The organism is Telmatospirillum siberiense (genome assembly GCF_002845745.1).
In the GTDB taxonomy this organism is placed as follows: Bacteria; Pseudomonadota; Alphaproteobacteria; order Rhodospirillales; family Magnetospirillaceae; genus Telmatospirillum; species Telmatospirillum siberiense.
This window is the reverse complement of record NZ_PIUM01000003.1, coordinates 1-57,671: the sequence shown is the minus strand read 5'-3', so window position 1 is coordinate 57,671 and position 57,671 is coordinate 1. Positions and strand designations below refer to the sequence as shown.

53 protein-coding genes (1 of these 53 running past the window's edge) are annotated in these 57,671 nt (G+C 60.9%); 40 read left to right on the top strand and 13 right to left on the bottom strand.

What is annotated here, in order from left to right; translation table 11 throughout:
• The 5 genes in view from CWS72_RS03980 to mdcH are tightly spaced (each overlapping or abutting the next) and all read left to right on the top strand, a layout consistent with a single transcriptional unit that may run on beyond the window.
• Positions 1-73 carry the end of a malonate decarboxylase subunit delta gene (locus CWS72_RS03980; protein ID WP_101249278.1) on the top strand. Its footprint begins 221 nt before the window's first position, so 73 of the gene's 294 nt are visible here — the last part of the coding sequence; the start codon falls outside the window, past its left edge; it ends in the stop codon at positions 71-73.
• Entirely contained in the window at positions 70-936 is an 867-nt protein-coding gene (locus tag CWS72_RS03975; RefSeq protein WP_101249277.1) for a biotin-independent malonate decarboxylase subunit beta, read from the top strand. Before CWS72_RS03980 ends, CWS72_RS03975 begins: the two co-directional genes overlap by 4 nt.
• Positions 933-1,763: a biotin-independent malonate decarboxylase subunit gamma gene (mdcE, locus tag CWS72_RS03970; RefSeq protein ID WP_101249276.1), complete on the top strand. Its 831-nt coding sequence runs from the start codon at positions 933-935 to the stop codon at positions 1,761-1,763. Before CWS72_RS03975 ends, mdcE begins: the two co-directional genes overlap by 4 nt.
• Complete coding sequence (locus CWS72_RS03965; protein WP_101249275.1) at positions 1,748-2,389, top strand: malonate decarboxylase holo-ACP synthase; 642 nt, start codon at positions 1,748-1,750, stop codon at positions 2,387-2,389. The genes mdcE and CWS72_RS03965 overlap by 16 nt, the downstream gene beginning before the upstream one ends.
• Positions 2,386-3,327, top strand: coding sequence for a malonate decarboxylase subunit epsilon (gene mdcH / locus CWS72_RS03960; RefSeq protein WP_101249274.1), 942 nt, complete (start codon positions 2,386-2,388; stop codon positions 3,325-3,327). Before CWS72_RS03965 ends, mdcH begins: the two co-directional genes overlap by 4 nt.
• A 44-nt stretch (positions 3,328-3,371) precedes the next feature.
• On the opposite strand, the gene CWS72_RS03955 is transcribed toward mdcH, so the two are convergent.
• The gene (locus CWS72_RS03955) at positions 3,372-4,046 is read right to left on the bottom strand and encodes a GntR family transcriptional regulator (RefSeq protein ID WP_199175536.1); all 675 of its coding nucleotides are present in this window, start codon (positions 4,044-4,046) and stop codon (positions 3,372-3,374) included.
• Positions 4,047-4,100: 54 nt separating this feature from the next.
• Here CWS72_RS03955 and CWS72_RS27335 point away from each other — a divergent pair, with 54 nt between their 5' ends.
• From CWS72_RS27335 to CWS72_RS03945, 3 genes are all read left to right on the top strand, one after another.
• Positions 4,101-4,349, top strand: coding sequence for a hypothetical protein (locus CWS72_RS27335; RefSeq protein ID WP_199175535.1), 249 nt, complete (start codon positions 4,101-4,103; stop codon positions 4,347-4,349).
• A 303-nt stretch (positions 4,350-4,652) separates the two neighbouring features.
• A complete protein-coding gene (locus CWS72_RS03950; RefSeq protein WP_101249272.1) occupies positions 4,653-5,612 on the top strand; it encodes a DmsE family decaheme c-type cytochrome in 960 nt (319 codons plus the stop codon).
• A gap of 28 nt (positions 5,613-5,640) precedes the next feature.
• Complete coding sequence (locus CWS72_RS03945; protein ID WP_158240499.1) at positions 5,641-7,914, top strand: MtrB/PioB family outer membrane beta-barrel protein; 2,274 nt, start codon at positions 5,641-5,643, stop codon at positions 7,912-7,914.
• A 59-nt stretch (positions 7,915-7,973) separates the two neighbouring features.
• Here the strand turns inward: CWS72_RS03945 and CWS72_RS03940 are convergent, their stop codons facing one another.
• Positions 7,974-9,233: an MFS transporter gene (locus tag CWS72_RS03940; RefSeq protein WP_101249270.1), complete on the bottom strand. Its 1,260-nt coding sequence runs from the start codon at positions 9,231-9,233 to the stop codon at positions 7,974-7,976.
• Positions 9,234-9,248: 15 nt separating this feature from the next.
• On the bottom strand, positions 9,249-10,289 hold the full coding sequence (locus CWS72_RS03935) for a LacI family DNA-binding transcriptional regulator (RefSeq protein ID WP_101249474.1): 1,041 nt from the start codon (positions 10,287-10,289) through the stop codon (positions 9,249-9,251).
• A gap of 389 nt (positions 10,290-10,678) precedes the next feature.
• Here CWS72_RS03935 and CWS72_RS03930 point away from each other — a divergent pair, with 389 nt between their 5' ends.
• From CWS72_RS03930 to CWS72_RS03840, 19 genes are all read left to right on the top strand, one after another.
• On the top strand, positions 10,679-12,199 hold the full coding sequence (locus tag CWS72_RS03930; RefSeq protein ID WP_101249473.1) for a sugar ABC transporter ATP-binding protein: 1,521 nt from the start codon (positions 10,679-10,681) through the stop codon (positions 12,197-12,199).
• Between the two features lie 12 nt (positions 12,200-12,211).
• A complete protein-coding gene (locus CWS72_RS03925) occupies positions 12,212-13,231 on the top strand; it encodes an ABC transporter permease (RefSeq protein ID WP_241911567.1) in 1,020 nt (339 codons plus the stop codon).
• Positions 13,228-14,202, top strand: a complete 975-nt coding sequence (yjfF, locus tag CWS72_RS03920; protein ID WP_101249269.1) for a galactofuranose ABC transporter, permease protein YjfF — start codon at positions 13,228-13,230, stop codon at positions 14,200-14,202. The genes CWS72_RS03925 and yjfF overlap by 4 nt, the downstream gene beginning before the upstream one ends.
• A gap of 50 nt (positions 14,203-14,252) precedes the next feature.
• On the top strand, positions 14,253-15,308 hold the full coding sequence (locus CWS72_RS03915) for an aldose epimerase family protein (RefSeq protein ID WP_241911566.1): 1,056 nt from the start codon (positions 14,253-14,255) through the stop codon (positions 15,306-15,308).
• Between the two features lie 87 nt (positions 15,309-15,395).
• Positions 15,396-16,355: a galactofuranose ABC transporter, galactofuranose-binding protein YtfQ gene (ytfQ, locus tag CWS72_RS03910; RefSeq protein WP_101249268.1), complete on the top strand. Its 960-nt coding sequence runs from the start codon at positions 15,396-15,398 to the stop codon at positions 16,353-16,355.
• 252 nt (positions 16,356-16,607) lie between these two features.
• Positions 16,608-18,005, top strand: coding sequence for an L-fucose/L-arabinose isomerase family protein (locus CWS72_RS03905; RefSeq protein WP_101249470.1), 1,398 nt, complete (start codon positions 16,608-16,610; stop codon positions 18,003-18,005).
• 18 nt (positions 18,006-18,023) lie between these two features.
• Complete coding sequence (locus tag CWS72_RS03900) at positions 18,024-19,619, top strand: ribulokinase (RefSeq protein WP_101249267.1); 1,596 nt, start codon at positions 18,024-18,026, stop codon at positions 19,617-19,619.
• A 246-nt stretch (positions 19,620-19,865) separates the two neighbouring features.
• Complete coding sequence (locus tag CWS72_RS03895) at positions 19,866-20,861, top strand: arabinose ABC transporter substrate-binding protein (RefSeq protein WP_101249266.1); 996 nt, start codon at positions 19,866-19,868, stop codon at positions 20,859-20,861.
• An 88-nt stretch (positions 20,862-20,949) separates the two neighbouring features.
• The gene (araG, locus tag CWS72_RS03890) at positions 20,950-22,464 is read left to right on the top strand and encodes an L-arabinose ABC transporter ATP-binding protein AraG (protein WP_241911565.1); all 1,515 of its coding nucleotides are present in this window, start codon (positions 20,950-20,952) and stop codon (positions 22,462-22,464) included.
• A gap of 26 nt (positions 22,465-22,490) precedes the next feature.
• The gene (araH, locus tag CWS72_RS03885) at positions 22,491-23,480 is read left to right on the top strand and encodes an L-arabinose ABC transporter permease AraH (protein WP_338056145.1); all 990 of its coding nucleotides are present in this window, start codon (positions 22,491-22,493) and stop codon (positions 23,478-23,480) included.
• A gap of 300 nt (positions 23,481-23,780) precedes the next feature.
• Positions 23,781-25,034 (top strand): porin, encoded by a 1,254-nt coding sequence (locus CWS72_RS03880; RefSeq protein WP_158240498.1) that lies wholly within the window; start codon positions 23,781-23,783, stop codon positions 25,032-25,034.
• Between the two features lie 137 nt (positions 25,035-25,171).
• Positions 25,172-26,116 carry a hypothetical protein gene (locus CWS72_RS03875; RefSeq protein ID WP_146002611.1) on the top strand — a complete coding sequence of 315 codons (945 nt, stop codon included), beginning with the start codon at positions 25,172-25,174 and terminating at the stop codon, positions 26,114-26,116.
• Between the two features lie 129 nt (positions 26,117-26,245).
• Positions 26,246-27,373, top strand: a complete 1,128-nt coding sequence (locus CWS72_RS03870; protein WP_101249262.1) for a carbohydrate kinase family protein — start codon at positions 26,246-26,248, stop codon at positions 27,371-27,373.
• Positions 27,374-27,469: 96 nt separating this feature from the next.
• Complete coding sequence (gene araD / locus CWS72_RS03865; protein WP_274540579.1) at positions 27,470-28,171, top strand: L-ribulose-5-phosphate 4-epimerase; 702 nt, start codon at positions 27,470-27,472, stop codon at positions 28,169-28,171.
• 31 nt (positions 28,172-28,202) lie between these two features.
• Positions 28,203-29,198 (top strand): transaldolase, encoded by a 996-nt coding sequence (tal, locus tag CWS72_RS03860; protein WP_420824048.1) that lies wholly within the window; start codon positions 28,203-28,205, stop codon positions 29,196-29,198.
• A 59-nt stretch (positions 29,199-29,257) separates the two neighbouring features.
• Positions 29,258-31,252, top strand: a complete 1,995-nt coding sequence (gene tkt / locus CWS72_RS03855; RefSeq protein ID WP_101249260.1) for a transketolase — start codon at positions 29,258-29,260, stop codon at positions 31,250-31,252.
• An 18-nt stretch (positions 31,253-31,270) separates the two neighbouring features.
• Positions 31,271-32,431 carry a galactokinase gene (gene galK, locus CWS72_RS03850; RefSeq protein WP_101249259.1) on the top strand — a complete coding sequence of 387 codons (1,161 nt, stop codon included), beginning with the start codon at positions 31,271-31,273 and terminating at the stop codon, positions 32,429-32,431.
• Positions 32,432-32,440: 9 nt separating this feature from the next.
• The gene (locus CWS72_RS03845; protein ID WP_101249467.1) at positions 32,441-33,484 is read left to right on the top strand and encodes a UDP-glucose--hexose-1-phosphate uridylyltransferase; all 1,044 of its coding nucleotides are present in this window, start codon (positions 32,441-32,443) and stop codon (positions 33,482-33,484) included.
• 378 nt (positions 33,485-33,862) lie between these two features.
• The gene (locus CWS72_RS03840) at positions 33,863-34,189 is read left to right on the top strand and encodes an FtsB family cell division protein (RefSeq protein WP_241911564.1); all 327 of its coding nucleotides are present in this window, start codon (positions 33,863-33,865) and stop codon (positions 34,187-34,189) included.
• Here CWS72_RS03840 and CWS72_RS03835 read toward each other — a convergent pair.
• Positions 34,164-34,952: a helix-turn-helix transcriptional regulator gene (locus CWS72_RS03835; protein ID WP_241911563.1), complete on the bottom strand. Its 789-nt coding sequence runs from the start codon at positions 34,950-34,952 to the stop codon at positions 34,164-34,166. The genes CWS72_RS03840 and CWS72_RS03835 overlap by 26 nt on opposite strands.
• A gap of 93 nt (positions 34,953-35,045) precedes the next feature.
• Between CWS72_RS03835 and CWS72_RS03830 the strand changes: the two genes are divergently transcribed.
• Complete coding sequence (locus tag CWS72_RS03830) at positions 35,046-35,816, top strand: class I SAM-dependent methyltransferase (protein ID WP_101249257.1); 771 nt, start codon at positions 35,046-35,048, stop codon at positions 35,814-35,816.
• Between the two features lie 381 nt (positions 35,817-36,197).
• Here the strand turns inward: CWS72_RS03830 and CWS72_RS03825 are convergent, their stop codons facing one another.
• The 3 genes from CWS72_RS03825 to CWS72_RS27330 form a co-directional block, all read right to left on the bottom strand.
• Entirely contained in the window at positions 36,198-37,232 is a 1,035-nt protein-coding gene (locus CWS72_RS03825; protein ID WP_101249256.1) for a malate/lactate/ureidoglycolate dehydrogenase, read from the bottom strand.
• A gap of 156 nt (positions 37,233-37,388) precedes the next feature.
• Positions 37,389-38,417, bottom strand: coding sequence for a malate/lactate/ureidoglycolate dehydrogenase (locus CWS72_RS03820; protein WP_101249255.1), 1,029 nt, complete (start codon positions 38,415-38,417; stop codon positions 37,389-37,391).
• A 51-nt stretch (positions 38,418-38,468) separates the two neighbouring features.
• On the bottom strand, positions 38,469-38,693 hold the full coding sequence (locus CWS72_RS27330) for a hypothetical protein (protein ID WP_146002610.1): 225 nt from the start codon (positions 38,691-38,693) through the stop codon (positions 38,469-38,471).
• A gap of 137 nt (positions 38,694-38,830) precedes the next feature.
• Here CWS72_RS27330 and pdhA point away from each other — a divergent pair, with 137 nt between their 5' ends.
• The 7 genes from pdhA to CWS72_RS03785 all read left to right on the top strand — a co-directional run bounded on the left by pdhA (position 38,831) and on the right by CWS72_RS03785 (position 45,779).
• A complete protein-coding gene (gene pdhA, locus CWS72_RS03815; protein WP_101249254.1) occupies positions 38,831-39,838 on the top strand; it encodes a pyruvate dehydrogenase (acetyl-transferring) E1 component subunit alpha in 1,008 nt (335 codons plus the stop codon).
• Positions 39,839-39,851: 13 nt separating this feature from the next.
• Positions 39,852-41,219, top strand: a complete 1,368-nt coding sequence (locus CWS72_RS03810) for a pyruvate dehydrogenase complex E1 component subunit beta (protein ID WP_101249253.1) — start codon at positions 39,852-39,854, stop codon at positions 41,217-41,219.
• A gap of 13 nt (positions 41,220-41,232) precedes the next feature.
• On the top strand, positions 41,233-42,516 hold the full coding sequence (locus tag CWS72_RS03805; protein ID WP_101249252.1) for a pyruvate dehydrogenase complex dihydrolipoamide acetyltransferase: 1,284 nt from the start codon (positions 41,233-41,235) through the stop codon (positions 42,514-42,516).
• Between the two features lie 19 nt (positions 42,517-42,535).
• The gene (gene lpdA, locus CWS72_RS03800) at positions 42,536-43,936 is read left to right on the top strand and encodes a dihydrolipoyl dehydrogenase (protein WP_101249251.1); all 1,401 of its coding nucleotides are present in this window, start codon (positions 42,536-42,538) and stop codon (positions 43,934-43,936) included.
• A 75-nt stretch (positions 43,937-44,011) separates the two neighbouring features.
• Positions 44,012-44,953: a lipoyl synthase gene (gene lipA / locus CWS72_RS03795; protein ID WP_101249465.1), complete on the top strand. Its 942-nt coding sequence runs from the start codon at positions 44,012-44,014 to the stop codon at positions 44,951-44,953.
• Position 44,954: 1 nt separating this feature from the next.
• Positions 44,955-45,425 carry a type II toxin-antitoxin system RatA family toxin gene (locus CWS72_RS03790; RefSeq protein WP_101249250.1) on the top strand — a complete coding sequence of 157 codons (471 nt, stop codon included), beginning with the start codon at positions 44,955-44,957 and terminating at the stop codon, positions 45,423-45,425.
• Positions 45,426-45,494: 69 nt separating this feature from the next.
• Positions 45,495-45,779: a high-potential iron-sulfur protein gene (locus tag CWS72_RS03785; RefSeq protein ID WP_158240497.1), complete on the top strand. Its 285-nt coding sequence runs from the start codon at positions 45,495-45,497 to the stop codon at positions 45,777-45,779.
• 34 nt (positions 45,780-45,813) lie between these two features.
• On the opposite strand, the gene CWS72_RS03780 is transcribed toward CWS72_RS03785, so the two are convergent.
• From CWS72_RS03780 to CWS72_RS03755, 6 genes are all read right to left on the bottom strand, one after another.
• Positions 45,814-46,311, bottom strand: coding sequence for a CinA family protein (locus CWS72_RS03780; RefSeq protein ID WP_101249248.1), 498 nt, complete (start codon positions 46,309-46,311; stop codon positions 45,814-45,816).
• Entirely contained in the window at positions 46,308-46,793 is a 486-nt protein-coding gene (locus tag CWS72_RS03775) for a phosphatidylglycerophosphatase A family protein (RefSeq protein WP_101249247.1), read from the bottom strand. Before CWS72_RS03775 ends, CWS72_RS03780 begins: the two co-directional genes overlap by 4 nt.
• 163 nt (positions 46,794-46,956) lie before the next feature.
• Positions 46,957-47,553, bottom strand: coding sequence for an MlaC/ttg2D family ABC transporter substrate-binding protein (locus CWS72_RS03770; RefSeq protein WP_158240496.1), 597 nt, complete (start codon positions 47,551-47,553; stop codon positions 46,957-46,959).
• A gap of 107 nt (positions 47,554-47,660) precedes the next feature.
• A complete protein-coding gene (locus tag CWS72_RS03765) occupies positions 47,661-48,407 on the bottom strand; it encodes an MlaA family lipoprotein (RefSeq protein WP_241911562.1) in 747 nt (248 codons plus the stop codon).
• A 59-nt stretch (positions 48,408-48,466) separates the two neighbouring features.
• Positions 48,467-49,327, bottom strand: coding sequence for a universal stress protein (locus CWS72_RS03760; protein WP_101249245.1), 861 nt, complete (start codon positions 49,325-49,327; stop codon positions 48,467-48,469).
• Positions 49,328-49,392: 65 nt separating this feature from the next.
• Entirely contained in the window at positions 49,393-50,106 is a 714-nt protein-coding gene (locus CWS72_RS03755; protein WP_101249244.1) for a TetR/AcrR family transcriptional regulator, read from the bottom strand.
• A gap of 450 nt (positions 50,107-50,556) precedes the next feature.
• On the opposite strand from CWS72_RS03755, the gene CWS72_RS03750 reads away from it, so the two are divergent.
• The 5 genes from CWS72_RS03750 to CWS72_RS28735 form a co-directional block, all read left to right on the top strand.
• Positions 50,557-51,681, top strand: coding sequence for an efflux RND transporter periplasmic adaptor subunit (locus tag CWS72_RS03750; protein WP_101249243.1), 1,125 nt, complete (start codon positions 50,557-50,559; stop codon positions 51,679-51,681).
• Positions 51,682-51,693: 12 nt separating this feature from the next.
• A complete protein-coding gene (locus CWS72_RS03745; RefSeq protein ID WP_101249242.1) occupies positions 51,694-54,852 on the top strand; it encodes an efflux RND transporter permease subunit in 3,159 nt (1,052 codons plus the stop codon).
• Positions 54,849-56,300 carry an efflux transporter outer membrane subunit gene (locus tag CWS72_RS03740; RefSeq protein WP_101249241.1) on the top strand — a complete coding sequence of 484 codons (1,452 nt, stop codon included), beginning with the start codon at positions 54,849-54,851 and terminating at the stop codon, positions 56,298-56,300. Before CWS72_RS03745 ends, CWS72_RS03740 begins: the two co-directional genes overlap by 4 nt.
• A 73-nt stretch (positions 56,301-56,373) precedes the next feature.
• Complete coding sequence (locus CWS72_RS03735; protein WP_158240495.1) at positions 56,374-56,979, top strand: TetR/AcrR family transcriptional regulator; 606 nt, start codon at positions 56,374-56,376, stop codon at positions 56,977-56,979.
• 371 nt (positions 56,980-57,350) lie between these two features.
• Positions 57,351-57,671: hypothetical protein (locus tag CWS72_RS28735; RefSeq protein ID WP_420824046.1), on the top strand; the 321-nt coding region annotated here is incomplete at its 3' end.

Here is a 57,671-nt window from a genome sequence, read left to right as displayed (position 1 = left end):
CAACGACTTCGGAGCGACCCCCGGCATGGTGGCGCTGCGTCTGGAGCAAGCCGTCGAGGAGAGCCGGCAATGACCGCCGCCGTCACCGATCTGGACCGGCTGCTGTCCAGAAAGAGCTTCATCGAACTGTCCGCCCGCGAACGGACAAAGGCTCTGCTGGATGCCGGGACCTGGCGTGAATTGTTGGGCCCCTTCGACCGGCTCCACTCCCCTTGGCTCGAAATGCAGGACATCGTTCCGCAGGAAGATGACGGCGTGGTCGTCGCCCGGGGTCTGATCGATGGCCAGCCGGCGGTGGTTGCCGGCATCGAAAGCGCCTTTCAAGGCGGCAGCATGGGCGAGATCGCCGGCATGAAGATCGCCGCGGCGCTGGATCTGGCCCGCCAGGACCATGAAAGGGGCATCCCGACGCGACCGGTTCTTCTGTTGGAAACCGGGGGCGTCCGGCTGCAGGAGGCCAATCTGGGGCTGGCGGTGATCGCCGAGATTCACGCCGCCATCATTGCCTTGCGTCCCCATGTGCCGGTGGTCGGCATCATCGCCGGTTTGGTCGGTTGTTTCGGCGGCATGTCGCTGGCCGCCGCCCTGTGCAGCCATTTGATCGTTACCCCGCAGGCCCGTCTGGGCATGAACGGGCCGGAAGTGATCGAACAGGAGGCTGGTATCGCCGAGTTGGACGCTTCGGACAAGCGGCTGATCTGGAGTTTGATCGGTGGCGAGCAACGGGCCGCCGTCGGACTGGTCGACCAATTGGTCGAGGACGACGCCGATGCCATCGCCGAGGCCGTGCGCGCCGCCTTCAGGGCCGGTCAGCCGGACAGCTATCGCAGCCAGCAAATCCCGCAGTTTCTGGCACGCCTCGTTGCCATCGATCCAGCCCTCGTCACCGATGGGCCGGCCCTGCGCGCCCTGTGGGGAAAAGGAGAACAGGCATGAGCAATCATCGCGACGGCATCAGCCGTGGCCAAATCTGGTTCGAGGCGCTGACCGGCCAGTCGGGTCTGGTCGAACAGGCTCCCCCGTCCGTGCGATGCGCCGACATCACTTTCGCCGGCGCGGTCACCCGCTTTCTGGCGGTGGTGCCCGATCCCGACAGCCGTTTTCCCCGTGCCCGCCAAGGTGAAGTTGGGCTGGAGCAGGGATGGACCTTGGCCCGGTTCGTGCGGCAGGCTATCGACAGCGATGGTGACGGTGCCCGCCGGCCCATCGTCGCCGTGGTCGATGTACCGAGCCAGGCTTATGGCCGCCGGGAAGAGCTGATCGGCATCCATCTGGCCTGCGCGGCGGCGGTCGACGCTTATGCCAGCGCCCGTCTGGCCGGTCATCCCGTTGTGGCGTTGCTGGTCGGCCGCGCCATGTCCGGCGCCTTTCTGGCGCATGGCTATCAGGCCAATCGCATCGTCGCCCTCGACGATTCCGAGGTCTTGGTCCACGCCATGGGTAAGGCGGCGGCGGCGCGCGTCACCAAACGCAGTGTCGAGGAATTGGATGTCCTTGGCGAGACGGTGTTGCCGATGTCCTACAACATCCGTAACTACGCCAAGCTTGGGATATTGCACGCGCTGATCAGCGGCGTGAACGCCGACGCTCCGGGCGCCGCCGATATCGAGCGCATCAAGGCTGAGGTCACGGCGGCCATCGCCAGTGCGAAATCCGGCGGAACCGGTCTCGACAACCGTTTGACATCGCCCGCCGCCCACAAGGTTCGCGCCGCCTCCATCGAGGTTCGCCGTCGCATGGCGGAACAATGGGCGGCGCCCTGATCCGTCCGCACGATCTGGTGGAACCGGAGCGGATCGACGCCATCGTCGGCGATGGTCCGCTTCCCGCCTGGGTGCCTGAAAGCCTGGCCGCCGCTCCGCTGGTGGTGGTTCGGCGGGTTCCTATTTCAGGCGGGCGTCTTCCGATAGGCGTTCGTGGCGTCGGCCGCGAACGCCGTTTTGCCGGCTGGCTGGATGAAAAATGCGTACGCCGTGTCGTTCGGCCGCAGGATCTGACGGCCCGCGCGGCGTGGCGTACGGCGCCACGTGCCGCCGAGCTTCCTCATTTCACCATCCTGGCCGCCATTGATGTTCTGATGGTCGAGGCCGGACTTCCCTGGGGACCGACGGGGAGCGCCGGGTTCGAATTGGCCAGCGGCAAGCCGACGATGACGGCGGCCAGCGATATCGATCTTCTGATCTGCCCCCATGCCCCTCCGACACCGCAAAACATCGCTCGACTTCACGATGCCCTCGGCGCCTTCCCGGTCCGTATCGACGGGCAGATGGCGCTGACGTCCGGTTGGGTCGCCCTGGCCGAATTCGCCCGGGCGCCCCGCCGCATCGCCTTGCGGACGTTGACCGGCGTGGAATTGATCGAGAATCCATGGAAGGATCAACGGCGATGAGCATTGCGTTCCTGTTTCCCGGACAAGGCGCCCAGACGCCCGGCTTCCTTCACCGTCTGCCCGACCATCCGGTCGTCGCCGCCACCCTGGCCGAAGCCGGTGAAATCCTGGGACAGGATGTCCTCGCCCTCGATGACGCGGGGGCTTTGGCCTCGACGGTCGCCGTGCAGATCGCGACGGTCACGGCCGGTGTTGCCCTTGCCAGGCTGGCTGGGGCAAGCGGCGTTCGCCCCGATGGCGTTGCCGGTTTGTCGGTCGGTGCCTTCAGCGCGGCCATCGCCGGTGGCTCCCTGACCTTTGCCGACGGATTGCCGCTGGTTCGCCTGCGCGCTCAATTGATGGAACAGGCCTATCCCACCGGTTATGGCTTGGCTGCCGTGGTCGGATTGGACGAGCGGCGCCTGGCCGGCCTGATCGAGGAAAATTTTGATCAGGCGGCGCCGGTTTATCTGGCCAATCTCAATGCGCCGACGCAATTCGTCATCGCCGGCGCCGAGGATGGCCTCGAGGCCATCCTCGGCCTGGCACGCGCCGCCGGTGCCCGCAAGGCCGAGCGGATGGCGGTCGGCGTACCATCCCATTGTCCGCTGTTGGAAAAGGTTGCCCGGGTTCTGGCCAAGGCCATCGCCGAGATCCCGATGGCAATACCCGAATGCGTCTATGTCGACAATCGGCGGGCGCGAGCGACGCGCGACCCCGAGTTGATCCGCGCCGATCTTGCCGGGAATGTCATGTATCCGGTGCGATGGCACGACGGCAGCGTGCTGCTCTACGAATTGGGGGCCCGGTTATTTATTGAAATGCCGCCGGGTCACGTCCTGACCAATCTGGCGGCTGCCGTGTTCGATGACGCGCGTGCCATCGCCGCCGAGGAAACCCCGCTTGAAACCATCACCATCCTGGCCGACCGCGAGCGGCGCCTGGACGAAGAGCGATAATTTCCAGGCCGGACGGCGAGCGTGGCCGTCCTTTCAAGGCCGGATCACGCCACCGCGCTTTCGCTTTCGATCAGGGCCAACAGATTGGCGAAGCGATCGCCTTGCATACAGACATGCGAGCGCAGACAATCGGCCGCTCCTGCCGGATTTCCGGCCAGGATCGCCTCCAGCACTTCCGAATGTTCTCCGAAGGACGAGGCCATGCGTCCCGGCATCCGCAATTGCAGACGTCGGAAGGGCCGCAGGCGTCGCTGCAGCGCCAGGGCCTGCTCGGCCAGAAATCCGTTATGGCTGAGACGGTAAAGTGTTTGGTGGAACGCCTCGTTGACGCGGTAATAGGTGTCGGGATCGTTTTCCTTCAACGCGGTCTGGCAAGCCTGGTGGGCCGCGATCAATTCCCGGCGTTCGCCGTCGCTGATCGTTCGGGCGGTCAGGCTTGCGCACATCGCCTCCAATTCGGCCATGACGTCGAACATTTCCTGAAGCCGGTCCGGCGCCACCTGCGCGACCACGGCCCCCCGCCGCGGCCGCATCTCGATGACGCCGGTCGAGGCCAATTGGATGAGCGCTTCGCGGATTGGGGTTCGCGATACGCCGAAAAATGCCGCCAATTCGGTTTCGTCGAGACGCATTCCCGGCCGATAAACGCCGGTTATGATCCGGTCCTCGATGCGTTCGCGCAATTGCTCGGACAATTTTTGTCCGATGATCTCGTTCAACAGACATCCCTTTCGCGATGACGTCCTGAATAGAATATACAATATACAAGGAAAGTGGCGGAAGACGAGGCTTTTCACCTTTCCATGGCGACCTCGATGCCCAGCCTGCATGACCAAATGGTGCTGAAAGCGGAAGCGATCCGGCGGGGGATTCCATACCTAACCGGTTCGATGATCATGCATCACTTTGGTATTAATACTAAAGGTTGGTTTATTCGAGATCTCTCATTCTTTCCGTTTTGGAATGTCGGCGGGGGCGGCGTTGGAAGGGAAGGGTGTGTGTTTTTTTTGCAACTGTGGTGAAAGAATGTGCACGAAAACCGAATGACCACAGGAAAAATGTCACATTCGTTTTACTCGGTGTGGAGAGCGTGACATATAATTAATTCCATAGATGGTGGAAACGAATGGTCAAAAATGACCGGTTGATCGATGGGCATTCTGAATTTATCGGTCATTAACCAACGCACATAAAGTAATATGCGTAATGAAAGCTGCTAATATGCTTTCATTGTGACTGTTTATTTGTGCCATCTTCTCAGAAGTTCGTATTGCTCAGGAACAGATTCTAGCGTTTGTTTCTGATACTGAAGCTGAGGGGAAGCTATGAGCATAAAAAATGTAGTGATCGGTCTCCTCTGCGGTTCCGCTGCTCTGTGGGCCGCGAATGGATATGCCGCGGAGGGGGCGGCGCCGGAAGGCACGGCTCTTTACTCGGAGAAGGGGGATCAGACCTGCCTCAAATGTCATGATGAGGCTCCTTACAATGCCATTATGAAAACGCCGCATGCGGTCAAGGGTGATGCGCGGACACCTGCGGCAACCCATGGTTGCGAGTCCTGTCACGGGCCAAGCGCCGCACATGCGAGCAATCGTCCGCCCAAGGGGCAGAAACGGACGCCGCCGGGCGTGGTGTTCTCCGGGCCCGATGCCTCTCCGGCCGAAGCACGGGCGGAGGTCTGCGTCGGTTGCCATCGTGGCGGCCAGCGGATGAAGTGGGTGGGGAGCCAGCATGAGGCGAATAACGTCGCCTGCAATGCCTGCCACACCGTGCATGCGGAGAAAGACCCGGTCCTGGTCAAGACGACCCAGCCCGAGGTCTGCTTTACCTGTCATGCGAAGGAGCGGGCCGACAGCTTCCAGTATTCGCACCATCCCGTGCGGGAAGGGAAAGTCTCCTGCGCGGACTGCCATAACGTTCATGGCTCGCCGGGACCGAAGCTGGTCAAGGGCTTCACCATCAATGCGACCTGCTACACCTGCCACGCCGAGAAGCGCGGACCCTACATCTTCGAGCATCAGCCGGTTCGCGAGAACTGCGACAACTGCCACGCTCCTCATGGATCGCCGCAAGCCGCGTTGCTGACGGAACGGCAACCCTTCCTTTGTTCGAGTTGTCATAGCGCCAGCGATAACTCGAACCAAAGCGGTGGCTGGTTCGGCGGCAAATCGTCCCTGGCGGGCGGGCATACGCAAAGCTACTACCTGACCAATCGAAGCTGCCTCAACTGCCATTCCAATATCCATGGCTCCAACAGTCCGGCCGGCGAAGCTTTCCTTCGCTGACGTCAAGATCGGATGAATGAGGTGTAAGATGAAAAAACAACTCAGCCTTCGGGTCATGGCACTGGCCGGCGTTTGCCTCGTGCCCATGGCCGTCGCCGCGCAAGGGTTTGACCAGAGCGGCGATTCGTCGGCGCAGGCATCGGACTACAATAATTGGGTCGATGTCGGCGTTCGCTACCAAAGTGGAACCTCTCCTCTATTCGGCCGTTATACCGGCCATGATTCGAGAGGATTCGGTTCTCTCGGCGCCTTCCATCTGCAAGGCGGCGATGATCCCAAATCGGGCGGGACCTATTATTTCGAGGCCGACGGCCGAAATCTCGACTTCCAGCTCGATCACCAGGGGCCGAACAACGCCCTGGCCCCTGAATCCGAAGTGAATGTCACGGCCGGACAACGGGGCACCTGGAAGGTCAATGCCTTTTACGATGCCATCACCTATACGGGGCAGACCTTCTATTCGCCCTATACCAGCAGCGGGGCGCTGGCGCCCGGATTGCAGGCGTTCGGCGGCTATGACGGGGTGACCAGCGGCAGCGGGCATAATCTGAACTATTACGCCACCCACACCCTGCCCATGCTCAAGGAAACTGCGGGTACCCGGCGGGATATCGGTGGCGTCGACGGAAAATACCTGATCGGCAACTGGGTCATCTCCTCCGATTTTCGGCATGAGCATAAGGAGGGGACCAAGCTGCAGACGCTGGAGGGTTCGGCCGCCGGCACGGCTTTTCCCGAGCCGGTGGATTACGACACCAACTTGTTCGGCATCCAGGGCGAATACAATACCGAGCGTCTGCAAGCGTTGCTGCGCTACGACTATTCGCAGTTTACCGACAATACCTCGGCCTTCGTCGCGCCGTTCTTCGCCAGTGACAATAACGGCGAACCGACACGGAATGAGGGGCAATTCACCAGCGTCTATTCCCTGCCGCCCAGCAACGATGCGCACTATGTCAGCGGCATGGCGGCCTATAGCCTGACTCGCGCCACGCAGGTCAATACCGATTTCCGTTATGGACTGGAATCGTCAAACGTGTCCCTGCCGGCGATTACCGCGACACCGCTCTCGCAACTGTACCAATACGGGGGGATGATTCTCAATCCCAGTGGCAGCACGACGCATCAGATGGCTCGCGTCTACAACGGGGATGTTTCGATCAACTCCCGTTCGATACCCAAGCTGGATCTGAAGGCGACCTACGCCATCGAGGGGCGCGAGGTGGGCTCCAATCCGCTTTCGCTTTACGGTGCCGGCTATTTCGAGGCCGCATCCAACAGTATCTGGTATAACCAGTACCATACGAAGAACCAAAACTGGACCAAGCAGAAGGTGGCCATGGAGGCGGGCTACCACGTCCTCGACAGCACCAAGGTGACCGTCGGATACGCTTATGACGACGTTCGGCGCGACGCCGGCGTCACGGCGACCACCGGTGCTTCCGCCGGTGGTGCGATCGGTTACTGGGTCGGACACAGTTCCGAGAACACGGCCTCAATGAAGGTGAGCAACACCTCGATCGCCAAGCTGACCAATTCGGTCGCCTACGAGCATGGCGTGCGGACCGGGACCTACGAATATGTGGCGAATTCTCTGTTATCGGGCGCCTTCTATCAGACGCCCCGTACCTCTGACCGGGTCAAGCTGCGCAGCAATTACCGGGCATCCCGGGAGTGGTCTGTGGGATTGAACGGCCAGTTGGAGGAGAACCATTACCATTACCTGAACGGCCAGACCGGCACCAATCGTGACTCCAACGCCTCGATCGGGCCGGACGTGACCTATTCGCCAACCCAGAGTGTCGACCTGCATGGGTTCTATACCTATGAGAGGATCTATTATGATAACGGCGGCAATGGCATGGCCAAGTACAGCACCGGCCAGGGCTGGGATGTCAACACGACCGACAGCATCCATTCGGCCGGCGCGGCGCTCATCTGGAAAGCCACCGATCGTTTGAAGTTCGACACCGAGTACACTTTCAGCTACGGCGACATCGGCTACAACATGTTCGGCGGCATTACCAGCACGACGACGACGCAGAGTTATCAGAACGTCGAAAATCTGCCCAATGTCTCATCCTCGATGCACAGCCTTAAGGTGCGGGGCGAATATCAATTGACGCCCGCCATCTCGTTCATGGCCGGCTACGGCTTCGATCTCTACAAGGATAACGACTGGTCCTATGGTTGGGATCCCGTCGTTCTGTCGAGCGGCTCCGTCTCCAGTTTGAGTTCGGGTGAATCCAGGTCGAGCTATCGCGTGCACAGCCTCTATACCTCGATGCGCGTCAAATTCTGAAGCGCCTCGGCGGTATTCGATCGCGACCCCTCCGGCGGAACCTCCGCCGGAGGGTTTTTTTATCGGTTCGGAAGATCCAGAAACGGTCGTTCCGGGTGCATGAGGAAGGCTGATCCGATACCAACGAGCAGGAGGATGACCGAACCGGCGAAGGGGAGTATCCAGTTTCCGGTGACGTCGACGACATAGCCGAAGGCCAATGGCGAGATGATCGCGGCCATCGCCGAGCCGGTGTTCATCAATCCGCTGGCCGTTCCTGAATATTGCGGCGCGATATCCATGGGGATCGACCACATGGGGGCGATGGTCAATTCCAGGAAGAAAAAGCCGGCCGACAGGAGCAGGGCGACGACCCCCGGATCGTCGCTCAGAAAAACGGCAAGCAGACAGATGGCTCCGCCTCCCAGACCGGACAGGATCATCGACAGGCGGGCCAGCTTCACCTTGCCGGTCCGTCTCAGAATCATGTCGCTGAGCGTGCCGCCCAGAGTGTCCCCGACGACGCCCGCGAAAAACACCCCCGAGGCGAACAGGGCCGATTGTTTGAGGTCCAGGCCGTGGGCCTGCAGGAAGAATGACGGAAGCCAGTTCAGATAAAGCCACAGGGTCCAGGCGTAGCAAAAATAGGTCACGCTTACCGGCATGATCCGTCGGGCCAATCGTGCCCACGGGGCTTTCCGCTTATGGCCGGAAGCTCCATCGGACGTCGGCAGCCGTGCCAGATCGGCGGCGGTCACGCCTTTGTGTTCGGCGGGGGAATCCCGGAAATACCAACCCCATACGATGACCCAGAGCAGGCTGCACAGTCCCAGTGCGATGAAGGCGCCACGCCAGTTCAGAGCGGCGATCAGGGCCGCCACCACCGGTGGCGTGATGGCATTGCCGAGACGGGCGAAGGAATGGGTCAGTCCCTGGGCGAAGCTGCGTCGGCCATCGGCCACCCAGCTTTGCATGGCCCGCGTCGCCGTCGGGAAAGTGGCTCCTTCGCCGAAGCCCAGCGCCAGGCGGAAGATGAACAGGGAAAGCAACCCCGTCGCCAGACCGGTCAACATGGTCGAAACGGCCCAGATGGTACCGCAGACGAACAGCGTACGACGGGGACCGAAACGGTCGCCAATCCAGCCGCCGAAAATTTGAAACAGCGCGTAAGGATAGGCGAACCCCGAGAGGACAAGCCCAAGTTCTGTATTGCTCAACTGGAACTCGGTCTTGATGGCGTTGGCGGCCGTTCCGACATTGACCCGGTCGACATAAGTGATGAAGTACATCAGGCACAACAGAAGCAATACGATGGTCGGCGTCGTCGGTTTTCGGAACATTGACTTTGTCGTTCGTTAAAAAGGGTGCGTCTTGCTCGGCTCCGCGGCAGGCTTCCTGACCGGGGCCGTGGATTTCCTCAGGACCAGTTCGGTGGTCAGAAAATATTCGGTACCGGCCGGCGGCAGCGACGTCCTTTCCACGTCGGCCAACAAGGCGTGGAAGGCCAGGCGGGCCAGTTCCGTTTGCGACATGCGGATCGAGGTAAGAGGTGGGATGACGAATTCGGCCAGATGGATGTCGTCGAAGCCGATAACGGAGAGATCGTCGGGGACTTGAATCCCCAGTTCATATGCCTTGCGCATGACGCCGATGGCGCTGACATCGTTCGAGCACATGACGGCCGTCGGCCGTTCCGTCCGGGCCGCCAGTTGTTCGAAGGCGGCCAGTCCACCCTCGACGGTGTGATGGCCGCTGACAATCATGCCATCCGGTACTTCGAGGCCTTTTTCAGCCATGGCGTTTTGAAAGGCGAGGGTCCGCGCCGTTGCCGATTTCAGTTCCGGCGGACCGGATACGAAAGCGATGCGCCGATGATGGTGTGACGCCAGATGCTGCACCGCCTGACGCACGCCGATCTGGTATTGGATGCGGATATTGCTGACCAGGGGCAAAGGAGGGCCGACATCAATGAAAACAAGGGGCATCTTGCGGAAATGGAGGTGTTCGAGAAGTTCCTCCTCCATGCCGAAGGTCATGATGGCGACCCCATCCACCTGACGTTCGATCATGCGGCGGATCGCCTTTTCCATGCGATGCTGATCATTGCCGGTCGATGTCAGAAGGATCTCATAATCGTATTGTATGGCGATTTCTTCGAATGCCTGAACGATTCCCGGAAAGAATGGATTGGTGATATCCGGGATGACCAGGCCGAAAATTCGGCTTTTCCCGGAAACCAGGGTTCGGGCCTGCGTATTCGGATAGTATCCAAGCTCATCGATGGCCTTCCAGACGCGCTTGGCGAGATCCGGGTCCACGGTGGAGACATGGTTGATCGTACGCGACACCGTGGCGATGGAAACTTTCGCGTGCTTGGCGATATCTCTGATATCCAAGGCCTTCTCTTTCTTGCGATTTTTCAAGGCGGACGCCTCCGGGATCGTAAAGGGGAAACATTTTCTGCACAACCCGGACGGCGCTGTCTTCTGTAAGGAGACCGGCTGGTGAGCCGCCGGCCTGCGCGACTTTGGGAGTACATCGTAAGGTGGGCGCTGACAATCCGTGACTAACGTGTTAGGTTTAATTCAACCACAATCATAACGGGAGCGTGCTGGGCTTTGTGTTGGCGAGAAGCAAGGCCAATTAGAATATAGCTCTTCGAGTAAACGTTTTCTCCAACAATCCCGTCTGGAAATGCGGCGGCGCGGAGAGAGGAGAAGGGCTTACGGAACCGGAATAGAGCCGCCATTCAAAAAGCGGCCGACGGGACACTGGGATGGAAAAAATGGCCGGAAAGGCGGAATGGGTAGAAAACCTGCTGGAAGTCAGGGGACTGGTGAAGCATTTCCCCGGAGTTCTGGCGCTGGACAACGTGGACTTCACCCTGAGGGCGGGCGAGGTGCATGCCCTGCTCGGTGAAAACGGAGCCGGGAAGTCGACACTGATCAAGATCCTGACCGGCGTTCATCCCCGCGATGGAGGGACGATTCGTCTCGATGGCGTGGATATCGCTCCACGGGACGTGGCGGATGCGCAACGGTTGCGGATCGGCACCGTCTACCAGGAAGTCAATCTGCTCCCCAATCTGTCGGTTGCTGAAAATCTGTTTCTGGGCCGCCAACCGACCCGCTGGGGAATGGTCGATGTCCGCGCAATGCGTCGACGGACGGCGGATATTCTGGCCGGATATGGATTGGCGTCAGTCGATCCGGCGGCGTCCCTGGGGGCGTATTCCGTCGCGATCCAGCAGGTGATCGCCATCGCCCGGGCGGTGGATCTTTCGGCCAAGGTCCTGATTCTCGATGAACCGACCGCCAGCCTTGATCAGCAGGAAGTGGCCACTCTGTTCCAGGTGATGGGCACGTTGAAGGCCAAGGGTATCGGCATCGTTTTCATCACCCATTTCCTTGACCAGGTCTATGCCGTTTCGGATCGCATCACCGTGCTGCGCAATGGCCGCGTGGTCTGCGTGGAAAAGACGTCCGAGCTTTCACGTCTTGCGCTGGTGTCGATGATGTTGGGGCGTGCGATGACGTCTCTGCAACTCCGGCCGTCGCATCGTCCGCCGGTCGGCGATGGCGTGCCGGTCGTCGATTTTCACCATTTCGGCCGTCATTGCTATGTCCATCCCTTCGATTTGCGGATCAGCGCCGGTGAAATCGTCGGCGTCGCCGGCCTGTTGGGGTCGGGACGCACCGAGACCGCCCGGCTGCTGTTCGGACTAGAGCGGGTTGAAAACGGTTCCGTCGCGGTTGGCGGCCGGCCGGTACGCTTGCGCTCCCCCCGTGACGCCATCCGTCTGGGCTTCGGTTATTGCCCCGAGGATCGTAAGAATGACGGTATCGTCGGGGAATTGTCGGTGCGGGAAAACATCATTCTCGCGCTGCAGGCGCGGCGGGGATGGTTGCGTCCCCTGTCGTTCCGCGAACAGGAGAGAATCGCGGCGAAATTCATCGCCGAGCTCGACATCCGCACGCCGGACGCCGACCGGCCGATCCAGTTTCTGTCGGGCGGGAATCAGCAGAAGGCTCTGCTGGCCCGCTGGCTGGCCACCGAGCCCCGGTTCCTGATCCTGGATGAACCGACACGCGGCATCGACGTGGGCGCCCATGCCGAGATCATCCGGCTGATCGACCGTCTGTGCGCCGAGGGACTGGCCATGCTCGTGATCTCGTCGGAACTCGAGGAGATCGTCGCCTACAGTCATCGCGTCCTGGTGATGCGGGACCGCCGTCAGGTCGGCACCCTGACGGGCGACGAGGCCACCGCCGATGGCATCATGGCCACAATCGCGGCCGGCGCTTGAGAAGGGGGACCCATGATGTCCATGACGCATCTGCTCGTCTTTCCAGTGTCGGCCAAACGGCTCGCCTGCGCGAGGAACCTGCCGCAGCTTGTCGGGCTTGGGCTGGTGCTGCTCGTCGATTGGCTGGTGTCACCCCAATTCTTCAATCTCCGTTTTCAGGACGGCCGGCTGTTCGGCAGCGTGATCGACGTTCTCAACCGTGGTGCGCCGGTGACACTTCTTTCGCTGGGCATGACCCTGGTGATCGCCACCGGAGGGATCGATCTGTCGGTCGGCGCCGTGATCGCTATCGCCGGTTCCACCGCCGCGGTGCTGATCAATTCCGGTCTTTCGATCTGGGTGGTCATCGGCTCGACGCTGGTGGCCGGCGTGATCTGTGGATTATGGAACGGCTTGCTGGTCTCGGTGATGCGGATCCAGCCGATCGTCGCCACCCTCATTCTGATGGTGGCCGGACGCGGCATCGCGCAGATGATCACGGAGGGGCGAATCGTCACCTTCGTCGATCCGCGGCTGGCGGCCGTGTCCGGCGGATCCGCGTTCGGGCTGCCGATGCCGGTGGTGATCGTTCTGGCCATGCTGGGGATCACCCTGTTGCTGATCAGGGCGAGCGCGCTCGGCCTGTTGATCGAGGCGGTCGGCATCAATCGGCGGGCCAGTGCCAATGCCGGGGTCAATACCCGGATGATCCTCTTCCTGGTCTATGTCTGGTCCGGTCTTTGCGCAGCGGTCGCCGGACTGGTCCTGGCGGCCGACATCAAGGGCGCCGACGCCAATAATGCCGGATTATGGATGGAACTCGACGCCATTCTGGCGGTGGTGATCGGCGGCACGTCGCTTTTGGGCGGGCGGTTTTCGCTGGTGATGGCGGTCCTCGGCGCCTTGATCATACAGGCGATGAATACCGGCATTCTGTTGAGTGGATTCAAGCCGGAATTCAATCTGATCGTCAAATCGGTGGTGGTGCTGGCCATTTTGTTCGTCCAGTCACCGTCCTTGAAAAAACTATTGAGCAGGAGTGACGGGCGATGATCAGGCGGTTTCTCCCACTTCTTGCCACGACAGTCATTTTTCTTCTTGGATATCTGTACTGTTCTCTGCAGTTTCATAACTTTGCAACAGTCAGGGTTATGTTAAATTTACTGACGGACAACGCCTTTCTCGGCATCATCGCGGTCGGCATGACCTTTGTCATCCTGTCCGGCGGGATCGATCTTTCGGTTGGCTCGGTGATCGCCTTCACCACGGTTTTCCTGGCGATCGCCATCGGACATTGGCATTTGCCTCCGCTTCTGGCGTTCGTCTTCGCTCTGGCCCTGGGGGCGGGTTTCGGCGCCCTCATGGGGTTGTGCATCCATTATCTGGACATCCCGGCCTTCATCATCACCCTGGCCGGCATGTTCCTGGCACGTGGCGTGAGTTTCCTGCTGACCACGGATTCACTGCCGATCGATCATCCCTTCTACAGCCAGTTGAACGATATCTCCCTGCCTGTCATGAGCGGGCGTCTCAGTCTGATCGCCATGGTCATGTTGCTGGTTTTCGTAGTTGGCGGGATTCTCGCCCACCGTACCCGCTTCGGCGCCGATGTCTTCGCCCTTGGCGGCAATTTGACGTCGGCCCGTCTGATGGGGGTGCCGGTGGGGCGCACGATGGTCCTGATCTATACCTTGTCCGGATTCCTTGCGGCTTTGGCGGGAATAGTCTTTTCACTCTACACCCAGGCGGGCTATCCGCTGGCGGCCACCGGCACGGAAATGGACGCCATCGCCGCCGTCGTGATCGGGGGGACCCTGCTGACCGGCGGCTACGGATATGTCTTCGGTACTTTCATCGGCGTTCTGATGCAGGGGCTTATCCAGACCTTCATTACCTTCGATGGGACGTTGAGCAGTTGGTGGACCAAGATCGCCGTCGGCGCCCTCCTGTTCGCTTTCATCGGATTCCAGCGCCTTCTCCTTGTCCTGTGGTCGTCGAAAGGCAGTGCATCGGTGCCGGCCTGATCATCCATGGAAAGGGCGCATGGCATCGCAAACCCAATCATCAGGAACACATGGAAGATAAAACCATGGGAATTCGCTCGTTTCTTTTTGGAACATTGAACGGTTTGCCGGTCCCCGGCTTCGTCCTCGACAACGCCAAGGGAATGCAGGCGAAGGTGATCGCCTATGGGGCACGGTTGACGGAGATGCACGTTCCCGATCGCGACGGGCGGTTGGCCGATATCGTTTTGGGGTTCGACGATCTTCCGAGCTATGTGCGACATGAGACATATTTCGGTGCCACCTGCGGGCGGTTCAGCAATCGGATTGCCGCCGGCGCCTTTTCGCTGGACGGGGCAAGCATTCAGCTCGAACGCAACGAAGGCGGTGTCAGCCATCTGCACGGCGGGCGTCTTGGATTCGACCGCCGAATCTGGAGTGCCTCCACCGACGAAGCCGCCAATCGCGTGCTGTTTTCGCTGATTTCGATGGATGGCGACCAGGGATACCCGGGTACTCTCTTCGCCTCGGCGAGCTATCAGTTGGGCGATGACGGAGACCTGAGAATTCGGATGACCGCGGCGGTCGACAAACCCAGCGTGGTCAACCTGGTCCATCACAGTTACTGGAATCTGGGCGGGCATGCTTCAGGAAGTATCCGCGATCACCGCCTGACCATCGAGGCCGACCATTATCTTCCCGTGGACGAGAACCTGATTCCCACCGGCGAGGTGGCGCCGGTGAGCGGGACGGCATTCGATTTCCGGGGGGGCAGATCCATCGGCGCAGGTCTCGACATGCTGGCTGGCGGGGCATTCGATCACAATTGGTGCCTCAACGGCCCGTCCGGTCGGATCCGACGCCGCATTCGCCTGACGGACGCGGCCTCGGGACGTGGGCTGGACGTTGCAACCGATCAGCCGGGCGTGCAGTTCTATGCCTCTGGCGCCCTGCCGTTGGACGGTCCCTTCGGCAAGAGCGGGGCGCGTTATGTCCCCTTCGATGCGGTCGTTCTGGAAACCCAGACTTTTCCCAATGCCCCGAACGTTGGGCATTTCCCCTCCGCGCGTTTGACGCCCGGAGCATTGTACGATCACAACATGAACTTTCACTTCTTTGCGGAGTGATAGAGGAAGTAATCATCATAAATATATAGTGAGTGTGTGTGATTACTTCTTTTGTGAATATTGTGTTTATAATAATGGGAGGAAGGCATGAGATTATCTATGGTGCTTATCGCCGGTGCAATTGCGGCGATGAGCGTTGCGGGCTCGGCACAAGCGGGCGACAAACTGCTCGTCGGTTTTTCCCAGATCGGTTCGGAATCGGGCTGGCGTGCCGCGGAAACCAAGATATCGAAGATCGAGGCCGACAAACGCGGCATAGATCTGCGGATTTCCGATGCGCAGCAGAAAGAGGAAAATCAGATCAAGGCCGTTCGCTCGTTCATCGCGCAAGGGGTGGATGCCATTCTGATTGCTCCGGTCGTGGCCACGGGTTGGGAAACGGTCCTCAAAGAAGCGAAAGATGCCAAGATTCCGGTGATGCTCCTGGATCGCGGCATCGATGTGAAGGACGACTCCCTTTATCTGACCGTCGTGCGGTCCGACGCGGTTTACGAAGGGCAGGCGGCCGGTGATTGGCTGGCCAAGGCCACCAATGGCAAGTGTAACGTCGTTGAACTGCAAGGGACCGTCGGTGCCTCGGTGGCTATTGACCGGAAAAAGGGATTCGACAAGGTCGTCGGCGAACATCCCCAGATGAAGATCGTCCGGACCCAGTCGGGAGACTTTACCCGGGCCAAGGGCAAGGAAGTGATGGAAAGCTTCATCAAGGCCGAGGGCGGCAACAAGAACATCTGCGCCATGTATGCCCATAACGACGACATGGCGATCGGCGGTATCCAGGCCATCAAGGAGGCCGGCCTGAAGCCGGGAAAGGACATCCTGGTGGTGTCGATCGATGGCGTTCCGGACATCTTCAAGGCGATGGGCGAGGGGGAAGCCAACGCCACCGTCGAATTGACCCCGAACATGGCTGGGCCGGCCTTCGATGCCCTGATCGCCTTCAAGACGAAAGGTGTCGTTCCTCCGAAATGGATCAAGACGGTCACCAAGCTTTACGAGCCGGACAGTGCCCGCGCCGAATATGAGCGGCGCAAGGACCTCTATTAAATATAGATTGAAACCCTGCCGATGAATATCGTCATCGGCAGGGTTGTTAACGCAATTTAAAATTGACAGTGAGGTTTTTCATACGTAACGTTATCTGAGAAAACGTTTACTCATTTTATAAGTTTTCATCCATCACATGATAATGTGTTGGTAGTGTCTATTTTTATCTTTAAATAATCGATATTTATATTTGAAGTTATTTGTTTTTGCGTTTGCTGGTTCGTGTTGGAGAAGGCGATGTCCAGGAAAAAGATGACGATGGGTGTAATCGTCGGTAGCCGCGGGTTCTTTCCTGACCATTTGGCTCGGTCGGGACGCGAGGAAATGATCAAGGTGTTGGAGGGGGCGGGCTTCGACGTCGTGGTCCTCAGTCCCGAACAGACCAAGCATGGCGCCGTGCAAACTTACGAGGACGCCAAGCGTTGCGCGGAATTGTTCCGGGCCAACAGCGCGCGGATCGACGGGGTGATCGTCACGCTGCCGAATTTCGGCGAGGAACGTCCCATCGCCGATACTCTTCGTTGGGCCAAGCTCGACGTTCCGGTGCTGGTTCAGGCCACGCCAGACAGTCCCTCTCAGATGGGGCAGCACACCCGCCGCGACAGTTTCTGCGGCAAGATGTCGGCCTGCAACAACCTGCGGCAGTACGGCATCTCCTATTCCTTGACGACTCAGCACACGGTTGCCCCCGATACGGCCGAGTTCAAGAAGGATCTCGACTGGTTCGGCTCCGTCTGCAGGGTGGTCAATGGATTGCGCAATCTGCGGATCGGCGCCATCGGTGCGCGGCCCGCCGCCTTCAATACGGTGCGCTACAGCGAAAAGATGCTGGAGGCCTCCGGTATTTCCGTCGAAACGCTGGATCTTTCCGAAATCCTGGGGCGCGTCACCCGCATGAAGGATCAGGATGAGGCCGCTCAAGCGAAATTGCAGGCCATTGAGAATTATGTGCCGACGAAGGGGGTGCCGAAGGAGGCCCTGCTGAAGATGGCCAAGCTGGGGGCGGTGGTCGATCAATGGATGGCGGAAGTCGACGTCCAGGTCAGCGCCGTCCAATGCTGGACGTCGATCGAGGAATACTTCGGCGTCGTTCCCTGTACGATCATGAGCATGATGAGCAACGAATTGATGTCGAGCGCCTGCGAGGTCGACATCTGTGGTTTGATCGGCATGCACGCGCTCAGTCTGGCGTCGCAGACGCCGAGTGCTCTTCTCGACTGGAACAACAATTACGGCTACGACCCGAACAAGGCCGTCTGTTTCCACTGCAGCAACCTGCCGAAGCATTTCCTGCCGGATGCCACGATGGACTATCAGGCGATCATCGCCGACACGGTGGGACGGGACAACACTTATGGAACCTGTTCCGGACGCGTGCGGTCGGGTGCGATGTCCTTCGTCCGTTTCAGTACGGACGACCTGTCGGGGCGAATCCGCGGCTATATCGGAGAGGGGCGGTTTACCGACGATCCGCTTGAAACCTTCGGGGGGGCCGGTGTCGTCGAGATCGACAACCTGCAGGTGCTGTTGCGCATGATTTGCGAGAAGGGATTCGAGCATCATGTCGCCGCCAATTTTTCCACTGTCGCGGATGCCGTCTACGAGGCCACCACCCGCTATCTCGGGTGGGACATCTATCGGCATGCCTGAGTCGTTCGGAGAAAACCCATGGCGATCGTTGCCGGTGTCGACTTCGGCACATTGAGCGTTCGCGTTTCCCTCGTGGACAGCGAGCGGGGGCTGCTCGATTCGGCGGTCGAGGAATATCCCTTGCACCGCACGCTCGACGATTTGGATCACGCCACCCAGTCGCACGAGGATCAGATGCGGTCACTGGCCGCGGCCACGCGCTCGGTGTTGCGGCGGACCGGCGTTTCGGGCGAGGAGGTGTTGTCCATCGCTCTTGATACCACCGGTTCCTCGGTCATTCCGGTGGACGCACAGATGCGCCCCCTCAACGAATATTATCTCTGGTGCGACCACCGCGCGAAAGCCGAGGCGGCGGAAATCACCGAGGCCGCTCACCGCGAGGGGCTGGAGGCGATCAAGTGGTGCGGCGATGCCTATTCCGCCGAATGGGGGTTCTCGAAACTTCTCCATTGGTTGCGACACAATCCCGGGAAGCGGGAGTTGCTGGGATCGGCGTTCGAGAATTGCGACATGGTGGCCGCCACCCTGTGCGGCATTACCGATCCGCGGAAGGTGAGGCGCAGCGTTTGTGCCATGGGGCACAAATGGCTGTGGAACGCCTCGTTGGGCGGTCTGCCCCCCGAGGACTTCCTGGTCAAGGTCGATCCGTTGCTGGCGGGGGTTCGCGGAAAGCTCCAAGGCGACTATGTGACTTCGGACCATTTGGCGGGGCATTTGTCGGCCCAGTGGGCGGAGCGGCTGGGGGTGAGAGAGGGGATTCCGATTCCGGTCGGTGCTTTCGACGCCCATTGGGACGCCATCGGTGTCGGTGCCAGAACCGGCGATATGGTCAACGTCATCGGAACCTCGACCTGCATCATCGGTATCACGGCGTCTCCCAATCTGGTTCCCGGCGTTTGCGGGGTCGTGCCGGGCAGCGTCCATCCGTCGCATATCGGCATCGAAGCCGGGCTTTCGGCGGTCGGCGATATTTTCAGCGCTATCGCGCGTCGGGCCGGAACCGATGTCAAGACGCTCTGCCAGGGGCTGGACTCATACCGGGCCGGCCAGAGCGGTTTGCTGCACTTGACCTGGGACAACGGCGACCGCACGGTCCTGGTCAATCCCAACCTGCGCGGTGTCACCCTGGGATGGCACCTGCTGAGCTCTCCGCAAGACAATCTGATGGCCGCCATTGAAGGCACGGCCTTCCATACCCGCATCATACTCGATCGGATGAGCGAGCACGGTGTCTCCATTGAACGCATCATCAATGCCGGGGGGATTCCGCAAAAAAACGATCGGCTCAACCAAGTCTACGCGGATGTCCTGGGGCGTCCGGTCCTGGTGCCCAGCTCGAATGTGGTGGGCGTGGGGTCGGCTATTTTCGCCTTCATGGCGGCGAAGGTGTTTCCGACGCTGGAGGAAGCGCAGGCGCGAATCTCGCCGCCGTGTCGGACATTCTTTCCTCGCCCCTCCGAGCAAAGCGTTTATGACGAACTCTATGGCCTTTTCCGCCGGCTTTACTTCATGCTGGGAGATCCTGGCCAAGATTCTCTTGGTGATATCCTGCCGACGCTCATCAGGTTGAAAGAGATGGTAGGCGAGACGTCCATGGAAGGGGCCCTGACATGATGGTGCATGGTCCTATCTTTGTGAAAAACAAAGGAAAAATTTCTTATGCCGGCACAGCAGGTATATCGGTCCTGTAAATATTTTTGCATATTGCGTCATTTTCTCTCTTTAAGGTAGCGTGTTAATTATTTTACAACTTCAAGTTTTTGCGTCGAACAGGGAAATGAATGGTCGCCGGTGGGTGGTTGAGTAATTAAATAATGGAAGTCTGAAATAATTCAGACTCGATATTGCAAGGAGGAACAAATGATCAAGAAATGTATCTTGAGTATCGCTTTGTCATCCGCCATTGCGTTGTGCGGAGTTTTGAGTCCCGGTTGGGCGGCCGACAAGGTCAGGATCGGCTTCCTGGTGAAGCAGCCGGAGGAACCCTGGTTCCAGACCGAGTGGCGGTTTGCCGACAAGGCTGCGAAAGATCATGGTTTCGAGCTTTTGAAGATCGCCACTCCGGATGGCGAGCGGACCCTCGCCGCTCTCGACAGTCTGGCTGCCAATGGGGCCCAGGGATTCGTGATCTGCACGCCCGATCCGCGGCTCGGCCCGTCCATCGTCGCCAAAGCCAAGGCACTTAATCTGAAAGTCGTGACTGTCGATGACCGCTTCGTCGGTTCCGACGGAAAATTCATGGAGGACGTGCCCTATCTCGGGATGGATGCCCATGCCGTCGGTCAGCAGCAGGGCTCCCTGTTGATTGCCGAGGCCAAGAAGCGCGGCTGGAACCTGGCCGAGACCGGCGCCATCGTCAATACCTTCGAGGAACTCGATACCGCCCATCAACGGACGTCCGGTTCCGTCGAATCCCTGCTCGCCGCCGGGTTTGCCAAAGAAAACATTTTCTCCGCCGCCAATCGCACGACTGACATTCCAGGCAGTTTCGACGCCTCGAACATCATCCTGACGCAGCATCCGGAAAAGAAGCATTGGCTGGTCATCGGCATGAACGACAACGCTGTCCTGGGTGGGATTCGCGCCACGGAAGGGGCGGGGTTCAAGGCTCCCGACGTCATCGGCATCGGCATCAACGGCACGGACGTGGTCGCCGAACTGGAAAAAAAGGAGGTCACGGGACTCTATGGCTCGTTGCTGCTCAGTCCGAACGTGCACGGATATAAGACCGCGATGATGGTCTACGACTGGGTTTCCAAGGGATCTGAGCCGGCCAAGTTCACGCCCATCAGCGACGCCACGCTGATCACCCGTGAGAACTTCAAGCAGAAGCTGACGGAAATGGGCCTGATGTAGAAGGCGCCCCCAGGGCGCGGGAGAGGTGTCTATTGCCTCTTCCGCGCCTCCTTCCTCGAAGGTCCGTTTGTGTCCAAGGAGAACCGGGATGTCTGTCGGAGAATCGATCGGGTCATCGTCCCCTTATCTGGAGTTCGTCCGAATCTCCAAGTCGTTTCCCGGCGTGCTTGCGCTGGACGATGTGTCGTTCGGCGTAAATAGCGGATCGGTTCGCGCGCTGGTCGGCGAGAATGGCGCCGGAAAATCGACGCTGTTGAAGATCTTGAGCGGGGTCTATCGCCCTTCGTCGGGCGTCTTGCGCATCGACGGAAGCGAACGGGCGTTTCAAGGCACCAGCGAGAGCCTGGCGGCCGGGGTTTCGGTCATCTATCAGGAACTGGTCACCGTTCCCAAGCTGAGCGTCGCCGAAAACCTGTTCCTCGGCCATCTGCCGAAAAAGCGTGGCCTTGTCGATTATCCGTGTCTTTACGAACTCGCCCGCGCTGCATTGGTCTCATTGGCTGACGATATCGATCCGCGCACTCCGTTGGGCCTGTTGTCGATCGGGCAGCAGCAGATGATGGAGATCGCCAAGGCGCTGACCCGGGGCGCCCGGATCCTGGCCTTCGATGAGCCGACCAGCAGTCTGTCGGCGCGCGAGATCGAACGTCTGTTCTCCGTCATCGAGCGGTTGCGGAGCGAGGGGCGGACCATCCTTTATGTGTCCCACCGCATGGAAGAGATCTTTCAGATCTGCGACTCGGTCACGGTGTTCAAGGATGGCCGCCATATCGAGACTTTCCATTCGACGAAGGGCCTGACCCAGGACATCCTGATCAATCGCATGGTCGGGCGGGATATCAAGAACGTCTACAATTATTCGGAACGTCCCTATGGCGATGTCTCCATCGAGGCGCGGGATATCACCGGCCCAGGTCTCAAGGAGCCCATCTCCATTCGGGTGAGGAGTGGAGAGATTCTGGGTCTGTTCGGCCTTGTCGGCGCCGGACGGACCGAGTTGCTGAAACTGATATACGGCGCGACGCGGCGGACCGGCGGGGAAATCCTTCTCAAAGGGCATCCGGCCAAGGTCGAGACGCCCCGGGACGCGATCGACCAGGGCATCGTCTTTTGCTCGGAGAATCGCAAGGCGGAAGGGATCATTCCCCTGGGCAGCGTCCAGGAGAACATCAACATTTCCGCCCGACGGCATCACGGCTACCGGATGGGATTCATCAACGAGACCTGGGAGAGGCGCAATGCCAAGGAACAGGTTCGGAGCCTTGACGTGCGCACGCCCTCGCTGGAACAGAGGATCTGCAATCTGTCGGGTGGCAATCAGCAGAAGGTGATCCTGGCCCGCTGGCTGTCCGACCAGATGAGCGTGGTTCTGTTCGATGAGCCGACTCGCGGCATCGATGTCGGGGCCCGCAGCGAAATCTACGCCCTGATCCGCCGTCTTGCCGAACGTGGTGTGGCGATCTTGATGGTCTCCAGCGATTTGCCTGAAGTCCTAGGCGTTTCCGACCGCATCGCGGTCATGCGCGACGGGGCCCTGTCGGGCATTGTCGAACGCACGGATACGTCTGAACAAAAGATACTCAGCATGGCCCTGCCGGTCTGAACTGAGTGACGACAGGAGGTGCATCCATGAATACATCGGAGAAAACTATGGCAGTCGGCGGAACCTCTTCTTTCCGGAAGGTGGACACGTCGGTCCTCCTGGATCGGGCGGGGATGCTTCTCGTGTTTCTGGGGTTGTTCGTCACCTGTTCCATCTTCGTCGACAACTTCTTGTCATGGCGGAACATGGCTGGTCTCAGCCTCGCCATATCGATGGCCGGAATGGTCTCTTGCTCGATGTTGCTGTGCATTGCATCCGGCAATTTCGACCTGTCGGTCGGTTCGGTCATTGCCGCATCGGGGTGTGTGGCAGCGGTGGTCATCAACCTGACGGGCAGCGTGGTCGTCGGTATCCTTGCCGGCCTGGGCCTGGGCGTGGTGGTCGGACTGATCAATGGCTTCGTCTTCGCCAAGCTGGGGATCAATGCCTTCATCACCACCCTGGCGACCATGCAGATGGCCCGTGGCTTCGGCTATATCGTCGCCGGAGGCAAGGCTGTCGGCATCTCGAATTCCGACTTCTTCGTGATCGGAACCACCTATTTTCTCGGCTTGCCGACACCCGTCTGGCTCACTCTCGTGACCTTCGCCATTTTCGGAGGTCTGATCAATTACACCGAGTTCGGCCGTAACATTCTGGCCATCGGCGGCAATGAGGAGGCGGCGCGTCTGGCCGGCGTCCCCGTGGTCCGCACGAAGATCTTGATCTTCGTCATTCACGGGTTGATGAGCGCCGTTGCCGGCGTCGTTCTGGCATCGCGCATGACCAGCGGCCAGCCGATGACGGCAATCGGTTTCGAAATGACCGCCATTTCCGCCTGCGTGTTGGGCGGTGTGTCATTGGCCGGCGGGATCGGCAAAATCAGCTATGTCATCGCCGGCGTTCTCATCTTGGGAACGGTCGAAAATTCCATGAACCTGTTGAATATAAACCCGTTTTATCAGTATCTGGTAAGGGGGGGGATTCTGTTGGCGGCGGTAATATTCGATAGATATAAGACTAGATCTATCGGCTAGATTTCCATTTTTGAGTCTTCTAGAAAGAAGGTATGTGCCAATATGACTTGAGTCTCGTTACAAATTCTTTTGTTTTTGTTTTGGTAAACGTATTCTTTATTGACGAATCGATGGTTATACCATCGATGACGGGGAGGGTTTGTCAATTTTCTTGTCCGGTATTCGGAATGCGTTCTGGCAAAGAGCATGAGGCCTGGGAGCGGCTTCGGGCTCATCGCTTTCCACGGAGCGGGCAGAGAGGAAGGCATTCCCGGCTCCGTGATTACCTCGGTGTGGGTCCAAAAAGTGGGAGGAATCAAGATGGAAAAGAATCGTTTCAGTGGTGTGGTACTGCGTCCTCTTTGCGCTTCCGCGGCTCTCGCGGTCGTCCTCGGCTTGCCGCAGGTGGCAAAGGCGGACGTCACCCTGTCCCAGGGCGACGGCGCGGTTCCCAGCGTAATCGCCTATCTTCGTCTCGACGCCGGCTTACGCTTCAGTACTGACGCCGATCTGTATCAGTATAATGGAGGGACAAAGGGGCGGACCGGGACCGTCGTCCAAGCGGGCGGCAACGACTGGGGAACCAGTATGGTCGGCGTGCATGGCGCTTCGGAACTGACGCCGGATTTATCGGCGATCTACCGGGTCGAGTCCGGTTTCAATGCCACCAACGGCACGTTCAACGGCAACGGAAACGGCGCCACCAACTCGCTCTTCAATCGCCGCGCTTATGGTGGGCTGAGCAATAAACAGGTCGGCACCCTCACTTTCGGCAAGGACATGTCGCTCACCGACCACATTTGGGACTTCGACCCGATGCTCAAGGAGAACATGTCGACGGCCACCCTGGTCAATGGTCGCAACTGGAATAGCGTCAACGACATGGTCGGATATAGCAGCCCGAAATGGGGTGGATTTCAAATCAACGGCCAGATGTCGTTTGGCAATGGCGATGGCTCTCCCGCCTATAAAACCACCAAAGTGTCGAACAGTTATGCCGTCGAGCTCCGTTATACGGTTGGTCGCCTGGATCTCCAGGCCATGTTTGACGAGGTGCAGGATTCGAACGGAAGATTGGACAGCCTTTATGCGGCCTCGGACGAAGCCACGCTGGCCGCAACCCTGGATCTCAAACCGGTCAAGCTCTTCGTCGGCTATGAGCGTCTCAGCGCGCCGGATGCCTCTCTGGGCAAAACTCAGGACAACTCAGCCTTCAATAACGGGAAAGGGTCCACCCAATATGCGGGCTACAACGTGGTGAACGGGTCCAACACCACGGGGGTCTACGCCACCGGTTCCAATATGGGCTGGGTCGGTGCGCAGTACCAGGCGACGAAGGATCTGGTGGTTCGTGGTGCCTGGTTCTACACCAATGTCAACAACCATGGCGGGCATGCCAACCTGTTCACCGCTGGAATGGAATACTATCTGTCGAAAAACGCGTTTCTCTATTTCACGGTGGGTGAGGTGATGAATTCGGGCAAGGCAGACTTCGCGGCTGATATCGGCGCGCCGCCGCCGCAGGCTGGAAAATCGCAGTTCGCCGGCTTCAACGGTATCAGCATCCAGTTCTGACTGCGGTTCTTCTGCTAGGATTTCTTTCGGCCTTTCGTTTTCCGGACATGGCCCGGGAACGAAAGGCCGGAGAGCCTGGCGCGGTTGCCAAATGACGGCCGGGGAAATGGCCTGTCTACCCAAGCGGGAGGAAATTCGTGAATAGGTTGTTTACTCATTTTACGGGGACGCGGCGGGGCAGTCGTTTCGGAGCGGTCTGCCTTGGCGTCTTGGCGCTCGGTGCCTGCAACGCGACACCAGCACCGGTGCATTATGATGCCGAAGCAGTCCCCAATCGGTCCGTTCAACCCGGCTTCGCGAACCTTGGACATGAACCGGTCGACGGTCCCGGTGTCGCCGCGGTCGTCTGGCATGACGGCAATCAGTTCGTACGCATCGATAGCCTGGATCCTCAAGCCGCGGCCAATCCTTCCCCGTCGCTCGTCTTATCGACCAACGAGGTCCGCCGGGCTTTGGAAGCGGTGCTTCTGGTCAAGAGCGGGGGCGATACGACCCCGGCGCTGGATGACCGTGAGGTCAGTACTTTGGTTGGGCCGGTGACCACGGCGCTGGCCGGATTGAAGCCTGGCCAGGATGTGTCTTTTTTGGTGCATCACTCAGGCGGTTTATCCGCGTTGGGTCGGAAGTTCTTCACGGCCGGCCGCATTTTTCCGGATAACGGTTCGCTCGATATTATTTTCGGCAAGGTTCGCGAGCCTGAAGTCGGGGAAACGATTGTCGGCGGCGAGTCGCCGACCCGCAAGACCGGTTCGCGCGGCGAGCGAACGCAAGCCGATTACGCCGTGCTCGTCAAGGGGCCGGTTTCCCTGGCGGATCCGGCGCGCCCCGATTGGGCCAAGATCGCCCCCGCCGCTTGGGGCGTCTCCATCGCGTCGCCGTCCTCCCAGCCCGCCGCCGCGGCCGCGACTCCGGCGGGATCCGCGGTTGCCGTTCCGCTGCCCACCACCGCAGTGCCGCGCGGTCGGAGCGATCCGGACGATATCGCCAAGCGTCTGGAGGTGCTGAACGGGATGCGGCAAAAGCATCTGATCACAGAGGAAGAATATGCTCGTTACAAAGTCGAGCTTCTGAGCCGGTTTTAGCAATGGTTCCCCTCAAGTCCTGATCCTCCGTCGGACTTGACCTGCCTCCTCTCCGAGCCCGCGCGTCGGGGAGGAGGCCCTTTTCCTCGATTTATGCGCCATCGCGGAAATTCACATAGGGAGATTGTGATGAGAATGCTGACCGTGGGCGGCGCCATGATCGATACGATCGCCATCATCGACAGCGATCGTATCGAGCGGATGACCATGTTCAATGCCGAGAGTTCCTTCCTCCTTTTGGAGGAAGGGGGAAAAACCGAGGCGAAGGAGGTCTCCACACATTGTGGTGGTGGCGCCGTCAATGCCGCGGTCGCCATGTCCCGCTTAGGCGTGGACACGGCGGCGCTGGTCAAGCTGGGACGGGACGCGCGGGCCGAGACCTTGCTGGCCCGCTTGATGGAGGAAGGCGTTTCCTGCCGTTGGGCCTTGCGTGACGGCCGCGCTCCGACCGGATGTTCTGTGCTGATTTCTTCCCACGACCGCAATGCCGCGATCTTTACCTTCCGTGGCGCCAATACGCTTCTGGAATCAGCCGACCTTCACGACGATGCATTCGCCGTCGATGCCGTCTATGTCTCCAACCTCACCAACGAATCCGCCGAATGCTTTCCCGAGATCGTCCGCAAGGCGCGCGCATATGGCGCGATCATCGCCGTCAATCCCGGCCTTCGCCAGTTGTCGGCCTATGGTTCGGCTTTTCTGGGCTGCCTGGAAAACATCGACATTCTGTCGATCAACCGGCGGGAGGCCGGAGCCCTGGTTCCTCTTCTGGGGCGCACGGCGGAGGAAAAGGGGGCCGTGCTCGCCCTGGCGGAGGGAGGGGAACCGCCTTTGTCGGCGGTCAAGGGGCTGAGCGGCGGGGGCTTCGAGATGAGCCTGCCCGGATTCTGCCGGGCGGTCACCGCCCTGGGGCCGAAATATGTGGTTCTGACCGATGGCGCGCGCGGCGCCTTTGTCGCGACCAGGGAGGCGCTTTCGTTCTGCCCCGCCGCCCAATGCGACGTCGTTGGCACTGCGGGGGCCGGTGACGCCTTCGCCGCCACCTTCGCGGCTTTTATCGCCCTCGGACGAAGAGAGGAGGACGCCTTGCGGGCGGCGACGTGGAACGCCGCTTCCGTGGTCGGGAATGTGGATACCCAAACCGGATTGTTGCCTCTGGAGGCCATCGAGCGGGCGCTTGCCGGCGAGGCACGCTTGCCCGCGGTCCGGCGTTGGCCCTTATGCGCTACCCGGCAGACAATTTGTCAGGAAGGATGACGGACTATGGCCTTGATCTCGTTACGCCAACCGCTCGACCATGTCGCTGAATGCTGAGTAAACGTTTTCTTGAGGCGGGCCGGCAAGGGAAGGGACATGCTGATGCTTGAAGAACTGAAACAGAAGGTGCTGGCGGCGAATTTGGCTTTGCCGACCCATGGCCTGGTGACTTTCACCTGGGGCAATGTTTCCGGTATCGATCGCCAAAATTCCCTGGTGGTGATCAAGCCGTCGGGTGTCGACTATGCCGCGATGCGGGCTGCCGACATGGTCGTCGTCGATCTGAACGATGGCAGCGTCGTTGAGGGGGCGTTGAAGCCATCCTCCGACACTCCCACGCATCTCGTCCTTTATCGGGCCTTTCCAGACGCCGGCGGGATCGTGCATACCCACTCCCGTCATGCGACCATCTGGGCGCAGGCCGGGAGGGACATCCCGGCGACGGGAACGACGCATGCCGACTATTTTTACGGCGACATTCCCTGCACCAGGATGATGACCGACGCGGAGATTGCCGGAGACTACGAGGTCGAGACGGGACATGTCATCGTTGAAACCTTCCGCACCCGTCAAATCACGCCCGGGCAGGTTCCGGCCATTCTCGTTCATTCGCACGGCCCCTTCGCCTTCGGTTCGGATCCCGGGGACGCGGTGCACAACGCCGTCGTGTTGGAAAACGTCGCCTACATGGGGCTTTTCGCAGAATGCCTGGCGCCGCGGCTGCCTGGCATGCAGCGATCCCTGCTCGATCGCCACTATCTGCGCAAGCACGGGAAAGGCGCATATTATGGACAATGACTCCCGTCGTGATTGCCTGGAGATGACTTAAATCATGGAAGACGCCCTTACCCAGATCAGACGGCATACCGTCATCGTCGCCGACAGCGGCGATATCGAGACCATCCGGGCATTCGCTCCGGAAGATTGCACGACCAATCCCACGTTGATTCTGCGCGCGGCGCGGATGCCGGCTTATGCCTCCCTCGTCGAGGAGGCGGTCGCCTGGAGCCGGAGCGAGAGCGGCAGGCGCGGAGCGCTGGACGAGGACTGGGTCGAACTGGCGCTCGATCGGTTGGCCGTCAATTTCGGTACCGAACTCTCGAAAATCGTGCCGGGATACATTTCGACGGAGGTCAACGCCCGCTTTTCCTTCGATACCGAGGCGACCATCGTCCGGGCCGAACGATTGATCTCCCTTTACAAACAGCGCGGCGTCGATCCGCAGCGCATTTTGATCAAGATAGCCGCCACCTGGGAAGGTATCCAGGCCGCGAAGATTCTGGAGATGCAGGGAATTCGCTGCAATCTGACGCTTGTTTTCAGCCTGGTCCAGGCGGCGGCCTGTGCCGACGCCCGGGTTTTCCTGATCTCGCCGTTCGTCGGCCGCATCCTGGACTGGTTCGTCAAGACGACGGGGCAGACCTATACGGCCGAAACCGATCCGGGCGTCCTCTCCGTCAGGGAGATTTTCGATTATTACCGGCGCTTCGATTATCCGACCATCGTCATGGGGGCATCGTTTCGCAATGTCGCCGAGGTGGAGGCATTGTGCGGTTGCGACCGTTTGACCGTCAGTCCGGCGCTTCTCGGGGAGTTGAGTGAACGTAGGCAAGCCGTTCCGCGCCTGCTCGATCCGGCAATCAGCCGGGACAAAAGCATCGAGCGTCTTTCGGTCGACGAGACGGAATTCCGCTGGCGTCTCAATCAGAACCCGATGGCGACGGAGAAGCTGGCCGAAGGCATTCGCCTTTTTCATCGGGACACCGATGAGTTGCGCGATTTCATCCGTGGCATCGCCCGGGAGCCGGCGCGGCATGCCGGATGACGGCAGTGTGAACGAAAACGGCGACCTCTCCCGGGGACGCTGTCATTGCGAGGTTGGAAATGCTGGAAGAGTCCGCCAAATCAACGATGGATCACCGGATGCTGGCGAATGCGCTGCGGTTTTTGGCGATCGACGCCGTGGAAAAGGCGAAATCAGGTCATCCCGGCATGCCCATGGGGATGGCCGACGTGGCGACGGTCCTGTTCGGAAGATTTCTGAAGTTCGATCCGAAACATCCGACCTGGGCCGACCGTGACCGCTTCGTGCTGTCCGGAGGGCATGGCTCGATGCTGCTTTACAGCCTGCTGCATCTGACCGGCTATGAAAAGATGCCACTGGAAGCGCTGCGCAGTTTCCGGCAACTGGGGTCGGCGGCGGCGGGGCATCCAGAGGCGGACATCGAGACGGGGATCGAGACGACCACCGGACCGCTGGGGCAGGGCGTGGCCAATGCCGTCGGCATGGCCCTGGCCGAGCGTCTGCTCAACGCCCGTTTCGGAGACGGTCTCGTCGATCATCGGACATGGGTGTTCTGCGGGGATGGCGACATGATGGAGGGGATCAGCCACGAGGCATTGTCCCTGGCCGGCCATCTGCGCCTGTCCCGGCTGACCGTGCTCTATGATGACAATCACATATCGATCGATGGATCGACCGAGCTTTCCTTCTCCGAAGATGTGCTGGCGCGGGTGGCCGCCTACGGCTGGGCCGTCACCCGGGTCGACGGTCATGATCCGGCGGCGGTGGCGAAAGCCCAGGAGGACGCGTTGTCCTCGGACCGGCCGAGCCTGATCGCCTGTCGCACCGTGATCGGCTATGGTGCCCCCAACAAAGCCGGCAGTTCGGCGGCCCACGGCGCCCCTCTCGGGGAGGGCGAAGTGGCGTTGACCCGCGAGGCTCTTGGTTGGCCGTATCCTCCCTTCGTCGTTCCCGACGACATCCGTGGCGCCTGGATCAAGATCGGACAACGGAGTGTGGCGGCCCGGCAGGCTTGGGTGGAGCGTTATCGGTCCAGTCCGCTGCGCGAGCTGTTCGATCGGGCGATCGGGGGTGATCTGCCGGGGCTTGGCCGGATCATCGAGGAGCTCAAGCGGGAAGCCGCCTCGGAACTGCCGAAACTGGCGACCCGGTCGGCATCGGGCCGCGTCCTGGCGGCGATCGGCCCGGTTTTCCGCGAATTGCTGGGCGGATCGGCGGATCTCACCCCATCCAACAACACCCTGTTTCCCGATGCCGAGCCCGTCGGGCCGGGAAATTTTACCGGGCGCTACATTCATTACGGTGTTCGCGAGCATGGCATGAACGCCATCATGAACGGCATCGCCCGCCATGGCGGGCTGATCCCCTATGCCGGCACATTTTTCTGCTTCTCCGATTACGGCCGTCCGGCGATCAGGCTGTCGGCCCTGATGGGGGAGCGGGTCATCTATGTCATGACCCACGATTCCATCGGGCTGGGCGAGGACGGGCCGACGCATCAGCCGGTCGAGCATTTGGCAGGGCTGCGCTGCCTGCCGAACCTGCAGGTGTTGCGGCCGGCCGACCTGGCCGAAACCGCCGAATGCTGGCAGATCGCGCTGGAATCGAGGCGAACCCCCTCGGTCCTGGCTTTGAGCCGTCAATCCCTGCCGACAGTGCGGACCGTGGCCCTCGCCGACAATCTTTGTTCCCGGGGGGCATATCTGCTCGCCGAAGCGGAAACGTCGCCGCATCGTGTGACCCTGCTGGCATCCGGTTCCGAGGTGTCCCTCGCCGCCGAGGCCCGGATCGTCCTGGAGGCCCGAGGCATCGGCACATCGCTGGTTTCCATGCCCTGCATGTCCCTGTTCGACCAGCAGCCCGAACAGTATCGCCGCGCCGTGCTGGGCTCGGGAACTCTGCGCGTGGCCATCGAGGCGGCCGTTCGCTTCGGCTGGGACCGTTATCTGGGTGACGACGGGATCTTCATCGGCATGACCGGCTTCGGCCTTTCGGGGCGGGGGCCGGATCTTTACAAGCATTTCAACATCACCAGCGCGGCCGTCGTCGAGGCGGTCGTCTCCAGGCTGACATAGCCTTAGGACGGACCGGACATGCCCACCGGCACCACAGATCTGATCGAGGAGTTCCAACGCCGCTGGGAAGGGACGCCCCGCCTTTATCGGGCACCCGGCAGGGTCAATCTGATCGGCGAGCATACCGATTACAACGACGGCTTCGTCATGCCCGCCGCCTTGGAGTTCGCGACGACGACGGCGATCCTGCCGCGCGACGATCGTAAGGTGCGGGTCCATTCCCTGGCTCTGTCCGAGACCGCCGAGTTCGACCTCGATCAGGCCGATCCGAAGCCGCGCCGCGATTGGACCGATTATGTGCGGGGTGTCGCCCTGATGCTCGAACGGGCCGGTCATCGCCTCCGCGGCGCCGATCTCATGCTGCACAGTTCCGTGCCGTTGGGCGCGGGGATGAGTTCATCCGCCGCGCTCGAAGTCTCCGTCGGATATGCCCTGCTTGCCGAATCGGGGCTGCCGATCGATCTCATCGACCTGGCGCGGCGATGCCAGGAGGCTGAAAACGGATTCGTCGGCATGCGCTGCGGCGTCATGGATCAGTTCATTTCCTGCCATGGCGTGGCCGGCCACGCCGTCCTGCTCGATTGCCGCAGCCTCGATTTCCGGCCGGTGCCGGTCGATCCTCGCGCCCGGTTGGTCATCTGCAACACCATGGTGCATCACCAGTTGGCGGGCAGCGAATATAACCTGCGCCGCCAGGATTGCGAGAGAGGCGTGGAGCTGCTGTCCCCGGCCCTGGGGCCGATCAGGGCGTTGCGCGACGTCAGCCTTGCTCAGTTGGAGCGTCACGCCGATCGGCTGCCGGAAGTGACCTACCGCCGCTGCCGCCATATCGTCACCGAGAATGCCCGCGTCCTGGAGGCCGCGACCGCCCTGGAGAACGGCGATCTTCACCGGTTCGGCCGCCTGATGATCGAATCGCACGAAAGCATGCGCGACGACTATCAGATCAGTTGCCGTGAACTCGACGTGATGGTGGCTCTCAGCCTGCCGCTTCCCGGTGTCTACGGGGCCCGCATGACGGGAGGGGGCTTCGGCGGCTGCAGCGTCAGTCTGGTCGATGCCGATGCCGTCGGGCATTTCATGAAAAGCATTGCCGAGGCCTACAGGGAGGCGACGGGAATCGTTCCGGCGATCTTCACCTGTGTGCCGGGGTCGCACGTCGACGCCGTCAAGCCGTAGGAGATGGTGATGACGTTGTTGCTCGAACAGACATCTCACCGCCGATACAACCCGCTGATCCGCGAATGGGTGCTGGTTTCGCCTCATCGCATGCAGCGTCCGTGGCAGGGACAAATGGAAAAGCCTGCCGAGGCGCAGGTCTCGGCCTATGAGCCCGAATGCTATCTTTGTCCCGGCAATCGTCGGGCCAACGGCGAGATCAATCCCACCTATGCGGGTACGTTCGTTTTCGACAACGATTTCGCGGCGTTGCGCTCCGACGCCGTCACCACCGAGCGGGATATCGAGGGGCTATTGCGGGCCCGGGGAGAGCCGGGCATCTGCCGGGTGATTTGTTTCTCTCCACGGCACGACCTGACCATCGCACGGATGTCCATGTCCGAGATCGGCCGGGTGATCGGCGTCTGGGGCGAGCAGTCCGACGAACTGGGGCGTCTCGAGGCCATCAACTCGGTGCAGATCTTCGAAAATCGCGGCGCCATGATGGGGGCGAGCAATCCGCATCCCCATTGCCAGATCTGGGCCGGCAACAGCATCCCCAACGAGACGGCCAAGGAGGGTGCCGCCCAGGCCGACTATCAGGCCGATCACGGGGGCTGCCTGCTGTGCCGTTATCTGGCGTTGGAAGAAAAGCTGAATGAACGGATCGTCTATCGCAACGAGCATTTCACCGTGCTGGTGCCCTATTGGGCGGTCTGGCCGTTTGAAACGCTGGTCCTGCCCCGCCGCCACGTGGGAGCCCTAAACGAACTCGGCGGCGACGAAACCATGGGGCTTGCCGATGCCATGAGCCGCCTCGCGGTGCGTTACGACAATCTTTTCGAGACGCCGCTACCCTATTCGATGGGGTTCCACCAGAAGCCGACCGATGGCCAGCCTCATCACGCCTGGCATCTCCACGCCCATTATTATCCCCCGTTGCTGCGTTCGGCGACGGTTCGGAAATTCATGGTCGGTTTCGAGATGCTGGGCTCGCCCCAGCGCGACATCACTCCGGAAAGCGCCGCGCAGAGGCTGCGCGAGATGTCTTCGGTGCATTATCTGGATCGTTAGATTCGATCCATTGATGGTCTCGATCCTCTCTGGACGCCCGCCCGCCGATTCCTCATGAGTGAATCATCGTGCGAATCTCTTTGAATCATCTGGAATCATTTTTCCGATGAGAAGAATCAAAATCGCGAAGAGAAGAATTTTCGTCCCTTGATGGATGGGGGTATGATTGCGGCGTTTTTTTCATATCATGGATTTGCCTTAAACTATTTTGTGTCTGGAGCCCAGATTTTGTCTGAAGTCTGTGTTTTGCCAAAAAAAGGCCATATTCTGCCGGGTTTCATACATGGGGCGGGCAAATCAAATTCTGATGATCCGCCTGAAGATTACAGAGGATAACTTTTGAATTACTATTGACGCATGGAATCAGAGTGTGATTCCATGCGTGCCATGATGATTTTGAACGAAATTCGCCGCCGGGCACGCCATGTGATCGGTCCTTTTCTGGGGCTTACCGCGGTGGTCTACTTTGCCTACCATACGGTGCAGGGGGATCGTGGCTTGCTGGCATGGTGGCGGCTCAATCAAGACATCAAGCAGGCTGAGGAAAGTCTGGCTCAGCTCGAGGAGGTGCGGGACAATCTGGATCATCGGGCGCGGCTTTTACGTCCCGATCACCTGGATGCCGACATGCTGGAGGAACGCGCCCGCTTGATGCTCAACATGGGACGCGATGACGAGGTCATCGTTCTTCGTCCGCATTCCTGACCGGAACCGGCGACAGGCTGACCAGCTTCACTCCCGGATCGGACGCCAAGACCAGCGTTGATTGCAAAAAAAGACAGGTTCCGTCACTGGGATGGTTGAAACGTCTTTCACCACCTTCACGCCGCTGAACCGCCTGTTCCTGCCAATAGCGCCGGAAAACCGTGCTTTCCCGGTTCAGTTGGTCGATCAGCGCCTGGAGCGCCGGGTCGTTCAGTCCATGGCCGTAGTCGGCGCGGAATTCGGCGACCACGCGGCGCCCGCGATCCTCCCAGTCGGCGATCAGGTCGCGCCCCTTGTCCGAGAGAAAAATATAACGCAGCAGATTGCGGTCGTTGTCGCCATCCAGCCATCCGGCGAACAGGTGGGCGGCTTCGTCGTTCCAGGCCCGTGCCGCCCAGGTCCGGTCCAGCACATAGGCCGGAACGGTCATGTGCAGGGGCAGGGCCAGAACCTCGGGGGGCAGATCGGGTCCCGGTTCCGGCGCCGCCGGATCGTGGCGCCCGGCCAGTTCGAACAGATAGGCCCGTTCGGCGCTGCCCAGGCGCAAGGTGTCGGCGAGACGGGCCAGCACCTGGGACGAGGCCGAAACGTCGCGCCCCTGTTCAAGCCATGTGTACCAGGTGGTGCTGACGCCGCAAGTTTCCGCCACTTCTTCCCGCCGCAGGCCCGGAGTCCGGCGCCGACGTCCCTGGGTGGGAGGGGCGGGTAACCGTTCACGACGGGCGCGCAAAAAGGAACCGAGAATCTGGTTGGATGTCATCATGGAAGCTTTTATACCAGGATAATTGACAATCTTGTACCAGTGTAATGAACCGCTCATCCTGCCGTTTCACAAACGATCATTCAGGAGCCGTTCATGGGAAACGAAGCATCTCACCAAGCCATCGTCGGCCAGCAATTCGGACAACGGGCGAACGCCTATCTGACCAGCCAAGTGCATGCGGAAGGCGGGGATCTCGATGAGTTGGTCCGTCTCGCGGCCGGCCATCGGCCTGCCTCCGCGCTCGATCTGGGGTGTGGCGGCGGGCATGTCGCCTATCGTCTGGCGTCCCTGGTGGGCGAAATGCATGCCAGCGACTTGTCGGAGGCCATGGTCGCTACCGTATCGGCGGAAGCGAAGCGGCGGGGCCTGGACAATGTGATCGCTGAGCGGGCCGCCGTCGAGCGGCTGCCCTACGCCGACCGAACGTTCGACATGGTGGTGACGCGCTACAGCGCCCATCACTGGCACGATTTTTCCGCCGGGTTGAGCCAGGCCCGCCGAGTGCTGAAGCCCGATGGTCTGGCGGTGTTCATCGACGTGGTCTCGCCCGGCAATCCGTTGCTCGACACCTGGTTTCAGACCCTGGAACTGTTGCGCGATCCGTCACATGTCTATAACCGCTCCGAGGCGGAGTGGCGGGAGGCGGTGGAGACGGCGGGTTTCCGTCCCGACGGCGTTTCGCATTTCAAGCTGCGACTCGACTTCGCCTCATGGATCGGCCGCATGAGGACCCCGGATGCGCATGTCGCGGCCATCCGTTCCCTCCAGGCGCTGGCCGCGAGGGAGGTGGTCGAGCATTTTCAATTCGAGGCGGACGGCAGCTTCACCATCGACAGCATGCTGTTGGTTGCCCGTCCGGCATGACCTGGAACACCACCGTCTTCTCAGTGCGTTGACCGGCCTTGGATAAAACAGTGGCACCGGCGTCCCTGCCCATACGCGCTAGCTTAACCCTCGCCCCTTGCGGGAGAGGGTGGCCGCTTTAGCGGCCGGGTGAGGGGTGCGCGCGTCTGCGCGACATAAAGACCTGTTTGTTTCTGCACGCTTTTTCCGCGCTCCCGCGCGTAAGTGCCCTCACCCAACTCGCTTCGCTCGTCCCCTCTCCCGCAAAGCGGGCGAGGGGAGATTTTTCTTATGCTAGCGCTTATGGGCGTCCCTGCCGGTGATCCGCCGAAAGGCGGACCCTTTCCGGCTCACGCCGGACACCGGCAGGGACGCCGGTGCCACTCTGTTCATCCAAGGCGGTCAACGCTCCAGGCTGGCTTTGGCTTCCATGAGCTGGCGCCAGGTTTCGTCGTCGACGTCGATTCCGTCTTTGACGCGGATGGCTTTCCGGCGTTGTTCGGGTTCGCCCGGGAACAGCACTTCCCCGGCGATCGGGCGGGATTCCCGCACCCAGGGGAGAAAAGCCTCGATCTCGTCCTCGAAGCTTTCGGCGCCACCCAGCATCGCCGGATTGACGATGATCGAGAGCATGCCGTTCACGATGCGAAGGTCGCCCGGCTTGGTCAGGCGTTCCGTCGGGCTGCCGGTCAGCGCCGCGCCCAGCAGCGAGCAGATGAGCGCCAGTCCGCCGCCCTTGTGCTTGCCGAAGGGAAGCAGGGCGCCCATGGGTTCCTTGAGGATGTCGGACGGATCGACGGTCGGTTTCCCCTCGACATCGATGGCCACGCCGGGTTCCAGCGATTCTCCGAGATTGCTGGCGACGCGGACCTTGCCGCTGGCGATGGAACTGGTGGCGAAGTCGAGAATCAGGGGGGCGTGGCCGGCCCTGGGAACACCGACACAGAAGGGATTGGTGCCCAGGCGGCGGTCGGCTCCGTTGAAGGGGGCGACGATGGCTCGGGAATAGACATTGGCGAAATGGATCGAGACCAGGCCGGCCTCGGCGCATTGTTCCGCCCAGGCGCCGATTCGCCCAAGATGATGCGCGCTCTTCAGGCTGGTGATGCAGACGCCCGTGGTTTTAGCCCGCTCGACACCGGCCCGCATCACTTGGCGTGCCACGACCTGGCCATATCCGCCTTGTCCATCGAAGACCAGGATCGCCCCATGGTCGGCCAGTAATTTCGCCGGTGTATTGGCCTTCAGTCCCCCTTGCCGCAAGGCCTGGATGTAGCGCGGGATCATTCCGACGCCGTGGGAATCGTGGCCTTGGAGGTTGGCTTCGACCAGATTGGCCGCAACCATGTCGGCTTCCTCGGGCGAACTGCCTCCCATTCGGACGATTTCGGCGGCGACGCCGGTAAGTTCTTGGGCGCTGAGAGTGGGCATGTTCATCGGCCTTTTCGTCAAGGGGGGGGCGGATCGGGCTTGGGCTCCGGGGCGAAATAATCGCCCCGGAGCCCAAGGTTCATATGACGCCTGCGCCTCCGGCTTCGGCGGGCTCAAGCGCCGCTCGGGCTTTTATCAACCGGCCCTTAAATGGCCGGATCCTCAGGAGGCCAGACTGGCCCTGGCCTCCACCAGTTGCCGCCAGGTCTCGTCGTCGACATCGATTCCGTCTTTGGCGCGAATGGCTTTTCGGCGTTGTTCGGGCTCGCCCGGAAACAGCACTTCCCCGGTGATCGGGCGGGATTCCCGCACCCAGGGGAGAAAAGCCTCGATCTCGTCCTCGAAGCTCTCGGCGCCGCCCAGCATCGCCGGATTGATGATGATGGAGAGCATGCCGTTCAGGATGTGCATGTCGCCCGATTTGGTCAGGCGTTCCGTCGGGCTGCCAGTCAGCGCGGCGCCCAACAGGGCGCAGATGAGCGCCAGTCCGCCCCCCTTGTGCTTGCCGAAGGGCAGCAGGGCGCCCAGAGGCGGTTCGATCATACAGGCCGGATCGGTGGTGGGCTTTCCCTGGGCGTCGATGACGACGTCGGGGGCGAGTGGCTTGTGGGTGTTGTAGGCGACCCGGGCCTTGCCCAGCGCGATGGCGCTGGTGGCGAAGTCGAGAATCAGCGGATGCCGGTCAATGCGTGGCACGCCGACGCAAAACGGATTGGTTCCCAGCTTGGGATCGATGCCGTTGAAGGGCGCGACCAGCGGTCGGAAGAAGGCATTGACGAAATGGATGGAGACCAGTCCCGCCGCCGCGCATTGTTCCGCCCAGGCGCCGACCCGTCCCAGATGATGGGAGTTTTTCAGGCTGGTGACGCAGACGCCGGTGGTCCGGGCGCGTTCGATGCCGGCCTCCATGGTCTGCCGTGTCACCACTTGGCCGTATCCTTGCTGTCCGTCGAAGACCAGGATCGCCCCATGATCGGCCAGCAGTTTCACCGGGGTGTTGGCTTTCAGCCCGCCTTGCCGGAGGGCGGCGACATAGTGGGGGATCATTCCGACGCCATGGGAGTCGTGGCCTTGCAGATTGGCTTCGACGAGATTGCTGGCGACGATGTCCGCCTCCTCGGGCGAACTACCGGCCAGACGGATGATCTCCGCGGCCGAGGCTTGGAGATCGGTGGGCGAAAAACGGGGCATGGATCCTCATTGAAGGCTGCGATGAACCGGGCGGGAAGGCCCGGGTTTTTTTTAAGAAGCGTCGCGCGCATGCGCCAACGCATGTTCTCCATCGTAGTCATCTTTGATCGGTCGGCAACGGTTAGCCTTCACCGGATCAAGAGTTTCCTCTTGATCAATAATCCCGGCAAGCCGCTTTACCGGCCCGATCCCTTCACGGGCGGCGGTTCCGATTGCTGGGGATTCAGAAAGACTTAGCGCCATTGGTGTGTTTAACATAAAAGACAAATCAATCATTTGGCAAGTTAACCATAATCGAGTTAATTTGTCGTTGTGCATTGCAAAACAACAATTTTTGTCACGAGTCGCGCTTGCGTTCGGCTTGTGAAGTCGCTACCTGTTGGGCACCGATTGACCTACCGGGAGGGTAGAAGATGGCCTTGACCAGGCGCAAAGCAAAGCCGGGAGATTCCTCGGCCAAGACCGAAGATCTCATCGCCTTTTATAAAGACATGCTGCTGATCCGGCGTTTCGAGGAGAAAGCGGGACAGCTCTATGGCATGGGCTTGATCAATGGTTTCTGTCACCTCTACATCGGCCAGGAAGCCGTGGTCGTGGGGATGCAGTCGGCGATCAGCAATCTTCGCGATTCGGTGATCACCAGTTATCGCGATCACGGACATATGTTGGCCTGCGGCATGGACCCCAAGGGGGTCATGGCCGAACTGACCGGCCGATCCGGCGGTTATTCCAAGGGCAAGGGCGGCTCGATGCACATGTTCAGCCACGAGAAGAAATTCTATGGCGGCCATGGTATCGTCGGCGCCCAGGTTCCACTGGGAACCGGTCTCGCCTTCGCCCACAAATATTCCGAGGACGGCGGCGTCTGTCTTTGTTACCTGGGCGACGGCGCGGTCAATCAGGGCCAGGTTTACGAATCCTTCAATATGGCTTCCCTGTGGAAGTTGCCGGTCATCTACGTCATCGAGAACAACAAATATGCCATGGGGACCTCGACCGAGCGGTCCGCCGCCGGTGCCGATCTCTATCGCCGCGGCGCGGCCTATGACATTCCCGGCAAACAGATCGACGGCATGGATGTGCTGGCGGTGAAGGCGGCCGCCCTGGAGGCCGTGGCCCATGCGCGGTCCGGCGATGGCCCCTACATCCTGGAGATGAAGACCTATCGTTATCGAGGCCATTCCATGTCCGATCCGGCGAAATACCGGACCAAGGAGGAAGTGGCGAAGATGCGCGAACAGCACGATCCCATCGATCAGTTGCGCAAGAAACTGCTCGATGGCGGTGCCGTCACCGAGGACCAGCTCAAGGAGATCGACCGCGACGTCAAGGCGGTGGTCAGCGAAGCCGCCGAGTTCGCCCAGAACAGTCCGGAGCCCGATCCGTCCGAACTGTACACCGATATCCTGATCGAAGCCTGAAGGGGAACGCGCCATGCCAATTCAAATTCTCATGCCGGCTCTTTCCCCGACCATGACCGAGGGCAAGTTGGCCCGTTGGATCAAGAAAGAGGGCGATGCCGTTAAATCGGGCGACGTCCTGGCCGAAATCGAAACCGACAAGGCGACCATGGAGTTCGAGGCCGTCGACGAGGGCACGCTGGGCAAGATCCTCATCGCCGAGGGAACCGAGGGTGTCGCGGTGAACACGCCGATCGCCCTGCTGCTCGAGGAAGGCGAGGATAAGTCGGCCCTGACCGATGCCGTTCCCGCCGCCGGTCCGGCTCCGGCCGTCGCGCCGACCCCGGTGGCCGCCCCGGCGCCGAGGGTTGCCGCAAGCCCGGTGAGCGCCGATCTGCCGGCGGAAAAGACCTATGACAAGACCGTGCGTCAGACCGTGCGCGAAGCCTTGCGTGACGCCATGGCCGAGGAAATGCGGGCCGATTCCAAGGTCTTCCTGATCGGCGAGGAGGTCGCCCAGTATCAGGGCGCCTACAAGATCAGCCAGGGTCTGCTCGACGAGTTCGGTCCGAAACGGGTTATCGATACGCCGATCACCGAAATGGGCTTCACCGGCCTGGCGGCCGGCGCGGCCTACGCGGGCCTGAAGCCGATCGTCGAGTTCATGACGTTCAACTTCGCCATGCAGGCCATCGACCACATCATCAATTCCTCGGCGAAGACCCTTTACATGGGCGGCGGTCAGGTGTCGTCCTCGATCGTCTTCCGTGGCCCCAACGGCGCGGCGTCCCGCGTCGGCGCCCAGCATTCGCAATGCTATGCCTCCTGGTACGCCCATGTGCCCGGTCTGAAGGTGGTGGCGCCTTTCTCGGCGGCCGACGCCAAGGGGCTGCTGAAGGCGGCGATCCGCGATCCCAATCCGGTCATCGTCCTGGAGAATGAACTGCTTTACGGCCAGACCTTCGACGTGCCGGACGATCCGGATTTCGTCGTGCCGATCGGTCGGGCCAAGATCGAGCGGACCGGCAGCGGCGTCACCGTCGTCGCCTTCTCGAAAATGGTGCAGTCCGCCCTCGACGCCGCCGAGATTCTGGCCAAGGAGGGGATCGACGTCGAAGTGATCAATCTGCGCAGCATCCGTCCGCTCGACGTGGAGACCATCGTCCGTTCGGTGCAGAAGACCAATCGCATCGTCACCGTCGAGGAGGGCTGGCCTTTCGCCGGCATCGGCGCCGAGATTTCGGCCCTCGTGCAGGAAAATTGCTTCGATTGGCTGGATGCTCCGGTCACCCGGGTGACCGGCAAGGACGTGCCGATGCCTTATGCCGCCAATCTGGAACGGCTGGCCCTGCCGCAAATCGACGACATCGTCGCCGCGGTCAAAGCCGTCAGTTACGTTTAAGGAGCCAAGAGCCATGCCAATCCAGATTTTGATGCCCGCTCTTTCGCCGACCATGAGCGAGGGCAACCTCGCGCGCTGGCTGAAAAAAGAGGGGGACACGGTCAAGTCGGGCGATGTCCTGGCCGAGATCGAAACCGACAAGGCGACCATGGAGTTCGAGGCCGTCGACGAGGGGACCCTGGGCAAGATTCTGATCGCGGCCGGAACCCAGGGGGTGAAGGTCAACGAACCGATCGCTCTTCTGCTGGAGGAGGGCGAGGATGCCTCGGCGCTCGCCTCCTTCACGGTCAAGTCGCCGGCGGCATCGCCGGTACCGGCCGCACCTGCTGCGGCGACTCCGGTCGCCGCCGCCGCGTCCGCTCCCGTCGCCGTTCCGGCCGTGGCGGCGGCCGGGCAGCGGATTTTCGCCACGCCCCTGGCCAAGCGCATCGCCAAGGATGCTGGTCTCGACCTCAAGGCCGTCGCCGGTTCCGGCCCCCATGGCCGGATCATCCGGGCCGACGTCGACAAGGCGATCGCCGGTGGTCCCGCACGGGCCGCGGCTCCTGCGGCGGCGAGCGCTCCGAAGCCGGCCGCCCCGGCCCCGGCCCCGGCGCCGGTTCCCGAGTTCGGCCCGGCCTATACCGAAGTGCCGCTGTCCTCGATGCGCAAGGTCATCGCCAAGCGTCTGACCGAGGCCAAGCAGACGGTGCCGCATTTCTACCTGACAGTCGACTGTCAGGTGGACAAGCTTCTCGCCCTGCGCGCCGAACTGAACGGTCGTTCCGACGACTACAAGCTTTCGGTGAACGACTTCGTCATCCGGGCGGTGGCGCTTGCCTTGCGCAAGGTGCCGGCCGCCAACGCCTCCTTCACCGAGACGGCGATCCGCTTGTACAGCGATGTCGACATATCGGTGGCGGTGGCGACGCCCAACGGGCTGATCACGCCGATCATCAAGCATGCCGACCAGAAGGGACTGGCCGGCATTTCCAACGAGATGAAGGTCCTGGCCGTCAAGGCGCGTGACGGCAAGCTCAAGCCCGAGGAATTCCAGGGCGGCGGCTTCACCATCTCCAATCTCGGCATGTTCGGCGTCAAGGATTTCGCCGCCATCATCAATCCGCCGCAAGGGTGCATTCTGGCCGTGGGCGCGGGCGAGCAGCGTCCCGTGGTCAAGGACGGCGCGCTGGCCATCGCCACGGTGATGAGCTGCACCCTGTCGGTCGATCACCGGGTGGTCGACGGCGCCGTCGGCGCCGAGTTCCTCGCGGCTTTCAAGAAGCTGATCGAAGAACCGCTGACCATGCTGCTGTAGAGTTTAAGGAGCCATATCCATGTCCGATACTTCCTTCGACGTCGTCATCATCGGCGGCGGTCCCGGCGGCTATGTGGCGGCGATCCGCTCGGCGCAGCTCGGGTTCAAGACCGCGGTGGTCGAACGCGAACATATGGGCGGCATCTGCCTCAATTGGGGCTGTATCCCGACCAAGGCCCTGCTGCGCTCGGCCGAGGTGTTCCGCAATATGAAGCATGCCGAATCCTACGGCCTGTCGGCGCAGGGCATCGGCTTCGACCTGTCAAAGGTGGTGGCCCGTTCGCGCGGCGTCGCCAACCAGCTTCAGTCGGGCGTCAAGCACCTGATGAAGAAGAACAAGGTTACGGTGTTCGACGGTCAGGGCAAACTGGAAGGCCGGGGCAAGGTTTCGGTTTCCAAGGATGGCAAGGCGGTGGCCCAGCTTTCCGCCAAGCACATCATCCTGGCCACCGGCGCCCGCGCCCGTGCCCTGCCGGGCCTGGAGCCCGACGGCAAGCTGGTCTGGACCTATCGCGAGGCGATGGTGCCCGACGTCATGCCGAAGCGCCTCCTGGTGGTCGGCTCGGGCGCCATCGGCATCGAGTTTGCGAGCTTCTATAACGCGTTGGGCGCGGAGGTTACCGTGGTCGAGGTGATGGATCGCGTGCTGCCGGTCGAGGACGCCGAGATCTCGGCCTTCGCCCAGAAGGCGTTCGAGAAGCAGGGAATGAAGATCCTCACCAAGGCGACGGTGAAGAAGCTCGACAAGTTGGCCAACGAGGTAAGCGTCACCGTCGAGGCGGGGGGCAAGACCGAGACCATCACCGTCGACCGGGTGATCCTCGCCGTCGGCATCGTCGGCAATGTGGAGAACCTGGGGCTGGAGAACACCAAGGTGGTGGTCGAGAAGACCCATGCGGTGATCAACGAATGGGCGGAAACCGGCGAGCCGGGCGTCTACGCCATCGGCGATCTGGCCGGTCCACCGTGGCTAGCCCACAAGGCCAGCCACGAGGCGGTGATCTGCGTCGAGAAGATCGCCGGTTTGAAGGACGTCCATCCGCTGAACACCCGCAACATTCCCGGCTGCACCTACTGTCATCCGCAGGTGGCAAGCGTCGGGCTCACCGAAGCCAAGGCCAAGGAACTGGGCTATGAGGTGAAGGTCGGTCGCTTCCCATTCATCGGCAATGGCAAGGCGATCGCCCTGGGCGAAGCCGAGGGACTGGTCAAGACGGTGTTCGACGCCAAGACCGGCGAACTGCTGGGGGCTCACATGATCGGCGCGGAGGTCACCGAGTTGATCCAGGGCTATATGGTGGCCAAGTCTCTGGAGACGACCGAGGCCGATCTCATGCATGCGGTGTTCCCGCATCCGACGCTATCGGAAATGATGCATGAATCGGTGCTCGACGCCTATGGGCGCGCCATCCATTTCTAACCCCATTGAAGGTGGATGAGGCCGGTGGAAGAGGAATTGCTTGACCTCTCCGCCAGCCTCTCCAATATCCAGGCCATGAACGAAAGCAGCCCCGTCCGACATCCGGAAAAGATCCATCGGCCCGACAATCCGTCACCCCGCAAGCCGGAGTGGATTCGGGTCAAGGCGCCAACATCGGCGGAAGCCGCCGATGTCCGTAAGCTGATGCGCGAGAAGAATCTGCATACGGTTTGTGAAGAGGCGGCTTGTCCGAACATCGGCGAATGCTGGAAGCACCGGCATGCGACCTTCATGATCCTGGGCGACACCTGTACCCGGGCCTGTGCCTTCTGCAACGTGAAGACCGGCAAGCCCGGGGCGGTCGATCCGCTGGAGCCTGAGAATCTGGCCCAATCGGTCAAGGCCATGGGGCTCAAGCATGTGGTCATCACCTCGGTCGACCGCGATGACCTGGCCGATGGCGGCGCCTTTCAATTCATTGCCAGCATCGAGCGGGTGCGCGCCGTTTCGCCGGGGACCACGGTGGAGATCCTGACTCCCGATTTTCGTGACAAGGCAGGGTCCGTGGAGGCCGTGGCCAAGGCGAAGCCGGACGTCTTCAACCACAATCTGGAGACGGTGCCGCGGCTTTATCCCACGATCCGTCCGGGGGCCCGTTATTTCGAATCCTTGCGTCTTCTCCAGAAGGTCAAGGAGGTCGAGCCGGAGATCTTCACCAAGTCGGGCATCATGGTCGGGCTGGGAGAGGAACGGCACGAGGTTCTGCAGGTGATGGACGATTTGCGGTCCGCCGATGTCGATTTTCTGACCATCGGACAATATCTGCAGCCGACGCCGAAGCATGCCGCCGTGGCGCGTTTCGTGACGCCGGCCGAATTCGACGACTACAAGGCCATGGCCCGCGCCAAGGGTTTCCTTCTGGTTTCCGCTTCCCCCCTGACCCGGTCGTCACATCACGCCGATCAGGATTTTCTGGAACTGAAGAGCGCCCGGGCCCGTCAACGCGGCTTGGGCTGACATGCCGTCGCATTCGGAAAAGCGCCATCTTCCCTACCAGCCGGATCAACTCTACGATCTGGTCGCCGACATCGAGCGCTATCCCGAATTCCTGCCCTGGTGTGTCGCCGCGCGCATCCGCCAGCGCTCGGGTAATGTCCTGATTGCCGATCTGGTGATCGGCTTCAAGATGATCAGGGAGCGTTTCACCTCGAAAGTGACGCTGGGGGCGGGACGTCTTGACGTCGTCTATACCGAGGGGCCGTTCAAACATCTCCAGAATCATTGGATCTTCGAGCGGGCTCCCGACGGTGGGACCATCATCGATTTTTATGTCGATTTCGAATTCCGCTCGAAGGTTTTGGGTGGTCTGATCGGCGCCCTGTTCAACGAGGCTGTGCGTTTGATGGTGGCCTCCTTCGAACGCCGCGCCGCCCAGCTATACGGTCCCCATGATCATTTCGTCGGTCAGCCGGGAACGCCTCGCGCTTGACGGACGGATGTGGTTGACTCAACCGTTCCGCTGACGAGTTGTTTCGCCAGATTTGTCATGGAGGGGACTATGAGGGAAATGTTTCTGACCAGCCGAGGGGCGGCGGTGTGCCGCCGGTCATTCCTGCGCGGCGTCATCCTTGCCGTCTGTGGAGGCATTGCCGGAGCGGCCATTGAAAGCCGTGGCGCCGTCGCGGCCGACCGCAAACTGACCCAGGCGCAAGTTATCTATCGTGATAAGGCGCAAGGAGAGTCGCTTTGCAGCAATTGCAAATATTTCCAGGCGCCAGCCTCGTGCGCCATCATCGAAGGGGTGATCGCTCCCTCTGGATGGTGCAATAAATACGCGAAATAGTCGGATTGATCATTCCTCGAACGGGCCTGTTCCCTCAGGTCTCGATCCGTCTGATCAGCAGATCGAGGGCGGCCATCGCCGCGTCATGCCGAACCTGATCGCGATCTCCCGCCAGAAGCAGGCGCCGATGCAACGTCTCCCGGCCCAGGCGTGCCGCGGCGATATGGACCAGTCCGACCGGCTTGTCCGCTGTTCCGCCCGTGGGGCCGGCGATTCCGGTGATCCCGGCGGCGGCCTTCGCGCGCGAGTGGGCCAGTGCCCCTTCTGCCATGGCGCGGGCGACCTCCTCGCTGACGACGCCGAACCGTTCGATCAGTGTTTCCGCCACACCCAGCATGTCGATCTTGGCCTGATTGGAATAGGTGATGAACCCCCGGTCGATCCAGGCCGAACTGCCCGAGATGGCGGTCAGCGAGGCTCCGACCAGCCCGCCGGTACAGGACTCCGCCAGCGCCAGGGGGGTGTCGGCGGCTTCGCAGGCGGCCAGAACGCGATTGGCCTTGTCGATCAGATCCTGTGGCAATCCGTTCATCCATGCCTCCACACCAGAGCCAAAAGTTGCATGGCGATAAGACCGTAAAGCCCGGCAAAAACGTCATCCAGCATGATGCCGAGGCCTCCTTTGATTCGGCGGTCCGCCCAATTGGCCGGCCAGGGTTTGGTGATATCGAAAAGACGAAACAGCGCGAAGCCGATCGCGTAGTGCAGCAGATCCGGGGGGGCCGCCACGAGGGTAAGCCATTGCCCGGCAACCTCGTCGATGACGATGCATCCCGGATCGGCGATACCGATGACGCGCGCGGTACGATCCGCAGCCCACCAGCCGAGCAGGAAGACCAGCAAAATGGCGATGGACAACACCGGCCAGCCGCCATTCAGGCTGATGATCCAGGCGAAGGGCAGGGCGGCCAGAGATCCCCATGTTCCCGGCGCCTTGGGTAGAAGTCCTGCGCCGAACCAAGTCGAAAGGAGCGCCGCGGGGTCGCCGAGGGGGAGGGAGACTGATGTTTTCATGGACCAGAGCCTACCCTAATTCTCGTCCGGACGGAATCCACTCTCCTTCCATCCGGGAGTGGATTCAGTCCGCGCCGCAGGCGGGCAGGGAGCCTTTTCGCCGGGAACAAATGCTCTCGTGGGAAGGGGGCGTTTCCGCCCCCCTCTTGACGCGGTCCGCCCGTTATCCGGCGGCTCGCAACTGATCGAGTTTGGTTCGCATGGTGGCGAGAAGAGTATCAATCCTGCCGCCGTTGGCCTGCATGGTGGAGGCGTAGTCCGAGCGGAGCGTAATGGCCATGCTGACGCCTTCGGCGATGATGTCGGTGATGCGGAAAGCGCCGTCCGTCCCCTGGCGGATGCGCCATTGCACGGGGTTGGGGGGGCCTTCCCGTTTCACGATACGCGAACTGACCATCCAGTCACGCTCGCCGCTTTTGGTCGCCTCCAAGGTTTCCAGCCGTTCGTCGTCGTAATCCTGGAACCGTCTGGCCCAGGTGAGCACGGTGATTTCCTCGAACAGGGTGAGAAATTCGTGCTGCTGTTCCGGCGTTGCCGTACGCCAGTGGCGGGAGAGAACGAAACGGCCGATTTCGGGGATATCGAACGCCGAGACGAAGAGCGCGCGGAACCGGTCGTCGCGGTCGTTCCGCGACAGTTGCTTGTCGGCCATGGTGGCGATGGCGCTCTGCGCCGTCGCTTCGATGAAGCTGCGGGCGTCGGTGGGGCTTTGCGCGTAGGCGGCACCGGGAAGGGCGGCCATCAGCGCGAGAGCGATCATCGCTCCGAGGAGGGTGCGTCGGATTATCATCATGTTAGGGACGTTGTGATTCCTGAGGTTGGTCATCGGGTGATACGGTGCTCATGCCGGGAGAGGGCGGCATATTTTCAAGGGGCTGCCCCGGCCTGATCGATTTGGGCCTTGCGGCGCTGCCGGTAAAGGCTTCGCATGGTTGAATAAAAGTCCAGAGACGTGCGTTTGGCGTCGTCGAGCGCGTCGAGGTAGGCTTCCCGCTGGGAAAGCGCCGAAGCGCCCAGCCGGGTCCAGGACACCCAGTGCATATGGTTGTTCTGTAGATAGTAGTCGACGGGGTCGGCGTAAGAGTCGACCGCCAGGCCGACGGCATCCCTTGGATTTGATGGTCCGAACAGGGGCAGGACCAGATAAGGGCCCTCGTCGATGCCCCAGGAACCCAGGGTCTGTCCGAAGTCGCTGGAATGGCCGGGAATGCCGAAGGGGGTGGCGACGTCCATCAGGCCCAATACGCCGAAGCTGCTATTCAGCAGAAAACGCTCCATGGTGGAGCCGGCCAGAGTGACATTACCCTGCAGCATATCGTTCATCAGATAGATCGGCGTTTTCAGATTGTCGAGGAAATCGCTGACGCGCTGACGTCCGAATTCGGGCGTGACCGCGCGATATCCTTCGGCTGCGGGCCGCAGAAGGTAGGTGTCGGCGATGTCGTTGAAGCCGAACACCCAGCGATTGGCTGGCTCGAGGGGGTCGTTGACCTGCTCGAATTCGGCCTTTCCTTCCGGATCGTCATCGGGGGGCGGCGTGGCGCAACCGGCCAGCGCGACTAGGCCGAAAACAAGCAGAAGCCTCGCCGTGGTGCTCGTAATGATCCGTTCCAATGTCAATGCTCTGTTTATCCTCGTGACAAAGTTCGGGGAGGCGGACGTGCGGGGAGACGTCATCGCGACACCAGGACGGGAACCGGCATTCGCGTCAACATGGCTCGCGTGACGCCGCCGAACAGGATTTCCGCCGATCGGGCATGGCTGTAGGCGCCGATGACCACGAGGTCGGCTTGCCTTGCCTTCGCTTCCGCCTCGATGATGGTGGCGACGGGTTTCCCATGCGAGTCCTTGCGCTCGACCTCGACATGAACGCCATGGCGGGACAGATAGGTGGCGATGTCCGAGCCGGGCTCGTCTCCGAATTTATCGGGCTCCTTGGCCGCGTCGACGACGAGGACGGTGACGGATTGGGCCGTGCGCAACAGCGGCATCGCGTCGGCGATGGCCCGCCGGGCTTCGCGGCTGGCGTTCCAGGCGACCAGAACTCTGTTGCCGAGGGTCTCTCCCTGCCACTCGGCGGGGATCATCAACATGGGGACGCCACTGGCGATCAGCAGGCGTTCCGCAGTCCAGCTTTCCGGCAGGCCATAGGGCTTGGGGTGACCGAGAATGACCAGATCGCAATGAAGCGAATTGACCAGCGCCTCCTCTTCGGCCCGTCCGCTCCAAATCACGCGGAACTCCGTACTGATGTCATATTTGGCCGATAAGGCGGCGAACCGCCTTCCGACGGCAAGTGCCTGCTCCTCTTCGGCCGCGCGGCGGCGTTGGATGATATTGTCGATGGCTTTTTTGCCGAGCGCGAAACAATCGGCGGCATATTCGCCGGGAGAGCCCGCAATGCTGTGGATTCCAATCAGATGCGCCTTGAAGCGCTGTGCGAGAATTGCCGCCTCGGTGCCGATTTTCCCGCTTTGCGGAGTGTCATCGAGAAAAACCGAAATATGTCTCCAGTTCGTCGGTGTGTCATTCATTGAGAACCACCTTAAAGCTTTACACGGCGGGTTTATCTTCCTGGGCTCGGTTTCGCGTCCGCGCCCTAAACCTTTTCAGTCGGCGAATTGGTCGTTTTGTCTTTGTCCGCACGGTCTCCTTGCGGATGCCGTCCGGGAGCGAGGGTACCGTTCAAAAACAGATCGACCGAAGACTCGACGATCCGTCGTCGCTCGGCGTCGTCGGGTTGGGAGGCGAGACCGACGAGCACGCGATGCGATAATATTCCCCATATCAATTCCAGAAACTGGATTGCCGACCATTCGGGATCGGTCAGGCGCAGTTGATTGCGCCGTTGGGCCGAGCGCAGATAGCCTGCCACCACATCCACCACGGTTTGCTCGATTTCTCCGAAAATACGGGTGAGCTCGGGAAAACGGGGGGCTTCGTGATAGATCAGGCGCATGAGCGCCACGGAATCGGGACTGAAGATGTCTTGCGAAATCATCAGGGCGCCAACGGCGGTGAGAACCTCCCGAGGCGATTTGCCCTCGGTCTGCACATCGCTCAGCGTCGGCCAGAGGGATTCCGTGTAACCATTGAAAATGATGCGGAAAAGGTCGGCTTTGTCGCCGAAGTTACGATAAATGGTCGTCTTCGACGCGCCTGCTGCCTTAGCGATATTTTCCAGGCTGGTCGCCTCGTAACCTTTGGACAGGAATAGTCTGGTGGCCACCGCGACCAGATGCTGCCGGCGTTCTTCGATTTCACAGGCCGGGGGGCGTCCGCCCGCATGGCATCGTGTCTTGGTTTCGGTCATGAGCGTTTCCTATAAATTCGCCGCCAATTTTTTGATCCGTATCGATCTTTAATGCCAGAGTCTAACGAAAACAATGATCTACCTCCCGATTGCACGGTCTTTTTCCCTTCGGCGGCTGGACTGTTCGTTGGTCTGTCCGGTGAAAGACACGGGAATTTACCTTGACATCCGGTCAAAGATAGCAAGAATCGAAACAGTACGGTATCGTTCTTTTTTGAGAGGCACCGACAACGCGGGTTTGATGACCGTTGACATCCGGTAGGATGTTTCAAAAAACGAACTTTTACCGATAATATTAAACCGGCAGTATAACAATTAAACGTGGCAAAAGGCAATTTGCCCGCCGGGTGCTAATGTGCGCTCCAAATCGGCTCTGATCATCAGGATGTGTTTATGAACTCTCTGAATTTTCGTCCTTGGATATGCTCCTCGGCTCTGGTCTTGGCTTTGATGGGTTGCGATCAGGGTCAACAAAGTGGAAAAACCGCCGCTCCGCCCACCCCGGAAGTCGGTGTGGTCACCCTGGCTCCGCAGAGTGTCGCGATTACGACCGAATTGCCGGGGCGGACCACTCCCTATCGCGTGGCGGATGTCCGGCCTCAGGTCGGCGGGGTGATCCTCAAGCGGCTCTTCACCGAAGGTGCCGAGGTGAAGGCGGGGCAGCAGCTCTATCAGATCGATCCCGCGACTTTCGAGGCGTCTTACGCCAGCGCGCAGGCCACTCTGGCCCGTGCCGAGGCGACGCAGAAGAGCGCGAGATTGAAGGCCGAGCGCTATAAATCGCTGGTCGAGGCCAGCGCCGTCGGCAAACAGGATTACGACGATGCGGTGGCCGCGGCCGGACAGGCCGACGCCGACGTCGCTTCCGGCAAGGCGGGATTGGAAACCGCCCGCATCAATCTGGTTTATACCAAGGTTCTGGCTCCGATCTCCGGACGGGTCGGCCGCTCGTCGGTGACCGAGGGCGCCCTGGTCACCACCGGGCAGGCGACATCCCTGGCGACGGTTCAGCAGCTCGACCCGATTTATGTCGATGTCACCCAATCCAGCACCGATATCCTGCGCCTGCGGCGTGAACTGGCCGATGGTCGTTTGCAGAAGGCCGCCGATGGTCAGGCCGTGGCCCGTCTCATTCTTGAAGACGGCAGCGAATATCCCGAAGTCGGCAAGCTTCTGTTCTCCGAAGTGACGGTGGATACCGGTACGGGATCCGTGACCTTGCGCGCCGTTTTCCCCAATCCCAAGCGATTGCTTCTGCCCGGCATGTTCGTCCACGCCCGTCTGGAAGAGGGGGTCAGCGACAATACTCTGTTGGTGCCCCAACAGGGGGTGAGCCGCAACCAACGGGGAGAGCCGACGGCTTTGGTGATCGGCGCCGACGATAAGGTCGAGATGCGGGTGCTGAAGGTCGATCACACCATCGGAGACAAGTGGCTGGTGACCGATGGCCTGAAGGCCGGTGACCGCGTCATCGTCGAAGGCTTGCAAAAGGTGCGGCCCGGAGCGCCCGTGCGCGCCGTCCCGGCGGGGAATACCGCCGCGGGGCAGACGGGTGCGGCCCCATCGGCGAAATAAGGATATCCCTTCATGTCGAAGTTTTTTATCGAGCGGCCCGTATTCGCCTGGGTCATCGCTCTCGTCCTGATGTTGGCCGGCCTTCTGGCGATCAAGACCCTGCCGATCGCCCAGTATCCGAGCATCGCTCCGCCGCAGATCTCCATCACCGTCACCTATCCGGGCGCTTCGCCGCAGACCGTCCAGGATACCGTCGTTCAGGTCATCGAACAGCAGATGAACGGCATCGACGGTCTGGAATATCTGTCGTCGCAAAGCAATTCCGACGGCAGCATGGAAATCGATCTGACCTTCAATCAGGGAACCAATCCCGATATCGCTCAGGTTCAGGTGCAGAACAAGTTGCAGTTGGCGACGCCGTTGCTTCCCACCGAGGTTCAGCAGCAAGGCATTCGTGTCACCAAGGCGACGAAGAACTTTCTGGTGGTTCTGGCCTTCTATTCCGCCGACGGCAGCATGAACCGCTATGACCTGGCCGATTATGTCGCGTCGAATATCCAGGATCCGCTCAGCCGGACGCAGGGTGTGGGCGATTTCACCCTTTTCGGTTCGCAATATGCGATGCGGATCTGGGCCGATCCGGCCAAGCTGCAGAACTTCGGTCTGGTCATCGGCGACGTCGTCACGGCCATCAAGGCGCAGAACGTTCAGGTTTCCTCCGGTCAGTTGGGCGGGCGTCCAGCCGTCAATGGTCAGCAGTTGACGGCGACCATCGTCGGACCGACCCGTCTGCAGACGCCGGAAGACTTCGGCAATATCCTGCTTAAGGTGAATAGCGACGGGTCGCAGGTCCGCCTGCGCGACGTCGCCCGCACCGAATTGGGCGGCGAGAACTATGCCACCGAGTCCCAGTTCAACGGCCATCCGGCAGCCGGCGTGGCGGTCAAGCTGGCAAGCGGAGCCAATGCTCTCGATACCGTCAAGGCCGTCGATGCGACCATTGAACGGCTGAAACCGTTCTTCCCGGCGGGCCTTCAGGTCGTCCACGCCTATGACACCACCCCCTTCGTCCGTCTGTCGATCGAGGAGGTGGTCAAGACCCTGGGCGAGGCCATCATTCTCGTCTTCCTGGTGATGTATCTGTTTCTGCAGAATTTCCGGGCGACGCTTATTCCCACCATCGCGGTGCCGGTGGTTCTGCTCGGCACTTTCGCCGTGCTCTCCGCCGCCGGTTATTCGATCAATACGCTCACCATGTTCGCCATGGTGCTGGCGATCGGACTTCTGGTCGACGATGCCATCGTCGTCGTAGAGAACGTCGAACGCGTGATGAGCGAGGAAGGCTTGTCGCCAAAGGAGGCGACAAAAAAATCCATGCAGCAGATCACCGGGGCTTTGGTCGGCATCGCCCTGGTGCTGGCGGCGGTGTTCCTGCCCATGGCCTTTTTCGGTGGTTCGACCGGCGTGATTTACCGGCAGTTCTCCATCACCATGGTCTCGGCGATGGCTCTGTCGGTGCTGGTTGCCTTGATTTTGACCCCGGCGCTCTGCGCCACCATGCTGAAGCCGATCCCCAAGGGGCATCACATCGAAAAAGGCGGCTTCTTCGGCTGGTTCAACCGCAACTTCGAGCGGGGCAATCGCAATTACGTCTCCAGTGTCGGCGGCGTGTTGGCCAGACCGGTCCGTTTCCTTCTGGTCTACGGCGGCATCGTGCTGGTCATGGGTTTCCTGTTCACCCGTCTGCCCAGCGCGTTCCTGCCGGAAGAGGATCAGGGTATCCTGTTCGTCCAGGTGCAGACACCGCCGGGGGCGACCAATATCCGGACGGACACGGTCATCGAGAACGTGCGCAATTATCTGATGAACGACGAGAAGGCCGCGGTGGAGACTGTGTTCACCGTGAGCGGTTTCAGTTTCAGCGGACGCGGGCAGAACTCGGGTTTGGCCTTCGTGAAGTTGAAGGATTGGGGCCTGCGTACGCGGCCGGAGCTGAAGGTGCATGCCCTCGCCGGTCGGTTGATGGGGCGGTTCGCTTCCACCAAAGACGCGATGGTGTTCGCCTTCGCCCCGCCGGCGGTCATCGAGCTCGGCAATGCCAACGGCTTCGATATCGAACTGCAGGACCGCGCCGGTATCGGTCATGACAAATTGATCGCTGCCCGCAATCAGCTCCTCGGCATGGCCGGGCAATCACCGGTGTTGATGGCCGTTCGTCCGAACGGCATGGAGGACGCGCCTCAATACCATCTGCGGATCGATCGCGAGAAGGCCAGCGCCCTGGGATTGACGATTTCCGACATCAATACGAACTTGTCGGCGGCATGGGGTTCGTCCTATGCGAACGACTTCCTTGATCGTGGTCGCGTCAAAAAAGTTTACGTCCAAGGAGAAGCTTCCGCGCGCATGATGCCGGAGGATATGGGCAAATGGTACTTGCGCAACTCCAGCAGCCAGATGGTGCCGTTTTCCGCCTTCTCGTCCGCTGAATGGACTGTCGGCGCCCAGAAGCTGGAACGCTATAACGGCGTGCCGTCCGTGGAGATCCTGGGGCAGCCGGCACCGGGGCAGAGCACTGGCGCCGCGATGGCGACGATCGAGTCGATCACGGCCAAGTTGCCGCCCGGCGTCGGCTACGAATGGACCGGTCTTTCCTTCGAGGAGCGCATGGCGGGTGCCCAGGCGCCGGCTCTTTATGCGATCTCCCTGATCATCGTCTTCCTCAGTCTGGCTGCTCTTTATGAGAGCTGGTCGATACCGGCTGCGGTGATGATGGTGGTGCCTTTGGGCGTCCTCGGCACCATCGGCGCGACATGGTTGCGCGGATTGTCCAACGACGTCTATTTCCAGGTCGGCCTGTTGACGACGGTCGGGCTGGCGGCAAAGAACGCCATTCTGATCGTCGAGTTCGCCAAGGACTATTTCGACCGCGGCGTGGAGATCACGGAAGCCGCCATGCATGCATCCCGTCAACGTCTGCGGCCGATCCTGATGACGTCGCTGGCCTTCATCCTGGGCGTGTTGCCCCTGGCGATTTCGTCCGGTGCCGGTTCCGGTGCGCAGAACGCCATCGGCACGGGCGTGATCGGCGGCATGCTGACCGCGACCTTCCTGGCGATCGTCCTGGTTCCCTTGTTCTTCGTCGTCATCCTGCGCCTGTTCCGGGTCAAGCCGAGGCTGATCGAGGACACCCCATCCCAACCGTCCGTCGCGACAGGGAGCGAGCAATGATGCTGACCAAACGTCTTCTTCCTTTGGCGGCGGGGGCCCTCTTGCTCGCCGGCTGCTCGCTGATCCCGTCTTACGACCGTCCGGCGGCCCCGATTTCCTCGATCTGGCCATTGGGCCGGGCCGAGGAGCCGGTCGCTCCGGTGGCGGATATCGGCTGGCGTGAGTTTTTCACCGATCCCAGGCTGCAGAAGCTGATCGAGCTGTCCTTGTCCAACAACCGCGATCTGCGGGTCGCCGCTTTGAATGTGGAAGCCGCCCGCGCGCAATATCAAATTCAGCGCGCGGATCTGTTTCCCTCCATCAGCGCGTCGGCCAGCGGCCTGAATGAGCGGGTTCCGGCCCGGCTCTCGTCATCCGGAAAATCGGTGATCGAGCATCAGTACAGTGCCAGCGTGGGCTTCACCTCCTACGAACTGGATCTGTTCGGCCGGATCCGGAGCCTGACGGAGCAGGAGCTCGAGCTTTACTTTGTCGAGGAGGAAACGCGCACCAGCACCCAGATCACGCTGGTCGCGGAAGTGGCCGATGCCTATCTCACGCTGATGAGCGACCAGGAACTGCTCAGGTTGACCAAGGAGACTTTGGACAGCCAGCGAAAAACCTACGATCTGACCAAACGCAGCCGGGACTTCGGAGCTTCCACCGAACTCGAGCTGCGCCAGGTGGAAACATCGGTGCGGACGGCCGAAGCGAACCTCGCCCAATATGACCGGCAGGTTTCCCAGGACCGGAATGCCTTGGTTCTGCTCGTCGGCCAGCCGCTTCCCGCCGATCTGGACGCCGATCTGGCCAAGGGTCATGGTCTGGATGACGCCTCCCTTCTGGCCGATTTGCCCGCCGGGCTTCCATCGGAGCTGCTTGAGCGGCGTCCCGACATCAGGGCCGCCGAGCACAATCTGAAGGCGGCCAATGCCAATATCGGTGCGGCCCGTGCGGCTTTCTTTCCGACGGTGACCCTGACGGCCTCGGGAGGAACTTCCGATACCAGTCTCTCCAGGCTGTTCCAAGGGCCGACGCGGGCCTGGACATTCAATCCCAGCATCTCCGTGCCGATCTTCGAGGCCGGCAAGCTGGAGGCCGATCTCGATTACGCCAAGGTGCAGAAGAATATCCAGGTGGCGCAATACGAAAAGGCCATTCAGACGGCTTTCCGCGAGGTGTCCGACTCTCTGGTGGCGCTTCAGACCTATGAGGATCAGGTGCGGGCCGATGCGGCATTGGTGGAGGCGTCGGAGGTGCGCTACAAGCTGGCCGATCTGCGGTTCAGGAACGGCGTCGATGGATATCTCAATACCTTGGACGCCCAGCGGAGCCTGTATAGCGCGCAGCAATCCCTGATTTCGATCCGGCTGTCGCGTCTGTCCAATCTTGTGACCCTCTACAAGACCCTGGGGGGAGGGTGGAGCGAGCACACCGCCACCGCCCAGGTTGAACTGAAGACCCCTTGATGCGAAGCGGACCTGGAACACTTCCGCTTGCCGCTGAAGTGTTCCAGGCCGCGTCTCGATGGGAGTAGAGGTGATGAAGGGGCGCGGACGTCATAACGCCGTCGTCGCCGCGGCTCGGCGGAAGCAGATTCTCGATGCCGCGAGCGAATGCTTTCGTCGCAAGGGGTTTCGGGGAGCCAGCATGATGGATATCTCCGAGAGTGCCGGCCTCAGCACGGGGCACATCTACCATTACTTCGAGAACAAGGAAGCGATCGTCGAGGCTGTCGTCGATCGTGGTCGTCCCGACTTGACGGACGCTGCCGGGGCTATTTCTTCCCACAGTGATTTGATTGAGGCCCTGTTGAGATCTATCGACGGCAAGGGGGGAAGGGATGCGCCCGCCGTGCCGGCATTGGTGCTGGAAGTTTTCGCCGAGGCATCGCGCAATTCCCTGGTCGCCCGGCTTTTCGAGGCCTATGAGCGCTCGCTGGAAAAGCGTCTGGAGGGGGTGCTCAAGTCCGCGCAAGCCTCGGGCGTGATCGACCAATCAGCCGACGTCGACCGGCTCGGACGATTTTTGAAGGTGGTCCTATATGGTTTGATCGTCCATACCGCCATGGTTCCCGGATTGGGACCCGCCGAACTCCGTCACGTACTGGATTTTTTTTCCGACAATACCTTTTGGTCCAGTCGCTGAGGTTATGCAGGTGGTGCGATCGTTAAAAATATCTTGTGTAAAAACGAAACTATACGGTATCGTTTAGAAACTGAGGCGCAAGCCGGTTCGCCGTTCAAGCGATTTGAGGCGGTCAATGGTTTGCTCGTGGTCCAGCCCGGACGCTTGGGCACCAAGCGTCCGGGCTGGACCATCAACGAATTGAATTCGTGGTGAAAATTTAATGGATGGCGGGACACCGTCCGTTAAATTTTCACCACTAGGAACGACCAGGCATTCCGTGGCCCTCATCACGGCATGCCATCCGGTCTCGCATATGCGGTCCCCCACCCGCATGCCCGAGATCGGTCGCCCGGCTCGGGGCATGCGGTACCCCCCACAGACCATTCCGCATGATCCTGAGCCGGGCTTTTCCTTTGGCCCATCGAAGGCCTTTGAGTCCGAACGACGTCTGCGTCCGTCTTGAGCGGAGAGAGGCGTCCCGCCGAACCCTTGGGGCGCGCTTTTCTTATGGCGAGCCCGAAGTGACTGGAACCGTGATGAACGTGGTAAACGACAGATACGCCGCCGCATTGTCGCCGTCTTTCCCGGAAGAGATCGAGGCGGTGGTTTCGCGGTCGGCGGCTGCGCTCATGGCGCGGCAGCAGGCGGACGGCCACTGGGTTTTTCCGTTGGAGGCCGACGCCACCATTCCGGCCGAGTACGTTCTCTAT

Bases quoted from the DNA above. Each gene is read 5' to 3' on its own strand.
- araG (WP_241911565.1), top strand. From the start codon at position 20,950: ATGTCTGTCGGAGAATCGATCGGGTCATCGTCCCCTTATCTGGAGTTC.
- CWS72_RS03900 (WP_101249267.1), top strand. From the start codon at position 18,024: ATGGCGATCGTTGCCGGTGTCGACTTCGGCACATTGAGCGTTCGCGTT.
- CWS72_RS03745 (WP_101249242.1), top strand. From the start codon at position 51,694: ATGTCGAAGTTTTTTATCGAGCGGCCCGTATTCGCCTGGGTCATCGCT.
- CWS72_RS03790 (WP_101249250.1), top strand. From the start codon at position 44,955: ATGCCGTCGCATTCGGAAAAGCGCCATCTTCCCTACCAGCCGGATCAA.
- CWS72_RS03930 (WP_101249473.1), top strand. From the start codon at position 10,679: ATGGCCGGAAAGGCGGAATGGGTAGAAAACCTGCTGGAAGTCAGGGGA.
- CWS72_RS03780 (WP_101249248.1), bottom strand. From the start codon at position 46,311: ATGAACGGATTGCCACAGGATCTGATCGACAAGGCCAATCGCGTTCTG.
- CWS72_RS03925 (WP_241911567.1), top strand. From the start codon at position 12,212: ATGATGTCCATGACGCATCTGCTCGTCTTTCCAGTGTCGGCCAAACGG.
- CWS72_RS03760 (WP_101249245.1), bottom strand. From the start codon at position 49,327: ATGAATGACACACCGACGAACTGGAGACATATTTCGGTTTTTCTCGAT.
- CWS72_RS03975 (WP_101249277.1), top strand. From the start codon at position 70: ATGACCGCCGCCGTCACCGATCTGGACCGGCTGCTGTCCAGAAAGAGC.
- CWS72_RS03820 (WP_101249255.1), bottom strand. From the start codon at position 38,417: ATGCCCCGTTTTTCGCCCACCGATCTCCAAGCCTCGGCCGCGGAGATC.
- lipA (WP_101249465.1), top strand. From the start codon at position 44,012: ATGAACGAAAGCAGCCCCGTCCGACATCCGGAAAAGATCCATCGGCCC.
- CWS72_RS03825 (WP_101249256.1), bottom strand. From the start codon at position 37,232: ATGAACATGCCCACTCTCAGCGCCCAAGAACTTACCGGCGTCGCCGCC.
- tkt (WP_101249260.1), top strand. From the start codon at position 29,258: ATGCTGGAAGAGTCCGCCAAATCAACGATGGATCACCGGATGCTGGCG.
- CWS72_RS03965 (WP_101249275.1), top strand. From the start codon at position 1,748: ATGGGCGGCGCCCTGATCCGTCCGCACGATCTGGTGGAACCGGAGCGG.
- CWS72_RS03870 (WP_101249262.1), top strand. From the start codon at position 26,246: ATGAGAATGCTGACCGTGGGCGGCGCCATGATCGATACGATCGCCATC.
- CWS72_RS03880 (WP_158240498.1), top strand. From the start codon at position 23,781: ATGGAAAAGAATCGTTTCAGTGGTGTGGTACTGCGTCCTCTTTGCGCT.
- CWS72_RS03755 (WP_101249244.1), bottom strand. From the start codon at position 50,106: ATGACCGAAACCAAGACACGATGCCATGCGGGCGGACGCCCCCCGGCC.
- CWS72_RS03915 (WP_241911566.1), top strand. From the start codon at position 14,253: ATGGAAGATAAAACCATGGGAATTCGCTCGTTTCTTTTTGGAACATTG.
- CWS72_RS03940 (WP_101249270.1), bottom strand. From the start codon at position 9,233: ATGTTCCGAAAACCGACGACGCCGACCATCGTATTGCTTCTGTTGTGC.
- CWS72_RS03810 (WP_101249253.1), top strand. From the start codon at position 39,852: ATGCCAATTCAAATTCTCATGCCGGCTCTTTCCCCGACCATGACCGAG.
- CWS72_RS03785 (WP_158240497.1), top strand. From the start codon at position 45,495: ATGAGGGAAATGTTTCTGACCAGCCGAGGGGCGGCGGTGTGCCGCCGG.
- CWS72_RS03770 (WP_158240496.1), bottom strand. From the start codon at position 47,553: ATGATCGCTCTCGCGCTGATGGCCGCCCTTCCCGGTGCCGCCTACGCG.
- CWS72_RS03895 (WP_101249266.1), top strand. From the start codon at position 19,866: ATGATCAAGAAATGTATCTTGAGTATCGCTTTGTCATCCGCCATTGCG.
- CWS72_RS03945 (WP_158240499.1), top strand. From the start codon at position 5,641: ATGAAAAAACAACTCAGCCTTCGGGTCATGGCACTGGCCGGCGTTTGC.
- mdcE (WP_101249276.1), top strand. From the start codon at position 933: ATGAGCAATCATCGCGACGGCATCAGCCGTGGCCAAATCTGGTTCGAG.
- araH (WP_338056145.1), top strand. From the start codon at position 22,491: ATGAATACATCGGAGAAAACTATGGCAGTCGGCGGAACCTCTTCTTTC.
- ytfQ (WP_101249268.1), top strand. From the start codon at position 15,396: ATGAGATTATCTATGGTGCTTATCGCCGGTGCAATTGCGGCGATGAGC.
- araD (WP_274540579.1), top strand. From the start codon at position 27,470: ATGCTGATGCTTGAAGAACTGAAACAGAAGGTGCTGGCGGCGAATTTG.
- CWS72_RS03835 (WP_241911563.1), bottom strand. From the start codon at position 34,952: ATGATGACATCCAACCAGATTCTCGGTTCCTTTTTGCGCGCCCGTCGT.
- CWS72_RS03840 (WP_241911564.1), top strand. From the start codon at position 33,863: ATGCGTGCCATGATGATTTTGAACGAAATTCGCCGCCGGGCACGCCAT.
- mdcH (WP_101249274.1), top strand. From the start codon at position 2,386: ATGAGCATTGCGTTCCTGTTTCCCGGACAAGGCGCCCAGACGCCCGGC.
- CWS72_RS03830 (WP_101249257.1), top strand. From the start codon at position 35,046: ATGGGAAACGAAGCATCTCACCAAGCCATCGTCGGCCAGCAATTCGGA.
- CWS72_RS27330 (WP_146002610.1), bottom strand. From the start codon at position 38,693: ATGATTGATTTGTCTTTTATGTTAAACACACCAATGGCGCTAAGTCTT.
- CWS72_RS03905 (WP_101249470.1), top strand. From the start codon at position 16,608: ATGACGATGGGTGTAATCGTCGGTAGCCGCGGGTTCTTTCCTGACCAT.
- CWS72_RS03735 (WP_158240495.1), top strand. From the start codon at position 56,374: ATGAAGGGGCGCGGACGTCATAACGCCGTCGTCGCCGCGGCTCGGCGG.
- CWS72_RS03805 (WP_101249252.1), top strand. From the start codon at position 41,233: ATGCCAATCCAGATTTTGATGCCCGCTCTTTCGCCGACCATGAGCGAG.
- pdhA (WP_101249254.1), top strand. From the start codon at position 38,831: ATGGCCTTGACCAGGCGCAAAGCAAAGCCGGGAGATTCCTCGGCCAAG.
- galK (WP_101249259.1), top strand. From the start codon at position 31,271: ATGCCCACCGGCACCACAGATCTGATCGAGGAGTTCCAACGCCGCTGG.
- CWS72_RS03775 (WP_101249247.1), bottom strand. From the start codon at position 46,793: ATGAAAACATCAGTCTCCCTCCCCCTCGGCGACCCCGCGGCGCTCCTT.
- lpdA (WP_101249251.1), top strand. From the start codon at position 42,536: ATGTCCGATACTTCCTTCGACGTCGTCATCATCGGCGGCGGTCCCGGC.
- CWS72_RS03750 (WP_101249243.1), top strand. From the start codon at position 50,557: ATGGGTTGCGATCAGGGTCAACAAAGTGGAAAAACCGCCGCTCCGCCC.
- yjfF (WP_101249269.1), top strand. From the start codon at position 13,228: ATGATCAGGCGGTTTCTCCCACTTCTTGCCACGACAGTCATTTTTCTT.
- CWS72_RS03950 (WP_101249272.1), top strand. From the start codon at position 4,653: ATGAGCATAAAAAATGTAGTGATCGGTCTCCTCTGCGGTTCCGCTGCT.
- CWS72_RS03845 (WP_101249467.1), top strand. From the start codon at position 32,441: ATGACGTTGTTGCTCGAACAGACATCTCACCGCCGATACAACCCGCTG.
- CWS72_RS03740 (WP_101249241.1), top strand. From the start codon at position 54,849: ATGATGCTGACCAAACGTCTTCTTCCTTTGGCGGCGGGGGCCCTCTTG.